Annotated in this window: 54 protein-coding genes (1 of these 54 only partly in view); 18 read left to right on the top strand and 36 right to left on the bottom strand. The window is 35.8% G+C overall.

What is annotated here, in order from left to right; all coding sequences use genetic code 11:
- The 3 genes in view from eutC to EXIGUO8A_RS10995 are tightly spaced (at most 1 nt apart) and all read right to left on the bottom strand, a layout consistent with a single transcriptional unit that may run on beyond the window.
- Window positions 1-271: the beginning of an ethanolamine ammonia-lyase subunit EutC gene (eutC, locus tag EXIGUO8A_RS11005; RefSeq protein WP_159303156.1), read on the bottom strand. 470 nt of this gene lie to the left of the window's left edge; only the first 271 of its 741 coding nucleotides appear in the window; the start codon lies at window positions 269-271; the stop codon falls past the left edge of the window.
- Entirely contained in the window at window positions 268-1638 is a 1371-nt protein-coding gene (locus EXIGUO8A_RS11000) for an ethanolamine ammonia-lyase subunit EutB (RefSeq protein WP_159303155.1), read from the bottom strand. The genes eutC and EXIGUO8A_RS11000 overlap by 4 nt, the downstream gene beginning before the upstream one ends.
- A gap of 1 nt (window position 1639) precedes the next feature.
- Window positions 1640-2956, bottom strand: a complete 1317-nt coding sequence (locus EXIGUO8A_RS10995; protein ID WP_159303154.1) for an amino acid permease — start codon at window positions 2954-2956, stop codon at window positions 1640-1642.
- A gap of 636 nt (window positions 2957-3592) precedes the next feature.
- Here EXIGUO8A_RS10995 and EXIGUO8A_RS10990 point away from each other — a divergent pair.
- The 3 genes from EXIGUO8A_RS10990 to EXIGUO8A_RS10980 all read left to right on the top strand — a co-directional run bounded on the left by EXIGUO8A_RS10990 (window position 3593) and on the right by EXIGUO8A_RS10980 (window position 5856).
- Window positions 3593-3769, top strand: coding sequence for a hypothetical protein (locus EXIGUO8A_RS10990; RefSeq protein WP_159303153.1), 177 nt, complete (start codon window positions 3593-3595; stop codon window positions 3767-3769).
- A gap of 284 nt (window positions 3770-4053) precedes the next feature.
- Window positions 4054-4251 (top strand): hypothetical protein, encoded by a 198-nt coding sequence (locus EXIGUO8A_RS10985; protein ID WP_116770481.1) that lies wholly within the window; start codon window positions 4054-4056, stop codon window positions 4249-4251.
- 240 nt (window positions 4252-4491) lie between these two features.
- Complete coding sequence (locus EXIGUO8A_RS10980) at window positions 4492-5856, top strand: exonuclease domain-containing protein (protein ID WP_159303152.1); 1365 nt, start codon at window positions 4492-4494, stop codon at window positions 5854-5856.
- Here EXIGUO8A_RS10980 and EXIGUO8A_RS10975 read toward each other — a convergent pair.
- The 7 genes from EXIGUO8A_RS10975 to EXIGUO8A_RS10945 form a co-directional block, all read right to left on the bottom strand.
- On the bottom strand, window positions 5851-7257 hold the full coding sequence (locus EXIGUO8A_RS10975; protein WP_159303151.1) for an MBL fold metallo-hydrolase: 1407 nt from the start codon (window positions 7255-7257) through the stop codon (window positions 5851-5853). The genes EXIGUO8A_RS10980 and EXIGUO8A_RS10975 overlap by 6 nt on opposite strands.
- A 57-nt stretch (window positions 7258-7314) precedes the next feature.
- Window positions 7315-9063, bottom strand: a complete 1749-nt coding sequence (locus EXIGUO8A_RS10970; protein WP_159303150.1) for a SulP family inorganic anion transporter — start codon at window positions 9061-9063, stop codon at window positions 7315-7317.
- A gap of 54 nt (window positions 9064-9117) precedes the next feature.
- The gene (locus tag EXIGUO8A_RS10965) at window positions 9118-9462 is read right to left on the bottom strand and encodes a TfoX/Sxy family protein (protein WP_159303149.1); all 345 of its coding nucleotides are present in this window, start codon (window positions 9460-9462) and stop codon (window positions 9118-9120) included.
- A 2-nt stretch (window positions 9463-9464) separates the two neighbouring features.
- Window positions 9465-10238, bottom strand: a complete 774-nt coding sequence (locus tag EXIGUO8A_RS10960; protein WP_159303148.1) for an SOS response-associated peptidase — start codon at window positions 10236-10238, stop codon at window positions 9465-9467.
- An 18-nt stretch (window positions 10239-10256) separates the two neighbouring features.
- Complete coding sequence (locus EXIGUO8A_RS10955; protein ID WP_159303147.1) at window positions 10257-11033, bottom strand: aldose 1-epimerase; 777 nt, start codon at window positions 11031-11033, stop codon at window positions 10257-10259.
- A gap of 1 nt (window position 11034) precedes the next feature.
- On the bottom strand, window positions 11035-12330 hold the full coding sequence (locus tag EXIGUO8A_RS10950) for a M20/M25/M40 family metallo-hydrolase (RefSeq protein WP_159303146.1): 1296 nt from the start codon (window positions 12328-12330) through the stop codon (window positions 11035-11037).
- 78 nt (window positions 12331-12408) lie between these two features.
- Window positions 12409-13650, bottom strand: coding sequence for an ABC transporter permease (locus EXIGUO8A_RS10945; protein WP_159303145.1), 1242 nt, complete (start codon window positions 13648-13650; stop codon window positions 12409-12411).
- A 3-nt stretch (window positions 13651-13653) separates the two neighbouring features.
- Here EXIGUO8A_RS10945 and EXIGUO8A_RS10940 point away from each other — a divergent pair, with 3 nt between their 5' ends.
- Window positions 13654-14889: an exo-beta-N-acetylmuramidase NamZ family protein gene (locus tag EXIGUO8A_RS10940; RefSeq protein ID WP_159304439.1), complete on the top strand. Its 1236-nt coding sequence runs from the start codon at window positions 13654-13656 to the stop codon at window positions 14887-14889.
- Here EXIGUO8A_RS10940 and EXIGUO8A_RS10935 read toward each other — a convergent pair.
- The 4 genes from EXIGUO8A_RS10935 to EXIGUO8A_RS10920 form a co-directional block, all read right to left on the bottom strand.
- Window positions 14878-15750, bottom strand: a complete 873-nt coding sequence (locus tag EXIGUO8A_RS10935; protein ID WP_159303144.1) for a sterol desaturase family protein — start codon at window positions 15748-15750, stop codon at window positions 14878-14880. The two genes, EXIGUO8A_RS10940 and EXIGUO8A_RS10935, sit on opposite strands and share 12 nt — an antisense overlap.
- 604 nt (window positions 15751-16354) lie before the next feature.
- Entirely contained in the window at window positions 16355-17167 is an 813-nt protein-coding gene (locus EXIGUO8A_RS10930) for a hypothetical protein (protein ID WP_159303143.1), read from the bottom strand.
- A gap of 175 nt (window positions 17168-17342) precedes the next feature.
- The gene (locus EXIGUO8A_RS10925; protein ID WP_262885563.1) at window positions 17343-18068 is read right to left on the bottom strand and encodes a tRNA-uridine aminocarboxypropyltransferase; all 726 of its coding nucleotides are present in this window, start codon (window positions 18066-18068) and stop codon (window positions 17343-17345) included.
- A gap of 65 nt (window positions 18069-18133) precedes the next feature.
- Window positions 18134-18625: a YkgJ family cysteine cluster protein gene (locus EXIGUO8A_RS10920; RefSeq protein WP_159303141.1), complete on the bottom strand. Its 492-nt coding sequence runs from the start codon at window positions 18623-18625 to the stop codon at window positions 18134-18136.
- Window positions 18626-18700: 75 nt separating this feature from the next.
- On the opposite strand from EXIGUO8A_RS10920, the gene EXIGUO8A_RS10915 reads away from it, so the two are divergent.
- Both EXIGUO8A_RS10915 and EXIGUO8A_RS10910 read left to right on the top strand, forming a co-directional pair.
- Window positions 18701-19414: a class I SAM-dependent methyltransferase gene (locus tag EXIGUO8A_RS10915; RefSeq protein WP_159303140.1), complete on the top strand. Its 714-nt coding sequence runs from the start codon at window positions 18701-18703 to the stop codon at window positions 19412-19414.
- Window positions 19415-19458: 44 nt separating this feature from the next.
- Complete coding sequence (locus EXIGUO8A_RS10910; RefSeq protein ID WP_159303139.1) at window positions 19459-20370, top strand: hypothetical protein; 912 nt, start codon at window positions 19459-19461, stop codon at window positions 20368-20370.
- A 10-nt stretch (window positions 20371-20380) separates the two neighbouring features.
- Here EXIGUO8A_RS10910 and EXIGUO8A_RS10905 read toward each other — a convergent pair whose 3' ends face one another.
- A complete protein-coding gene (locus EXIGUO8A_RS10905) occupies window positions 20381-21013 on the bottom strand; it encodes a 7-carboxy-7-deazaguanine synthase QueE (protein ID WP_116770465.1) in 633 nt (210 codons plus the stop codon).
- Window positions 21014-21184: 171 nt separating this feature from the next.
- Here EXIGUO8A_RS10905 and EXIGUO8A_RS10900 point away from each other — a divergent pair, with 171 nt between their 5' ends.
- The 5 genes from EXIGUO8A_RS10900 (at window position 21185) to EXIGUO8A_RS10880 (ending at window position 24891) form a co-directional block, all read left to right on the top strand.
- Window positions 21185-22690 (top strand): helicase HerA-like domain-containing protein, encoded by a 1506-nt coding sequence (locus EXIGUO8A_RS10900; RefSeq protein ID WP_159303138.1) that lies wholly within the window; start codon window positions 21185-21187, stop codon window positions 22688-22690.
- Between the two features lie 3 nt (window positions 22691-22693).
- The gene (locus EXIGUO8A_RS10895) at window positions 22694-23248 is read left to right on the top strand and encodes a hypothetical protein (RefSeq protein WP_159303137.1); all 555 of its coding nucleotides are present in this window, start codon (window positions 22694-22696) and stop codon (window positions 23246-23248) included.
- 65 nt (window positions 23249-23313) lie between these two features.
- Window positions 23314-24153, top strand: coding sequence for an alpha/beta fold hydrolase (locus EXIGUO8A_RS10890; protein WP_159303136.1), 840 nt, complete (start codon window positions 23314-23316; stop codon window positions 24151-24153).
- Window positions 24154-24211: 58 nt separating this feature from the next.
- Window positions 24212-24463, top strand: a complete 252-nt coding sequence (locus EXIGUO8A_RS10885) for a DUF7218 family protein (protein WP_116770461.1) — start codon at window positions 24212-24214, stop codon at window positions 24461-24463.
- 2 nt (window positions 24464-24465) lie between these two features.
- Window positions 24466-24891, top strand: a complete 426-nt coding sequence (locus EXIGUO8A_RS10880; protein WP_159303135.1) for a VOC family protein — start codon at window positions 24466-24468, stop codon at window positions 24889-24891.
- A gap of 140 nt (window positions 24892-25031) precedes the next feature.
- Here EXIGUO8A_RS10880 and EXIGUO8A_RS10875 read toward each other — a convergent pair whose 3' ends face one another.
- From EXIGUO8A_RS10875 to EXIGUO8A_RS10855, 5 genes are all read right to left on the bottom strand, one after another.
- Window positions 25032-26783: a DUF2326 domain-containing protein gene (locus EXIGUO8A_RS10875; protein WP_159303134.1), complete on the bottom strand. Its 1752-nt coding sequence runs from the start codon at window positions 26781-26783 to the stop codon at window positions 25032-25034.
- A complete protein-coding gene (locus tag EXIGUO8A_RS10870; RefSeq protein WP_159303133.1) occupies window positions 26773-27024 on the bottom strand; it encodes an ABC-three component system middle component 8 in 252 nt (83 codons plus the stop codon). The genes EXIGUO8A_RS10875 and EXIGUO8A_RS10870 overlap by 11 nt, the downstream gene beginning before the upstream one ends.
- Window positions 27025-27027: 3 nt before the next feature.
- Window positions 27028-27939, bottom strand: coding sequence for an ABC-three component system protein (locus EXIGUO8A_RS10865; protein ID WP_159303132.1), 912 nt, complete (start codon window positions 27937-27939; stop codon window positions 27028-27030).
- A gap of 109 nt (window positions 27940-28048) precedes the next feature.
- The gene (locus EXIGUO8A_RS10860) at window positions 28049-29020 is read right to left on the bottom strand and encodes an aldo/keto reductase (protein ID WP_159303131.1); all 972 of its coding nucleotides are present in this window, start codon (window positions 29018-29020) and stop codon (window positions 28049-28051) included.
- 139 nt (window positions 29021-29159) lie between these two features.
- Complete coding sequence (locus tag EXIGUO8A_RS10855; RefSeq protein WP_159303130.1) at window positions 29160-30890, bottom strand: alpha/beta hydrolase-fold protein; 1731 nt, start codon at window positions 30888-30890, stop codon at window positions 29160-29162.
- 113 nt (window positions 30891-31003) lie between these two features.
- Between EXIGUO8A_RS10855 and EXIGUO8A_RS10850 the strand changes: the two genes are divergently transcribed.
- Window positions 31004-31150 (top strand): hypothetical protein, encoded by a 147-nt coding sequence (locus EXIGUO8A_RS10850; RefSeq protein WP_159303129.1) that lies wholly within the window; start codon window positions 31004-31006, stop codon window positions 31148-31150.
- 49 nt (window positions 31151-31199) lie between these two features.
- On the opposite strand, the gene EXIGUO8A_RS10845 is transcribed toward EXIGUO8A_RS10850, so the two are convergent.
- From EXIGUO8A_RS10845 to EXIGUO8A_RS10835, 3 genes are all read right to left on the bottom strand, one after another.
- Complete coding sequence (locus tag EXIGUO8A_RS10845) at window positions 31200-32084, bottom strand: bifunctional 5,10-methylenetetrahydrofolate dehydrogenase/5,10-methenyltetrahydrofolate cyclohydrolase (RefSeq protein ID WP_159303128.1); 885 nt, start codon at window positions 32082-32084, stop codon at window positions 31200-31202.
- Between the two features lie 33 nt (window positions 32085-32117).
- Window positions 32118-33455: a signal recognition particle protein gene (gene ffh, locus EXIGUO8A_RS10840; RefSeq protein ID WP_159303127.1), complete on the bottom strand. Its 1338-nt coding sequence runs from the start codon at window positions 33453-33455 to the stop codon at window positions 32118-32120.
- A 233-nt stretch (window positions 33456-33688) separates the two neighbouring features.
- Window positions 33689-35458, bottom strand: a complete 1770-nt coding sequence (locus tag EXIGUO8A_RS10835; protein WP_236564470.1) for a hypothetical protein — start codon at window positions 35456-35458, stop codon at window positions 33689-33691.
- A gap of 106 nt (window positions 35459-35564) precedes the next feature.
- Here EXIGUO8A_RS10835 and EXIGUO8A_RS10830 point away from each other — a divergent pair, with 106 nt between their 5' ends.
- From EXIGUO8A_RS10830 to EXIGUO8A_RS10820, 3 genes are all read left to right on the top strand, one after another.
- Entirely contained in the window at window positions 35565-36077 is a 513-nt protein-coding gene (locus EXIGUO8A_RS10830) for an RNA polymerase sigma factor (protein WP_159303126.1), read from the top strand.
- A 123-nt stretch (window positions 36078-36200) separates the two neighbouring features.
- Window positions 36201-37112: a FecR family protein gene (locus EXIGUO8A_RS10825; RefSeq protein ID WP_159303125.1), complete on the top strand. Its 912-nt coding sequence runs from the start codon at window positions 36201-36203 to the stop codon at window positions 37110-37112.
- The gene (locus EXIGUO8A_RS10820) at window positions 37093-39612 is read left to right on the top strand and encodes a TonB-dependent receptor plug domain-containing protein (protein ID WP_159303124.1); all 2520 of its coding nucleotides are present in this window, start codon (window positions 37093-37095) and stop codon (window positions 39610-39612) included. Before EXIGUO8A_RS10825 ends, EXIGUO8A_RS10820 begins: the two co-directional genes overlap by 20 nt.
- Window positions 39613-39614: 2 nt before the next feature.
- Here EXIGUO8A_RS10820 and argS read toward each other — a convergent pair whose 3' ends face one another.
- On the bottom strand, window positions 39615-41396 hold the full coding sequence (argS, locus tag EXIGUO8A_RS10815) for an arginine--tRNA ligase (protein ID WP_159303123.1): 1782 nt from the start codon (window positions 41394-41396) through the stop codon (window positions 39615-39617).
- A gap of 115 nt (window positions 41397-41511) precedes the next feature.
- On the opposite strand from argS, the gene EXIGUO8A_RS10810 reads away from it, so the two are divergent.
- The 3 genes from EXIGUO8A_RS10810 (at window position 41512) to EXIGUO8A_RS10800 (ending at window position 44347) form a co-directional block, all read left to right on the top strand.
- Complete coding sequence (locus EXIGUO8A_RS10810) at window positions 41512-41937, top strand: hypothetical protein (protein ID WP_159303122.1); 426 nt, start codon at window positions 41512-41514, stop codon at window positions 41935-41937.
- A complete protein-coding gene (locus tag EXIGUO8A_RS10805) occupies window positions 41934-43367 on the top strand; it encodes an SDR family oxidoreductase (RefSeq protein ID WP_159303121.1) in 1434 nt (477 codons plus the stop codon). Before EXIGUO8A_RS10810 ends, EXIGUO8A_RS10805 begins: the two co-directional genes overlap by 4 nt.
- 113 nt (window positions 43368-43480) lie before the next feature.
- On the top strand, window positions 43481-44347 hold the full coding sequence (locus tag EXIGUO8A_RS10800) for a lysophospholipid acyltransferase family protein (RefSeq protein ID WP_159303120.1): 867 nt from the start codon (window positions 43481-43483) through the stop codon (window positions 44345-44347).
- Window positions 44348-44349: 2 nt separating this feature from the next.
- On the opposite strand, the gene EXIGUO8A_RS10795 is transcribed toward EXIGUO8A_RS10800, so the two are convergent.
- The 12 genes from EXIGUO8A_RS10795 to rpsD form a co-directional block, all read right to left on the bottom strand.
- Window positions 44350-46518 (bottom strand): xanthine dehydrogenase family protein molybdopterin-binding subunit, encoded by a 2169-nt coding sequence (locus EXIGUO8A_RS10795; RefSeq protein ID WP_159303119.1) that lies wholly within the window; start codon window positions 46516-46518, stop codon window positions 44350-44352.
- 3 nt (window positions 46519-46521) lie between these two features.
- On the bottom strand, window positions 46522-47013 hold the full coding sequence (locus EXIGUO8A_RS10790) for a (2Fe-2S)-binding protein (protein WP_159303118.1): 492 nt from the start codon (window positions 47011-47013) through the stop codon (window positions 46522-46524).
- Between the two features lie 9 nt (window positions 47014-47022).
- Entirely contained in the window at window positions 47023-47634 is a 612-nt protein-coding gene (locus EXIGUO8A_RS10785) for a hypothetical protein (protein WP_201304113.1), read from the bottom strand.
- 106 nt (window positions 47635-47740) lie between these two features.
- Entirely contained in the window at window positions 47741-48670 is a 930-nt protein-coding gene (ctlX, locus tag EXIGUO8A_RS10780; RefSeq protein WP_159303117.1) for a citrulline utilization hydrolase CtlX, read from the bottom strand.
- A 40-nt stretch (window positions 48671-48710) separates the two neighbouring features.
- Entirely contained in the window at window positions 48711-49625 is a 915-nt protein-coding gene (locus EXIGUO8A_RS10775; protein ID WP_159303116.1) for a dimethylarginine dimethylaminohydrolase family protein, read from the bottom strand.
- Window positions 49626-49718: 93 nt separating this feature from the next.
- A complete protein-coding gene (locus tag EXIGUO8A_RS10770) occupies window positions 49719-51005 on the bottom strand; it encodes a citrate synthase (RefSeq protein WP_116770442.1) in 1287 nt (428 codons plus the stop codon).
- Between the two features lie 115 nt (window positions 51006-51120).
- Window positions 51121-52656: a glycogen synthase gene (locus EXIGUO8A_RS10765; protein ID WP_159303115.1), complete on the bottom strand. Its 1536-nt coding sequence runs from the start codon at window positions 52654-52656 to the stop codon at window positions 51121-51123.
- A 119-nt stretch (window positions 52657-52775) separates the two neighbouring features.
- A complete protein-coding gene (gene eno, locus EXIGUO8A_RS10760) occupies window positions 52776-54068 on the bottom strand; it encodes a phosphopyruvate hydratase (protein ID WP_159303114.1) in 1293 nt (430 codons plus the stop codon).
- Window positions 54069-54170: 102 nt separating this feature from the next.
- Window positions 54171-55298: a glutamine-hydrolyzing carbamoyl-phosphate synthase small subunit gene (carA, locus tag EXIGUO8A_RS10755; RefSeq protein ID WP_159303113.1), complete on the bottom strand. Its 1128-nt coding sequence runs from the start codon at window positions 55296-55298 to the stop codon at window positions 54171-54173.
- A gap of 94 nt (window positions 55299-55392) precedes the next feature.
- Entirely contained in the window at window positions 55393-55947 is a 555-nt protein-coding gene (rplQ, locus tag EXIGUO8A_RS10750; protein ID WP_159303112.1) for a 50S ribosomal protein L17, read from the bottom strand.
- 59 nt (window positions 55948-56006) lie between these two features.
- Window positions 56007-56999, bottom strand: coding sequence for a DNA-directed RNA polymerase subunit alpha (locus EXIGUO8A_RS10745; protein ID WP_058103813.1), 993 nt, complete (start codon window positions 56997-56999; stop codon window positions 56007-56009).
- Between the two features lie 17 nt (window positions 57000-57016).
- Window positions 57017-57622, bottom strand: coding sequence for a 30S ribosomal protein S4 (rpsD, locus tag EXIGUO8A_RS10740; protein ID WP_116770438.1), 606 nt, complete (start codon window positions 57620-57622; stop codon window positions 57017-57019).
- Window positions 57623-57671 lie beyond the last annotated feature (49 nt).

Below are 57671 nucleotides of genomic sequence, written 5' to 3'. Positions count from 1 at the left end.
TGCCAAGATCGGGTCTTTTCAAATACTCAAGCCTGTCGCTTGCCCTACTATTAAATATTTGATAAGGTATTGCCTGGGCTTTACATTTTTGTGATAACCCCTCAACATCTAACTTGGTTACAATAGCATCTTTTGCCATTGCATGTGCATGCTTTAATGCCAGTACTTCGTTCAACGGCAAACCAGTACCCACATTGCCCAGTGCTACCCTTGCCTTAGTATGATTTTTTAATTGTTGCCATTTATTGGCTATGGATATATCTTTACTCATAAATTCAACAGCAATTTATTCGTATCACCCACACTACGCTTATTTCCCAACTCATCAACAATACCCATTTTCAACAACCAAGCTTCAAACTCCGGTGCTGGTTTTTTACCTAAAACTTTACGTAAATACAATGCATCATGAAAAGAAGTAGATTGGTAGTTTAGCATTATATCATCTGTACCGGGTACACCCATAAAAAAATTGCATCCGGCTACGCCTAATAAGGTCAATAAATTATCCATATCATCTTGATCGGCATCTGCATGGTTGGTATAACATACATCCATACCCATAGGCAACCCCATAACTTTGGCACAAAAGTGATCCTCCAATCCTGCACGGGTAATCTGTTTTCCATCGAACAAATATTCCGGACCAATAAAACCAACCACCGAATTCACTAAAAAAGGATCAAAGTGTCTAGCGACCGCATAAGCCCTTGCCTCCATTGTTTGCTGGTCAATACCATGATGAGCATTTGCAGATAAAGCAGACCCTTGACCGGTTTCAAAATACATACATTGATTACCAACCGTACCTCTCGCCAAAGCTAAAATAGCATCATGAGCTTCCTTTAAAATTTGTAGATCGATACCAAAAGAACTGTTGGCCTTTTGCGAACCGGTAATGGATTGAAATACCAAATCGACCGGAGCTTTATCCATAATCTGTAAAGCCGTAGTTACATGGCACAACACACAATTCTGGGTAGGTATTTCATATTTTAAACGAACATCATCAAGCATTTTCAATAGATTGACAGTCACATTAGGACTATCGGTTGCGGGATTAATACCAATAACCGCATCTCCACAACCATACAACAAACCGTCAATCGTACTTGCTAATATCCCTTTCATATCATCCGTGGGATGATTGGGCTGTAACCTCACCGAAACATGACCTTTTAAGCCGACCGTGTTTCTAAAACGGGTAATTACTTGTATTTTGGAAGCGACGGCAATCAAATCTTGATTACGCATTAGCTTACATACGGAAGCAACCATTTCGGGAGTTAATGCCTTGCTAACTTCTAAAATATTTTGCCCAGATGTAGTATTATCTAGCAACCAATCTCTAAGGTCACCTACCGTAAAATGAGAAATATTATCAAAAGCTTTGACATCATGGGTATCGATTATTAACCGAGTAACCTCATCTAACTCATAAGGAACTACTGCTTCATTTAAAAAAACTTTTAGCGGCAATTCACTCAACATATACTGAGCCGCAATTCTTTCGGTATTACTAGCTGCTGCCAAACCCGCCAAAGCATCGCCCGATCTTAACGGACTCGCTTTTGCCAAAACAGATTTCAAATCATCGAAAAGATAATTCTGTTTTCCCAATGTAAATTGATAAGCCATGCTACTTTTTCCGGATTAAAAATACATACACCAAGCTACAAGCAATAAAAATAACAAACGCCGTAAATTGAAGGTATGCAAAAGCCAATACACAAATTAGCGAAATAATTACAGCAGTCATAGCGCTAACGGTTGAGAAAATAGGGTTAAAATCTGAATGTCGATACCAATCGAACTCAGATTCCGTTGACACCAAGCCTTTCCTCTTTCTTAAAATTAATAAAGATGCACTTACCGCCAAATACATACATACCGCCCCAAATACCGACAGTTCAATTAAAAATCCTGTTTGGCTACTCCAAATAGCAACAAGGCTAATAATAAAAACCAACGCAGAAGCAACGGCTCTTTTAGAAACCCCTTTGATTTTTAAATCTGGCAGCAAGGGCTCTAGCTGCGTAGTTGCTGCAAAAGCAATTCCCTGTAAAGAAGCTATGAGTCCAAATAGACCAATAAATGTAAATAGTTGCACCAAAAAGTTCTCTTTGCCCAATATCAATGCCATAGATGCCGGCATTGGGTGATTTTCAGTCAGTATATCCAAACTCTCTGGCAATGTCCAATCTATACCTCCAGCGGCAAGGAATAATACCAAAAGCGCCAAAGTCAATAAGGTAAAAAAAGCGAGATTATACCCCTTGGTGATCGTTTTTCTAAACCCCTTTCTATCGATCGATTTGGTCATAAGCGATATTCCTTCAATGGCTAAAAACAACCAAATAGCATATGGAATAGCTTGAACAAAACGCTCGACATCTAACGACCCCACTCCTGAATTCATAAGATTTTCCACCTGAAAAGAGCTAATGACAGAACCTTGATACAAAAATAATTCTGCAATTGCGAGTAAGGTCAAAATTACTAACAAACGCACCCCAACATGCATTTCAAAGAGGTTTATGATAGAGAAAAACAATATAAAAAGTGTAGCTATCCAAGGAGACATGGTTAAATCATCTATTAAAAATCCTAAATATTCACCGAGAGAACTGGCAATTGCAGGAGTGGCAAATAAAAATTCAAATAAAATAGCCAGCCCTACAAAATAACCCCATTTCTGACCAAAAGCTTTTTCTACATAAGAATGCGGACCATTGGCATAAGGATATACACATGCCAATTCAATTAAATTTTGCACTAGCCCGAAGTACATTAAGGCCGCAACTGCTATAGGAACAAAAAACCATAATGGTCCAGTAATGGCCCAACCTAAATTCCAACCGAAAGATTCACCTGAAATCACCATACCAACGCCAATTGCCCAAATGGCAAAAACTCCAATTTTCTTAGAAATGGCAGGCTTTTCGGTAATCTTCATTAAATATGCGTAAGGTGATAAATACTAACATTCACCTTAAAGCTAAGATTAATTATGACACCTTATATGTAATACCTATTTAATATTCTAGAATTGACATAGAAGTATGAAATCAATAAAATTAGCAGGTACATTTTTAAAAACCGATAATTCTAAGACTATCGATTTTTTACTTTCTGAAGTAAAATTAGGGCACAAAAAAACCGACACATTATGAGGATATGCCGGTTTTTTCAACTAACTCAAACTTATTCTAAACTCGCTGCAAATATGCAATCATTTATTAGGTTCAAGTTTAACTAAACATCAAGGAAACTTTAAATTCATTTTACCTTGATTGATTTAAAATGCAAGACAGTTTTTACTCCTTACAATTGATATAGTATTCAACCATAAAATTCAAATACTTATAACTTATCAAATTCTCAAAAAATACCAATAGGGAGTCTTATTGAATGTAACAACTCTTCATTTTAATAAAATTATTTAAGTTAAAAAATACCCTTAATTGGGTATTGTCCAATATTTTAAGTTCAAATAGTTTTACCCTATGATCAAACTAGATTATATAGCGATCAATTGTTAGTTGTTAAAAATCCGTCCTTCCCACAAGAGGGCGGATTTAAACCAAGAAAAATGCAAAGACAAAAAGAAGAACTTCAAATTTTAGCTAGAATAGGTGAACGAAAAATTAAATCTATTAAAGCCAACTATGAACTGACCGAATCTGAGCTCTTGATAATATTAAAGCTTCACTATAAACACAAAAATCGAAGCGGATTAGATTTTTCTAAAACCTTGAACATATTTTAGACCAAGCCCTTCATGGAAATTGCTAATCGAAATCGGGGGAACTAGAGAAGCAACGAAAATGAAGGGCTTGGTTTTTATATTCACCAATCCAAACCCAAGATTAGCGTTACTGATTATTAGCTCATATCCTTATAACCAACCCGTGTGAATTATTAACAATTAGTGTTAATAACATTTTGTGTGCATTTCATCGAATAAATTCAACTTTTCGTCGTTAATGCATAAAGTTTAAATATTTTCGGATTGCGTTAATAATATAGCGAGATAATTTTACCAAGATTTACATGAAATTCCACCCGACCAAAGCCTTTTTCGTCCCTGTTGCAGCCATTGTTTTCTTATTAAGTTTATCTTCTTGCGGTAAAGACTACGACCTAGTTTCTGATTACGTAGTGCGCGAGAATGTTGAGACCGACTTATTAAATGAAAATTTAGATACTCAAAAAACAGATGTAGCCGTTATCAATTCCCAGAATAAATAACCGACACATCATAAGGTATAACTTACCTTAAAGTTCCAGTTAATACTAGATGTAAATCATCTAAAATTATCTGTCTCCATTACACAATATTACCACTGACCTCCCCATATAACATTACCCCAGCTTTACAGCAGTGAATTACTCCTATTCCAATAGACCTATCTCTTTTATGCTGCTAAACAACAAGTCTTACTAATTCATTTTGAACTAACTTTGTACCGATAAGTTATTCCTCACTTTTTGTATACGATAATTGACATAGAAACTACCGGAAACGGCATAAAAGGAAATAGAATTACGGAAATTTCTATTTTTAAATATGACGGTCATGAGGTGGTAGATGAATTTACCTCTTTAGTTAACCCAGAATGTGAGATTCCCGCATTCATAACCGGTCTTACCGGTATTGACAATGACATGGTTCGAAATGCGCCGCTACTAGAGGAAATTATACCGCAAATCGAAGCCATTACCAAAGACACCATTTTTGTAGCCCATAGCGTCAATTTTGACTACAACGTCATCAAAAACGAGTTTAAATTACTCGGTCATGATTTCTCTAGAAAGAAATTATGTACGGTACGGTTATCTCGAAAACTATTACCCGGCTATAACTCATATAGCTTAGGAAAATTAACCACGGCTTTGGGCATACCGTTAACCGACAGACACCGTGCTAGAGGCGATGCACACGCTACCGTACTTTTGTTCCATAAATTGTTAAGGGCAGAAAATGCCGAAACGGTTTTTAAGCAATTCTTGAACGCAAAATCTCAAGAAGCTACTTTACCACCTGGTTTACCCAAAGAGGAATTCTTAAAATTACCCAGTACTCCCGGTGTATATTATTTTAAAGACCATAAGGGCAAAATAATTTATGTAGGCAAAGCCAAGAATATTAAAAAAAGGGTCCTAGGTCATTTCTATGATAAAAAAACCAAAGAATTGGTGCTTTGTGGTGAAACCGCATCTTTAGATTATGAAGAAACCGGTAATGAGCTCATTGCTCTTTTAAAAGAATCGGCAGAGATTAAACATTACTACCCTAAATACAATAGTGCGCAGAAAAGGTCAATACAGCAATACGGCATATTTACGTATGTAGATCGTAACGGGATAATTCATCTTGCATTCAATAAAATAAAAATGACTCCAAGTCCTATTGCTATTTGCTATAGTCCCACCGAAGCCAGGCAATATTTGGAAAACCTGTGCAGTACTTTTGAGTTGTGCCCCAAGTACTGTCATTTACAAGAAAATGTGGTTGTATGTTCCCACTATAAAATTAAGCAGTGTATTGGTATTTGCTCAGATTTGAAAATGGTGGAGGAATACAACCAGCGCGTTCATAATGCCCTTCAAAGTATAAAAGAGGTTGCTTCTACGCTTGTGATAAAGACCAAGGGAAGAACTATGGATGAAAACGGATTTGTAGTCATCAAAGAAAACAACTACGCCGGTTACGGGTTTGCACCTCACGAACTGCCCATTTCTCAAATGGAAGATCTAGAGATGTTCATTACACCACAAAAAAATACGCTGGAAACCCAGCGTATTGTAGAAAGTTATTTAAGAAAAAATCCAAATGCTGTTTTTCAACTATAAAGTCGTTGGGCAAACATAATCTGTCTTCTCCAAATCCTCATTTTTTAAGGCTCCGTATCCACCTTTTACATCGATTAGATTATGAATACCTCTGCTTTTAAGGATTGAAGATGCAATTACCGAACGATAACCACCAGCACAGTGCACCAAGAAATCTCCCTTCTCAGGAAATTCACCCAAATGTTTATTCAACTCGCTTAAAGGTGTATGCACGGCACCTACCAAATGCTCACTTTGGTACTCCCCATCTTTACGAACATCAAAAACCGCATTGCCTTTATCTATTAAAGTTTTTGCTTCGGATGCCGTGATCGAATTTATTTGGTCTATTTCTTTTCCTGCTGTTTTCCAAGCATCAATTCCGCCCTTTAAATATCCTATTGCAGCATCAAAACCTACACGCGATAATCTAGTGATGGCTTCCTCTTCTTTACCCTCTGGTACAACCAATAACAATGGTTGTTTGGTATCGGCGATCAAGTCTCCCACCCAAGGAGCAAAATCACCGTTTAACCCTATAAATATTGACCTTGGAATATGACCCTTAACGTACTCGTCTTGATGTCTAACATCTAATACCAATGCTTCAGTATCGTTAGCGGCTTTTTCAAATTCATCTGGAGAAAGCTCAACATTACCACGATTAAGCACTTCGCCTATATCTTCGTAACCTTCCTTGTTCATTTTTACATTTAAAGGAAAATATTTAGGTGGAGGCAACAAACCATCGGTTACCTCTTTTATGAACTCTTCCTTGGTCATATCTGCCCTTAAGGCATAATTCATTTTCTTTTGATTACCCAAACTGTCTACAGTTTCCTTCATCATATTTTTACCGCATGCAGAACCGGCACCATGTGCAGGGTATACAATAACATCGTCTGACAAGGGCATTATTTTAGTACGCAAGCTATCGAACAACGTACCTGCTAATTGCTCTTGCGTCATATCAGCCGATTTCTGAGCAAGATCGGGTCTGCCCACATCCCCTAAGAACAAAGTATCACCAGAGAAAATCGCATAATCCTTATCATTTTCATCGCGTAATAAATACGTAGTACTTTCCATGGTATGCCCAGGGGTATGTAATACTTTAATAGTCAGCTTTCCTAATTTAAATTCTTGTCCGTCTTCCGCTATTATTGCATCAAAACTTGGGCTGGCCGTAGGACCATAAATTATTGGAGCCCCTGTTTCCTTTGAAAGGGTAACGTGCCCACTCACAAAATCGGCATGAAAATGAGTTTCAAATATATACTTAATCTTAGCTTTATCGTTCTCTGCCCTTTGTAAATACGGAGTCACCTCGCGCAACGGATCAATAATTGCCACTTCACCATCACTCTCAATATAATATGCTCCCTGAGCTAAACATCCTGTATATATCTGTTCTATGTTCATATGTCTTAATTTTTAAAATTTTCTATCTACTTCTTCAGCCTTAAGGTACAAGAAATATTATTTTTTGACATTATTCATTTTCGCCATTCTACTATTTTCGTAAGCCACCTTTGCTGCCAGCAACGATACCTCATTGGGGTCATCGAAAAAATCAACCGCCTCTTTTGTTTTTACGAATAAAAATTCTCGCTGTAATTCCTTTATAATTCCCGTACTGAATATGATATCTCTTGTAGGACCTATAGCTCCCGCAATGTAGAACTGCAACTCACGTTCCCGAATATCATGTATTAATTTTGTCAACATATCTGCTGCTGTTGCATCAATATAATTTATTGACTCCGCATTCAAGATAATTCCCTTTAACTCTGGACCTTTTGCCTTTATGTGCTTTAACAACTGCTTTTTAAAATAAGCAGAATTACCAAAATATAACTGAGAATCAAACCTTACGATCAAGAGGTCATTACGTACCACGACCTCATCTGCAAAACGTATTACGTTTTTATAATAATCTGAATTGCCAATGTTACCGATCTCCACAAAATGTGGTTTAGAGGTTCTATATACCATTAATAAAAGAGAACATAGAACACCTATTAATATACCTTGTGTTATACCAATAAACAGTGTAATCAAAAAGGTGACCAACATCACAAAAAATTCATCTTTTCTATTCTGCCATAAATATTTAAAGTACTTAATATCGATAAGTTTTACTACCGATACCATTATGATACTCGCCAATATAGCATTAGGGAGGTATTGGAACAGGGGAGTTAAAAACAACAGTGTCAGCACTACCAAAATCACACTAAAAATTGCACTTAAATTCGTTTTTGTACCCGCATCAAAGCTAATAGCCGATCTAGAAAAACTTGCCGTTACCGGATATCCTTGAAAAAAAGACCCGACAATATTCGCAGAACCTAGGGCAATTAATTCTTGGTTGGCCTTAATGGTATCTTCTCCCGTTTTATCTTCTATTGCCTTACCGATGGAAATGGCTTCTAAATACCCCACCAGTGCCAAGGCAATGGCAATAGGTGCCAATTGCTCTATATCATCGATATTCAATGACGGCATAATAAAAGAAGGCAACCCACTGGGCACATTACCCACCAATTTTATCCCAAAAGATTCCAATTGAAAAGAGTAAACTGCCAAAATACCCAATACTACGATTATTAATATTCCGGGTATGTTTTTTGTCCATTTTTTAAAACCAAGTAATAATGCGATACCAACTAGGCCGATACCGAAATCAACATAATTTATCTCACCTAGCTTATAAAAAATATTGATTATGGTCTCATAAATTCTATTACTGCCAACCACCGAAATACCCAATAAATGTTTCATTTGACTGAAAACAATGATAATGGCTGCAGCTGAAGTAAAACCGCTGATGACGGGTTTAGAAAGAAAGTTGACTAAAAAACCCATACGAAGCACCCCTAACAAAAATTGAATTGCACCTACCATAAAGGCAAGAACCACCACCATTTTAATGTAATTTTCAACTCCTGTAATAGCAAGGGTTCCCAAACCTACCGCAACCAATAACGAATCCATCGCAACAGGACCAACAGCAATTTTTCTTGAAGTACCTAAAAGTGCATAGGTGAGCACAGGAAACAACGATGCATATAAACCATGAACCGGAGGAAGACCCGCAATCATTGCGTAGGCCATCCCTTGGGGCACCAATACGATACCCACGGTAATACCTGCCAACAAATCTTTAATAAAGTTGGCTTTTTTGTAGGATGAAATCCAATCCAGAAAAGGAAAAATGTTTTTCACGCCGTAAATTTAATCATTATAAAGGGCATGAATGCGTATTTTGAAACCAATAGCTCATGCATTTAAAAGCTTGTTAAACTCCAACGCTTTTACTACCCAAAAATCAAGATCGTCTTCATGGTCAAATCCGTCAGGACCAATAAATAAAAAACCTCGCAAGGGTTTACCTGTAAAATCCATTGGGGTACTACCGGGTTTGTGCAATAATTCTTCATAATTCAATTTACCCACCCTAACCATTAATTTATCTTCTTCGGTTTTCTTATCGAACATGATACCCAAACACATTTTACCATTGACCATGAATGTGAGTCCGCCCATCATTTTCTTCTCTTCAACCAGACCTTTTCCTTTTAACCTTGGTCTTACCCTATCTGCCAGATACTCGCTATAAGCCATTTTTATAAATTTAGTTTTTCGGCATCTAGCTCAGCGTATTCAACTTCATTACAAATAGACTCCGTATTGCCCAAATAATTCTTACCTCGAAGTTTGCCAACGGTATGGGCTTTTAAGGCGATGTCATTGGTGGAATTTAATACTTCCTCTATTTGCTTTTCAATAGTTGTGTTTGATGAAAGCCACCTTTCTTCCATTTCTTCGGATAACAGTAAAGGCATTCGTGGCTCTTTCAATTTAGGGTTGTTGTGAATTTTTGCCATCATACCATTTCCTAATGTGGTTACAATTGAAAATGAATTAATAGTACCACCATGCTCTGGATGTTGCCATTTAGACCACAAAGCTGCAAGTGCCAAAGGTTTTTTGTTCTTTGGATGAATAAAAAAAGGATAGGTGTTATTATTAAAATGGTGATGCTCATAAAACCCGTCCACATAAAAAATACATCTTTTTTCATGTGCGGCATCTCTAAACGCAGGTTTTTCAAATATGGTTTCGACCCGGGCATTCAATGTACTATTCCAAATTTTCTTTTGCTGCTCAACCGTGTTCACCCAATGGGGAATAAGTCCCCACGTAGCCACAATTGGATACCACGGGTCTTCATTGGTGTAAATCAACACCTCTGGATGCGTAAACCCCGATGCATGATGAAGCGGCAAGTCTGTCAACGGTCCCAATTTTTCTACAATTTCCTCTATTGCCTTTAAATCTTGGTTTCGCTGAGCACGTTTTAATTGTGCCTCTAAGCTCGTTTTTACATCGTAACACATACACTGGTGATTTTAAAACTACATAGGTTTCAACACCACTTTAAAAACAGCCGGTTCCTTTTTAAGCCTCGTAAAACCTTCCGCTAGGTTTTCTTGTGCTACGGCATATGGATAGAATGTTATGGGCTCAATACACACCATATTTGGCACTTCTGTCCACAACATAAAATGGCTAAAGCCTTCAGATGTTATTTGAATGGATTTCTCATCCTTTAAGGTAATCGTATCTATCTTAGGCACCTGTAGCGCCCTACTCCCTACTGCCATAACTTCAGGAATGGTAATGTTTTGACTAGTGGTAGAAATAATGGCGTTTTTAGAATGCAACATAAATGCAGGGTGATAGCCCAACATAAAAGGCATACCCTCTTCACCCGAAATAGTAAACGTAACCTCTAAAGCATCACCGGTCAATTTAAAGGTTTTTACAAACTCAAAATCATAGGGCCAGCTTAATTTCTCAGCGGTAGACTTCGCAGGGTATTTCGAGTTTAACACCGTGGTATTGGCTGTATATTTTTTTGAGAACACTGCTTTAGAAGCAGTATGCTCCGTCAACTCATATTCCATTTCACGCAATAGACCATGCTGATCTTGAACAGCAAATCCTTTAGGAGTCTTTACTTTAAAATCGGCTTCGTTCGTTGGTCCGATCAAAGGGAACATTTCAGTATCTACACTACGCCAACCCGGGTTTCCTTTTTGGTGCATAAACTCATGACCGTCTACTCGATAGCCCACCAACTCACCTATTTCGATTTTAACTTCGTGATCCTTATGTTTTAATGTTGTCATATTACTCATTTATCAATCTATAAATTAATAATGCCGTTCTCTTTGTCAATGCCTCAATAGTATTCAAGTTTACCGTTTCTTCAGGGGTGTGTGCAGCATTTCCCATGGTACCCAACCCGTCTAAACAGTCTACATATTCAGCTACAAAAGACGTATCTGCAGCACCTCTTTTACCAGGATCATATGCTAATACCTCACCTTGTTTAAGATCTAAACTCACCTCATTTAATTTTTCAAGTAAAGCCTTATTACCTTCCGTAGGTTGCATTGCCGGGTAACTATCCTTAAAAGTTACCGTTGCAGATGTCTGCGGCAAATTATCGGCTACTATCGCTCTCATTTTCTCGCGAGCACGTTCTTTTTGTTCTTCGGAAATAAAACGTAATCCACCTCGCACTTCCGCTTTTTGTGCAACCACATTTGTTTTTCCAAACACGGTTCCTTTACTGCTCATTTCATCGAATTCCACAAAAGTACCACCGACCAATGTACCAGGATTAAAGGTCAACAAATCTTCACCTTTTACATCGGTATAAAAACCGTTCAAGATTCTAGACATTTCAAAAATGGCACCTGCACCAGTATCATCGCTAAAAATGCCTGAAGAATGGGCTCTTTTTCCTTCTACCTCAACCTTCCATCCAGAAGAACCTCTACGGGCGACGGTAGCATAGTTGAAACCCGTTGAATTTTCAAAACCCAAACCAATATCACTTCTTTTTGCCGCTTCTATTAAATCGTGCCTACTTTTCTCTAAAGGACTTCCCGTACTTTCTTCGTCTCCTGTAAAGGCAACTATGATCTGGGCATCATCCAATAATCCGTTTTGCTGTAAAGCCTTTAACGCATAGAGTACTATTACATTACCCCCTTTCATATCATTACCACCAGGCGCATGTGCAATAGAATCGTTCACCATCTCAAAAGTCTGGAACGGACTATCTTCTTCAAACACAGTATCTAAATGACCGATCAACAATAATTTCTTACCCTTAGTTCCTTTCACTTCGGCAAATAAATGACCCGCCCTGTTCATTTCTTCGGGCATAGGAATCCAAGTACTTTCAAAACCAATATCAGTAAAAGCAGTTGCAAATTCCTTTCCCACCTTTTCTACACCTTTTAGATTAAGAGTACCACTATTGATATTTACAACTTTCTCTAAAAATGAAATGGCTTCGGCATTATTCTGTTCAATGGATTTTACAATCCTTTTCTCGTTTTTTGAAAGTTTCTGCGCATTGACTCCCGTCAATAAAAGCACAGCAAATAGGGTAAGAAGTAACTTTTGATGCATGTGATCTGTTTTACATCAAATTTACCAAAAAGAGGGGTAATCAAAGATGAATTACACAATAAGCTTATGAAAATTACACTACTCGAATCTAATGGCCTTCACCGGTGTAATTCTCGTAATTATATACGACGGTATCAACAACATCAACAAACATAACAACAATACACCTGCATTTAAAAGAAGAATAATCCATAGATCTATACTCACCGGAATGTATTCAATGTAATATTCCTTAGGATTTGGAAACTTGAACCAACGAAACTGATCTTGAAGAAAAATTATGCCCAAACCAATTAAATTACCCCAGAACAAGCCAACGGCAATAAGGTAAGCGGCATTATATAAAAAGACTTTGCGAATACTCCAATTATTAGTACCCAAAGCCTTCAAAATTCCGATCATTGGGGTTCGTTCTAAAATAAGTACCAATAGTGCCGTAATCATATTAATACCACCCACTATAATCATTATACCAATAATAAGGGCAATGTTAAAATCGAATAACCCTATCCATTCAAAAATCTTGTAATATTTATCCTTTATGGATTTTGTATCTAAACTAGATACAGTTTGCCCATAGATTTCATTCGCTTTTTGGTCAATATCATCAAAACTGTTCAAGAATATCTCAAAGTTACCAACCTCTGTTTCTTCCCACTTGTTCATGCGTTGAATATGACGAATGTCGGTAAAAATATAGAGTCCGTCTATCTCCTCAAAACCACTATCAAAAATGCCGGTTATGGTAAATTTTCTTTGGTTTGGAATTTTATCCGGAGCATCATCCCTTAGAAAAAAAGTAAAAAACGAATCGCCCACCTTAAAATTTAGTCGGTTCGCCATAATTTTAGAAATGAGCACATCAGAATTCAAATCACCCGAATAATCAGGCAGCACACCATCGATCAGAAATTCATCGAATGGTTCCCAGTTATAATCTTTACCTACGCCTTTGGCTATAATACCTTCAAAGGTATCTTCAGTTCTAATGATACCGGCCTTGGTAGCTACTGCTTGAATATGACGTACCCCGTCTACCATTTTAAATTCTGGATAGAACTCTTGTTGTGTGCTTACCGGAACTACAGATACCTCAGAATTATTATTATCGTAATTATAAATTTGTACGTGACCGTTAAAAGCAGTTACTTTTTCACGTATTTTCTCTTTTAAACCCAAACCGGTAGCAATAGCAATCAACATCATGATCACCCCAATGGCAATTGCGGCAATGGCTATTTTTATTATTGGTGCGGAAATACTAATTTTATGCTCCTTACCCTTTATAAGCCGTTTGGCGATAAAATATTCTAGATTCAAATGATGTTATTTTTATCCAATTTCAAAAGTACAGTTTTATTATGGTTTTTGGTATTGGCTACCTGTGGAAACGATACCAAAGTAGTAGCCAACAACTCACCAACCCAAGACGAGCCAAAAATTAAAGTACAAGAAAAAGAAATTGTGGTGGCGGCCAACCGAACCAAAGCGTACTTACCTTTATTAAAAGACAAAAAAATAGCCATTGTCGCCAACCAAACAAGCGTCATTTTTAAACCCGATGGGTACACCCACTTGGTAGACAGTCTTCTTTCTTTAGATGTTGACATTAAACAGGTTTTTGCACCAGAACATGGGTTTAGGGGTAATTTCGATGCCGGTGAACATGTAAAAAATAGTACCGACACCAAAACGGGACTAGAATTAATATCATTACACGGAAAGAACAGAAAACCGACTCAAGAACAATTAGAAGGCTTAGATCTGATATTGTTCGATATACAAGATGTGGGCGTACGCTTTTACACGTACATTTCAACATTGCAATTGGTTATGGAAGCCTGTGCCGAAAAAGGAATACCCGTTTTAGTATTGGACCGCCCAAACCCCAACGGACATTATATTGACGGACCTACCATGGAAGCCGAACATACTTCTTTTCTTGGCATGACCCAGATACCTCTGGTATATGGTATGACCATTGGCGAATATGCCAACATGATCAATGGAGAAATGTGGTTAGAGGGTGATAAAAAAGCAGATTTGACCGTAATTCCTCTAGAACACTGGTCGCATGATCGCTTTTATAGCTTACCTATTCGCCCTTCGCCGAACTTACCAAACGACACCTCAATTACCCTATACCCTAGCTTGGGCCTGTTTGAAGGCACAAACATCAATGCCGGTCGTGGTACGGAGTATCAATTTCAGCGATATGGTGCTTCTTTTTTAGATTCCACTGCTTACGATTTCTCCTATACACCAAAACCCAATTTTGGTTCAAAATACCCTAAAGAAGAAGGAAAACTGTGTTATGGCAAAGACCTTTCCAATACTAAGCGAATGAACCAGATGACCATGGAATACATTATAGATGCCTATACACATTCCGTAGATAAAAGTAAATTCTTTCTAACTAGTGGTTTTACCAAACACGCAGGTAATGACAGATTGCAAAAGCAAATTGAAGCCGGCGCCACCAATGCCGAAATAAAAGCAAGTTGGCAAGGTGATATAGAAAAATTTAAAAAGATAAGGGCAAAGTATCTACTTTACTAAATGCTGCTCATTGACAATATCTGCCAAATTACTACCATCGGTGGTTGGTTTTCTGTATCCTACAAAAGGATATTTTAACAACGGACCAATTTTACCGTTCGCTACCTCATCGGGGAACGTATCTACACCGTAGATTATTTTTTCACGATCCAAATGCATGTAGGTGCCGAATAAACGATCCCACCAAGAAAAAATATTTCCGTAATTGCTATCTGTATACGGCAATACATAATGATGATGTACTTTGTGCATATCAGGGGAAATAATCACCCAACTAATTGCTTTGTCCAAACCTTTTGGCAGTTTTATATTCGCATGGTTAAATTGAGACAATACTACAGAAAGACTTTGGTACAACATTATGATTCCTATTGGGGCACCAACAATAAAAACGCCTAGTAAGGTAAATAAATAACGAATAATACTTTCTAACGGATGATGTCTATTGGCTGTGGTCGTATCTACATTATGATCGGTATGATGTACCAAATGCACCATCCACAATGGTTTTACACGGTGCTCTACCAAATGTGCCAAATAAGCACCTATTAAATCAAGCAAAGCAACACCTAAAAATACATATGCCCACAAAGGCATTTCTGGCAACCAATTAATGATACCGAAATCATTGTCAACGGCCCAATCCGATGTTTTTAAGAGGAAGAAAGCCAACGGAAAATTTACAATTATAGTGGTCAGCGTAAAAAAGAAATTAGGCACCGAATGCTTCCATTTATTATAAGCACCATTGAATAAGGGGACAATACCTTCTAATATCCAGAAAAAAGTTATACCACCAACCAAAATTAAAGACCGGTGTGCGGCAGGTATCGATTCAAAATAGGTTATAATCTGTTCCATAAAATGAAAGTGTATTTTAAGTTATTTATATGCAAATAGAATTACATCACCTAATTAAAGCATTATTAATTAAATATGTAAATTCTGACAAATTCGCAAACAATCAATCAATATAATAAACTTTTATTGATATTACTCGTAAAATAATTAATTTTCAGAAATGTCAAACTTAAAGTTTATTTAGTATATACGGTCTAAAACTTGCAAACTATGGGTAGGTCACCGCTAATTTTGAGCTAGTCAAATATTGATCTGGCATTTAATCCTCTGGTCTGAATGTTGCATTAGTTTAAAGTACATTCTTAGGTTTTCTTATGCTAGAGATTCCAACTCCATCTTTGCAAAATAGAAAGCTATTAGTATTACAAAAACCAAAATTGATAATTGAATAAACTTTAGTGGCTTGTCCTGCTGTTTAAAAATCAAAACTAAATTCCATACCAATAGCAAAACAACAATAACCAAAAGAATAGTATCTAAAAATGGAGTTATTCCTGAAAATAAGGTCATATGGAATGCAATATATAATCCGATTAAAAAGGAAAGAAATATTGATGATATAAATTTAAGTTTCATCTAATCAATTAATTATCAAATACATAAACTACAGTTCGCTATATATACCAACAGTTTCAACACCTACTTCTGAAAATCTTAATAACTCAGGTGTAAATGGATATGCAGATTGCTCATATTCCTCTACCACTACTTGCCCTATACGCTGTGAAAAGAATTCAAAATCATGTTCTGAAAATACATAGCAAAAATCTCGTACCGGAATTACGGCATAAAACGGAAAGCTGAAATCTTTTACAATCCTTTCTTTCATTGAGGGAGCTAACAGAAGAGCCGCTTTCAGATTTTCATTTTCAGGAGATTCAAGCATACCTAATTTTCTGTCTTCTATGGTATCATATACTATTTTAGTAGCTGATAAAATTCTATCTCCATTTTGCTGAGCTTGCTCAACTAATTTTTTTTCAGAAATATTCCATTTTTTTAAGTTTTCATAAGTCACCCAAAAAAAAAGGTCATTCTCCCTATAAGTATATATTTTATTTACTTTTTGAGAAAATTCAAAGTTTATAAAATCTTGGTAATCGTATTCTGAAGTAAATAATGAAACAAATATCCTCTCTTTAACATCAGACCAATGCTCAGGCATTTCTAAAGAATAATTTAAAATCGATTTTACAAAACCTGTAATAACTGACTTATCATACTCTCGTTCATAAACCACCCTTATGTTGTCTAAACTTACTTTTAAATTTATATCGCCTTTGGAAATATAGATAAGTTCAGTTTCGTCTATGGAATCAATTTTCATACCCTGCTTTTCGATTTGCACTTTGAAATAATCCAAAACAAAATCTCTTTTTTGATTATTGAATCCAAAAAAACTTTTTATAATGCTCAAGAATAAGATGTTTTTAAAAAATGGTATCTACTTGTAATCTAGTTAATTTTCAAATTCAGTAAAAATTATTTTAGCATAATTTCTTTCTCTATGTTGATAACAGTGCTAAAAAATACTTCAACAAATATGAATAATTTTAATACCTACCCAAATTGACTGTATTAAAAATCAAATTTTATCCCAACTCAAAAACAACATTTCTTTCAGTATTGGTTTTATACTTTTTCTTGGGAAGAATCTCTTTGATCGGAGCAGAACTGTCGTTTTTATTATTTGGATTTATAATATAATCGAGTTGATGGGCAATCATTTTCTCAAAAGGAATTAAGAAATCCGTCGTATCACACTCTTCCACTCCACCTTTCTTAAGTAAATTTAATACCGTAAAGACCGACTCAATAGTACTTAGACATAGCGATTTCGGTTGTTGCTTAAAAATGAACTTTGATTCTATACTGTTATTAAAACTAAGTCTCTTCAATTTTTGCAAGTTCGTACTTAGCTTTAGCATTTTACGGGCACAGGGCCACGTACCATCTAGAATAAAAATAAAAGGGCTATTACCCAGAAAGGTATTCATTTCAGAACCATTTCTTTGAGATAGATTAAAATTGTCTTTCCCGGGGTACAGCAAAAAAGAGCTTTGCTCTTTTTTGGTCAATATTTCATTTACACGATCATTATCGCTAAAATCGACACCCACTATAATCTCTGAATTTTCAAGTTGCAATTGTGTCATATGCCCCGTACCGTTTCTTTCTTTTTTGTACTCTTTGGGGTGCATTAAAATGATAAAACGAGTTTTAGTCTTCAGAGGACTAATATGCTTGCAGACACAAGTGGTTGATGGTCTCATGCATGTGTAACATTTTATTCTATGATTTTTTACTTCGATTTTCAATATGAAATTCTTTATGTTTATCTAACTACTCCCAACATTTAAAGAGCATATTTAAATAATAGCTTTTACTTTATCCGCTTCTTCATTTCCTCCACTATATTAAAAGCCGCAGGACAAATAGCTACGTTTTTAAGGGTTAGGTTACTAATTTGCTGAAACTTCTTTCGGTCTGTATGTGGAAACTCTCTGCATGCCTTGGGGCGTACATCGTAAATAGAGCAATAATTATCGGCACCTAAGAAAGTACACGGCACTTGTTGCAAGACATAGTCGTTCTCCTCATCTATACGTAAATAGGTTTCAATAAATTTTTGCGGCTTCATACGGAAAGATTTTGAAATACGTTCTACATCGGCATTTGTAAAAAGTGGTCCTGTTGTTTTACAGCAATTGGCACAGGTTAGGCAATCGGTACGTTCAAACTCCGCCTCATGAAGTTCTTGCATGGTATAGTCCAAATCTTTAGGCGGCTTTTTTCTTAGCTTGACAAAGAACTTTTTATTTTCAGTATATTTCTCTCTTGCCTTTTTGGGCAATTGACGCAAAACCTCTTCCATCTCTAAAATTAATTCTTCAAAACTAGGAAAGTAGTACCAAAAAGCGAGACTTTTGTATCTAGAAATACTAGAATTTTGAATAAAGACATTTTAGGCACGGCTCTTTTAGACTATCAACACGGTAATTATTCCGAAGACATCATTACGTATTCCTCTCTTGATGAAGAAGATGTTTTACCAATACCATATATGTTCCGGAATTTTAAAGAAATGCCCAAAATAGAGCAAAAGGCACTGCAATTATGCAAAGGAAAGATTCTAGATGTTGGTTGCGGTGCTGGCAGCCATGGTCTATATTTACAGGAAAAAGGACTAACCGTAACCGGATTAGATGCATCAAAAGGAGCTATTGAAGTCAGTAAATTACGCGGACTCAACAATACCGTACACTCAAAACTCTTAACGTTTGATGGTGAAAAATTCGATACGATATTAATTTTAATGAACGGTGTAGGACTAGCAGGTACCTTAGCCGGATTAGAAGCGTTTTTCTCCAAGCTGAAATCGCTATTAGAACAAGGCGCTCAAATTCTTTTAGACTCCAGCGATATCATTTATATGTTTGAAAATGATGAAGATGGCGGCTACTGGATTCCCGATCATGTTGAGTACTACGGCGAAGTAAGTTTTAGCATGGAATACAAAAACGAAAAAAGCACCTCATTTCCTTGGCTTTATGTAGACTACAACACCTTACAAAGAGCAGCTAACTATAGTAATTTAACATGTGAACTTGTAATGGAAGGGGAACATTACGACTATTTAGCAAGATTAACTCATATGAAATAATAGGCAGTCTTTTTTTACGTTATCCTATTCATATAAATACTATTATGACCAAGTTCAAAAGCTTTTTACTATTAGGCATTTTAATATGTAGTATTTCTTGCTCTAAAAGTTCTTCTGATGATGATGCCGATAATACTACCGCACAAGTAGATAAAAGCGCCAACCTTTTGGCAACGGGAGATTCTGCCAATGACATACTTTCAAACGATAATTTCGACAAGCTTTTAATAGAAATAGCATATGTTACCGGTTTTGAGCCCACCGAAACTGCAATGACCCAGTTTACAGATTATCTAAAAGAACATACGTTCAAAGAAGAAATAGAACTGGTCTATAACGAATTACCTAGTCCGTCCGAAGACGAACTAACACTGCAGGAAATTGCAGATTTAGAAACCTCGAATAGAACCGTTTTTAATTCTGGCAGTACATTGGCGATATACATTTACTTTGCCGATGCACCTGCTGAAGGTGATGATCTTGACGGAGGTTTAGTAACCCTTGGTGCGGTTTACCGCAATACGTCTATGATCATCCATGAGGTTACCGTTAGGGAATTGGCCAGTTTAAGTGCATCCATCAATGTGAGCGATGTGGAGACGACCACCTTAAACCATGAATTCGGACACTTGTTCGGGTTGGTAGATTTGGGTACGGATATGGTCAACGACCACCAATCGCAATCTGAAAACGAAGACGGTCAATTAGTAGATGATAATCATTGTAACCAAGCTGGCTGCCTAATGCGAGCAGAATTACAGTTTGGGGGCTCATCGGGCAAATCACTTTATACAAATTCTGTTACCCAATATGAAGACGGTATAAAATCGGGTTGTACATTATCTGGTGCAACGGTGCTAAGCCTATTACAGCAAAATACCGCTAAAGGTGCGGCAACTGCTGGTTTAGACACAGAATGCTTGTTGGATATACGTGCAAATGGCGGTCGCCAATAAGCTGAAATTCTTAAGGAATATTAAGGTATTTATGTGTTTGCAATGACACTTTCCACTTAGGGTTGTTCATTACATAATCTACGATCATAGGCACCACCTTATCTCTCACGCTCCATTCGGGCTGTAGGTACAAAATACAATTTGAATTTGTTTTTGCGGCTTGCTCTTCGGCAAAGATTAAATCGTGTTTATTGTATACAATGACTTTAAGCTCATGTGCCTCGTCATATATTCTACCTTCTGGCAGTTTGTTTTTCTTAGGTGAAAGGCAGATCCAATCCCAATCGCCAGATAAGGTATAGGCACCAGATGTTTCAATATGCGTTTTTAGTCCTTTTTCCTTTAATGCTTTGGTAATGGGGTTCATGTCCCACATTAATGGCTCACCACCGGTAATAACAATGGTATCTGAATATGTAGCGGCATTCTCCACAATATGCTCAATTGCTGTAGGTGGATGAGTTTCAGCATTCCAGCTTTCCTTAACATCGCACCAATGGCAACCTACATCGCACCCGCCAACACGAATAAAATAAGCTGCGGTTCCCTTATGGAATCCTTCGCCCTGTATGGTATAAAACTCTTCCATTAAAGGCAAATACACCCCTTTATTCACTTTCTCCAGTACCTCCTCATTTTTCATTCGGCAAAGATACGCTTTAGTTCACAAATTATACAGTAAGAACGCATCGGTAAATTCTGTACTCAGACCAGTACAGTTCGCACATCAAATGTTAAAAAGTAGTGATATTTAAGGGTGATGTAGTTTTTTGGTTTGGTGAAAAATGCCCTATTTTTATCGAAAATATAGAAAATGGCCGGTACCGAAGAGTTTTTTGAACATATAGAAAAAGGATATGCTACCAAGGGTGATTATATAAATATGGGTGCGGCCATGTTACATGGTGAAGCCGTAAAAAATGCCTTCGTAAAAATACCTTTGAAAACATTGAACAGGCACGGGCTTATTGCAGGTGCTACTGGTACGGGTAAAACAAAGACATTGCAGGTATTGGCAGAAAATTTATCTGACAAGGGCATACCAGTAATGTTGATGGATTTAAAAGGTGATTTGAGCGGATTGGCACAACCTAGTCCCGGGCATGCAAAAATAGACGAGCGCCATGAAAAAATCGGCTTCCCTTTTGAGGCCAGTAGCTTTCCGGTAGAAATACTTTCACTATCTGAACAAGACGGTGTTAAGTTAAGAGCTACGGTTTCTGAATTTGGTCCTGTATTATTATCAAGAATTCTTGACCTATCAGAAACACAATCAGGTATAGTGTCGGTCGTATTCAAATATTGCGACGACCAAAAAATGCCTCTTTTAGATTTAAAGGATTTTAAAAAAGTATTACAATATGCTACGGGAGCAGGCAAAGCTGAGTTCACTAAAGAATATGGTAGAATTTCAACAAGTTCTACAGGTGCCATTCTTAGAAAAATTATTGAATTAGAACAGCAAGGTGCAGAAATGTTTTTTGGTGAAAAGTCTTTTGATGTCAATGACCTCACCCGCATAAACGAAGAAGGAAAAGGGTATATCAATATCTTACGATTAACCGATATTCAAGACAGACCTAAGTTATTTTCAACTTTTATGTTGAGCTTGTTAGCCGAAATATATGATACCTTCCCTGAGCAAGGTGATAGCGATAAACCAGAATTAATACTATTTATAGATGAAGCCCACCTAATTTTCAAGGAAGCTTCAAAAGCCTTGTTAGATCAAATAGAAAGTATTGTTAAACTGATTCGTTCAAAAGGAATCGGGTTGTATTTTGTAACCCAAAACCCAACAGATGTACCAAACGATGTACTGTCGCAATTAGGTCTAAAAGTACAACATGCCTTAAGAGCATTTACGGCAAGGGACAGAAAAGCCATTAAATTGACGGCAGAGAACTATCCTGAATCTGATTATTACGATACCAAAGAAGTACTTACCTCTTTGGGTATAGGCGAGGCATTGATATCTGCCCTAGATGAAAAAGGAAGACCCACACCACTAGCGGCAACGTTATTACGCGCACCAATGAGCCGTATGGATGTATTGACTAAAAATGAATTGGATGAAGTTGTTGATAGATCATCTTTAGTGAAGAAATATGGTGAAGTAATAGACAGGGAAAGTGCCTATGAAATACTGAACAAAAAAATAGAAACTGCCGAAAAATTGGCGGAAAAAGAAAAGAACAAACCAGCTGCGCGCAAAACCACCAGAAGGGCCAGCACAAGACAGAACCCTGTTATTAAGGTTTTAACAAGCGCTACTTTTATAAGAGGTGTATTGGGAGTATTAAAAAAAGTGATGAGATAAATTATGAAATTAAGATATACCCTTATTTTAATGATTTGCTGTGGTCTATTGATAAGTTGTACCGATGAGCAGAGCAATGATTTTCAAATATCTGGCGATCAGGTTGGCAAACTATCAAAAGAGAGCCTTGCCAGAGATATAGAACTGATATTTGAAAAAGACTCCGTTGTACAAGATACCGTAAAACTGAACTTTGGCAATGGTGCCAGCAAAATCAAAATTTACGAGAAAGGAGGTGCTTTACTATTGACCCTTACACCAAACAACGATAGCATTGCCACCATACAGAATGTACTTATTAATGATGATAGATTTGTAACGGACAAGGGAATCTCTAAACTGAGCACATTTAAAGAAATACGGGAGAACTACGCCATAAAAAAGATTATAACCTCGCTTAACAATGTGGTTGTATTGTTAAAAGACAGTGACCTCTATTTTACCATAGACAAAAAAGAGCTACCTGAAAGTCTTAGATACAATGCAAACAATAATATAGAAGAGGTTCAAATACCTGATAATGCCAAAGTAAAATATATGATGATCGGCTGGGATTAATAGTACCCCAGTTGAGGTTATAATTACCACCCCCCAATTACTTATTAATTTCTAAATACTATTACGTGCCCGCATTTCTTCAAAAACTTATACCAAAATTATACGGTCTATATTTTAATATACTTGTTTGGTTTTCTTCGAAAAAAGCAGCCTACAAGGCTTTTATCGTATTTGCCACCGTACGTAAAGGCAGGATTTTACCCAATCAAAAAGAATATTTGGATACTGCCAAGCTAGAAGTCGTTACCGTAGGTGAGCATAAAATACAAGTATATAATTGGGTAGGTGCTAAAGAGACCGTTTTGTTGGTACATGGTTGGGAAAGCAATACTTGGAGGTGGCATAAACTCATTGAAAAATTACAAAAAGAAGATTACAATATTATTGCTTTTGATGCTCCTGCCCATGGCTATTCTACGGGTAAAATATTACATGCACCATTATATGCAAAACAAGTACAAGCCATGCTATTAAAATACAAACCAACGATAGCTATTGGCCATTCTATGGGAGGTATGACCATTTTGTACAATGAATACAAAAACCCCAATAATATCTTAGAAAAAATGGTAACTATAGGTTCGCCATCTGAGTTTCATGAGATAATGGCTCATTACAAAAGTTTACTAGGTTTAAACAACAAAGTGATTTCTGCACTTAACCAGTTTATTCAAGAAAAATTCAACTTTACAACAGAAGAATTTTCAAGTGCCAAGTTCGTTGAGCATAACAACAAAAAAGGATTGCTTTTTCATGACAAGTTTGATAAAATCGCTCCGTACCACGCTTCTGTAGATGTACATAAACATTGGAAAGGAAGTGAGCTCGTTAGCACTGAAGGATTTGGACACTCTATGCACCAGGATGAGGTCAACAACAAGATCATTTCTTTTTTAGCGGAGTAATATCTAAAGGTATACAGCACATTGCCAGGCTATTAATTTTTTATTTTTAAAATAAAAAATGGCAAAATCAAATGATATACCCCAAATAAAAAACGAAGAGCAATACGAAGCATTGGTAGACAAGGGCTACAGTAAAGAAAAGGCCGCACGAATTGCGAATACCGACAATGCAGGCAAGAAAGGTGGTAAAGCTTCCACTTATGAAGACAGAACAAAAGATGAGCTTTACGAGCAAGCGAAGAAAATTGGCATAGAAGGACGTTCGAAAATGAGCAAAAAAGAGTTAATTTCAGCATTAAGAAACAATTGAACATGCAAAACGTTACACCTTTTCACATTGCCATTCCTGTACACAACTTAGCGGAATGCAGAACATTTTATAGAGAAATTTTGAATTGCGAAGAAGGTCGCAGTAGCGACCACTGGGTAGATTTTAATTTATTCGGGCATCAATTGGTGATACACTACAAGCCTAAATCAGAAACTGAAAGCGTACACCACAACCCCGTTGATGGTCATGATGTACCCGTACCGCATTATGGGGTAGTTTTACCTTGGGATACCTTTCAAAGTTTTTCAGAAGAATTAAAATCCAAAGGCGTGAAATTTGTCATTGAGCCTTATGTGCGTTTTGCAGGTAAAGTAGGTGAGCAAGCTACCATGTTTTTTTATGACCCAGCGGGCAATGCTTTAGAGTTTAAAGCTTTTAAAGATATGGGGCAGTTATTTGCGAAGTAATTTACAAGTTCAAAAAAAACATATTAGTAAATTTTAATATGTTTAAGCTAAATCATTTAAATTAAGACTCTAATAAAGGAAAGAATTTAAGTTAATCGCTATGATATTATCTTCAGAGATTAAATAGCATCTTGTTTTTTTTAAAAACTATTTAAAAATAACTTTCCAGAGTTCTCTTTATCGTTCAATCTTAAACAAATATCTGTTTCTTCAATCAAATCTAGCTTATCTTTCGGTAAGTCAGAATCAATTAAAGTTACTATATATTGTAAGTTATATTCCTCACAGAAATCTTTTATTAAATTAATGTATCTAATTTTAATTCTATCGTCTAAGCCTTCTAAAACTCCATCGTGATATACGAATTTGTAGAATGATTTATCAGAATAATTAATTAATAAAGACAAGTCAAATGCAACGCAAAGTAATTTTTTATACGTTGTTCCTTGTGATTCAGAAGTTTTTAATAAATCTGTTTTGTTTTGGTAATCAGCATTAAACTCAACATTCCCTTGCTTATTTAACTTCAATGAAATTAGAGCATTTGTATCTAAAATTTCTTTTATTATTGAGTTAAAAATTTTATTAATGTTAGAGTGTTTTCTTGCAGTTAAAGATTTCTTTAATTCCGCAATTTTATCATTTATTATTTCTCGCTTGTCTTTAATATTGTTTTCTAAAATTAAAGTGCTGTCTATTGCTTTTAATTTGTCTTTAATGCGCTCTATTTCAACTTCAATACCAATTGTTTTTTTCTGGTATTCTTTAAATTTAAAATAACTATCTTTTTCTGTTAATAAAGACAATAAATCGCTTTTTTGAGATTCAAGCTCTTTAATGTCTTCGTTTAATTTGGTATAATCAAGTTTTAACAAACTCAAAGTTTCAGTAAGATATTCTTTGCGTTCTGTAGTTAATGATTTTTGAAAATTAATTAAATCCTCATATTCCTTTTTTAATTGCTCAGGATAATACAAATTCACTTCTTCAAAAAGACTATTAATCTCCTTTTTGTCAATATCATCATTTATTTCAGATAGTGAAGATTCTATTTTATTAATTTCATATGAAATTCTATACCTATCAGTATTGAATGCTTGAAGTTTTAAATCTATTTCTTCAACAAGTTGTTTGTTTGTATGAATATCTTCTTTAAAAAAATTGAATTTGTCTATTTGGTTTTTATTCTCCAAAAGTTCAATTTTTTTTATTTCTAAAAGCCCTTCTAATCTGTCTTTTTCCGACGTATCTATTTGAGCTTCTAATCTTAAAGTTTGAATTTTTTTCTTTAAATCATCTATTTCTTCTTCAATCTCTAATTTCTCTAAAATTAGTGTTCCATTAAATCCAAGCAAATCAAAAACAAAAGGTTTCCAATCTTTGTGTTTACCCTTAAATTTATTCAATTTAAAAACATCTAAATAGTCTTGTTGACTTCTTAAAAAATAGGTTATTGATTTTCTATAATCCCAATTTGGTAATACATTGAAATCTAAGTATTGATTTAATTTTGCTTTTGCTTTCTTTAATGTTAATTCTTCATCCCAATCAATATCAAATTTAAAACTATCTAATTTTGAGTTATTTAGTTTAAAAGATATTTTAGTAGCAGTATTTATAGAGCGTTTAATGACTAAATATTTACCGCTATTTAGTTTTAATTCTCCGTAAAAATCTTGACCTATAAAAAGATTGTTACCTAATAGTTTATCTGTATTCTTATTATAACTTGATAAGAGTAAAAAATCAATAACTCTAATTAACGAAGTTTTACCTAAATTATGTGTATCATCTTTCTTATCACTTTCAATGAACGCAACAACAGCATTGAATTTTTCACTAAATTCAATATTCTTAAAATTTTTATTAGAATATATTTTACTAATCTTCATTATTGTCGTTGATTAACGTAATCGCGTCAATGTTTTTTATGTATTCTATTTTGCCAATAGAAAACAAAAAGGTTAAAGAATAATCGATATTGTTTTTTGCATTTACTCCAATTTCACTTACTAACATTTCTTTTAAATCTTCATATTTTATTAAGGTTTCCTTTTTTAGAAAGCCCAAAACTTTGCCTGCAATATAAATTACAGAATATTTAATGTTCGTATGTTTTGTTGGTGTTAGCATAACTTATTCATTAATTCCAATGTCACAGTTATAATACATATAATGCAAGAATAGGCGAACTAAACTTCTATTAGAATTTAATTCAGAATTATTTTCAACAATAAACTTGTATAAATAACTAAAGATTAAATCAAACTTGTCAAATTCCTCTCTATGAACTACAATTTCTTCATTAATATCATCAATCGTATTTTCATACTTTCCTAAATACTCAGCATTAATTGGATTTGTTAAAAATTCTCTGATTTGTTCTAAATATAAAAGGTTTCTTGTAATTACATTATTAAAATAATCCTTACTTAAATTATTTAGCTTATTTTTCTTTTCAATATCCCTTTTGGGTATTTTAGGTAAATCACCTTTTTTCTTATCTACTTTACTAAAGGAATTTATTATTTCTTTTAAATCATTTTCGTTAAAACTTAGAGGAAGTAAAAGTTTATTAAGATTTAAAGTTTTTACAATACTTGGATATTGCTCTAACCAAAGTTCAATAGTTTCTAATCCAATTAATCTATTTACAATTTCAGTTTTTTCATCAAAAATATCTTCGATTTTTGCATCTTGAATACCGGAAAGCTTTCTATTTGTAAATAGTAAGTAGAACTCAATCTTTTTATCAGTTTTTAGTTTCTTTATTGCTGGTAAAACACTCTTTTTTAAAATTGTTTGAAAAGGGCTTTCCGAGCAACTTGCATTAACTTTATCCGTATGTTTTGCTTGAATTACAATTTTACCATTCCAAGGTTCTGATTTGCTTGGAAAATTATTTGCTCTTCCATAAAATTTAGCATCCCTTCCTCCATCTTTCCCATCAGTAAAAACCACAGTTCCTGTTCCTAAAATCTCGCTACAAATTAATGCAACTAGTTTTTCAAATTCAGTGTCCGTTAAGTTTTCTAGTGGGTATTTCATATTGTTTGCAAAGGTATTAAATTATACCTTTTCGTTTTTTCGGTTATTAGCCTTGATTTTCAAACTAAAAAACAACATTACGATTTTTTAGTTCAAACCTTTTTAAATACTACTGAGACCAAGAAGTAGGTTCCCTATCCCAACGATGCTTTTTTAATTCTTCATATAGTTCTGCAGGCAAACCGTTACCGTCACTTGTTGCAGTATTCGCTAATACATTACGTTGCTTACGCATACCCGGTATGGTAGTACCCACATTATCGTTCATTAGTATAAAACGAAGTGCCATCTCTGCCATGGTCATACCTTCAGGCACTAGCGGTCTTAAAGCATCGGCATGTTCTACCGAAGAAATTAAATTCTCAGGAACGAAATAGGTACCTCGCCAGTCACCTTCAGGGAATGTGGTTTCTTTGGTGATGTTTCCGGTCAATGTTCCTTCATCGAAAGGTACACGTGCAATGGTTGCAATATCTAGCTCTTTACAGAGCGGAAACAAGTTATCTATTGGTGCTTGATCGAATATGTTGTAAATGACTTGTACAGCATCTAGCAATCCTGTTTTTAGAGCTTTTATACCATTTTCAGGTTCCCAACGGTTCATACTAATGCCCATTGCTGCTATCTTACCCGAAGTTTTCAAATCTTCGATAGCACGTTCCCATTCTTCTCGTTCACTCCAAACATCATCCCAAGTATGAAATTGCATAAGGTTTATTTGCTCCAGCCTTAAATTCTTTAAAGTCTTATGGGTGTATTCCATAATATGTTCTGTAGGATAAGAATCCTCAAAAGCATATTCAGGTTTTGCTGGCCATTGGAAGTTTTTTGGTGGAATTTTACTTGCCGTATACAACTTTTTAGAAGGATGTCTTTTTACCAACTCTCCAAGTAACTCCTCACTATGACCTTCTCCATATCCCCAAGCGGTATCAAAGAAATTAACTCCGTTTTCAACGGCCAAGTCCAAGGATTTTGCTGACTGTGCATCGTCACTGGCTGTCCAACCTGCCATTCCCCACATTCCGTATCCTACTTCACTTACTTGCCAATCTGTACGACCAAATCTTCTGTATTTCATTAAATCTTTATACTATAATTATTATACATATTTTAAAAATCAACAAGCATCATTGCATCCTAAGATGCTTCTCGATACTAATTTTTTATGCCTCAAAATTCACTCGAAGTGACATTGATATTTTTTAAAACCACTACTCCTACTTATACCTCCAACTCGTTAAATCAGCCCCATTAGGTGCACTTTTTTCTATACGTTCCATAATCTTTGGTACATACATCGTATTATATCTTAAGCGAGTAATAGCGTTTGGTTGATCTGGATCGCCGTTCCAGCAATGTTCATCTCTGTCACCATATTTTACTTCACCTTCATAATATGGATCCGTGGTACTTTCCAAGAAATCTTCCATGAGGTATACTGCGTTATTCAGATAATAATTATCCATATCTCCGCAGTAAATATGAATTTTACCCTTTAAGTTCTCCCCCAGTTTATCCCAATCGCGCTCCAGAATATGCCGCAAATCATAGTTCTCTTTCCAGTATGCCGCAACATCATGGTCGATGTCTCCGGTCATTTTATCCCATATTCTTTCTGGGTATCCATCCTCACCTTGTGGTGAATACGTAGCTTCCCAAATATCCCATTGTTGGCCCGATCTAGATTTATCTCCCAAAACCAACTCCAAATGATTGCCCTGCCGTAAGGTAGATTGTATTTGACCTAAGTAATCTCTATGCGACGGTACTTCTAATTTTTTATGGGCACTTGGGTAAAAGTATGCGTTTTCATCCTCATAAATATTGGTTAAGGTATATGCCCTAAAATCTATGGGATCTGGGCATGCCGCAAAGCAACCATTATATTCATCTGGGTATTTTACCTGAACCGCTAAGGCTTCCCAACCACCGGTTGAACCACCATATAGAAAACGAGACCAACCTTCTCCCATTCCCCTAAACTGCTTTTCGATTTCAGGAATCAGTTCATAAGTTATAGCATCACCATAGGGACCTTGACTTGCAGAATTCACCGCATAAGAATCATCGTAATATGGCGTAGGATGTTGAATTTGAATTACAATAAATCTTGGAAAATCTGGTTCGTTCCATCGTTTATAAAAATCGTAGGCTTCTTGTTGTTGAATAATATTATAGCCTTCTAAACTAAAGCGTTCGGAATATTCTGGTTTTAAGTTAGGATCTGGAGGTGTAGTTCTGAATCCGCCAAAATCAGAAGGAAAATGACCGTGAAAAATCATTAAAGGATATTTAGCTTCCGGATGTTCTTCAAACCCTTTTGGCAATAACACATGTGCTCCTAAATATATATCTCTTCCCCAGAAATCGGATAACTTTTCTGATTTCACCTTAATATGTTTTATCCACTCGGTATCTTTTGGCTCTTCAATTGGCGCAATCACTTGATCTAAATTGACCGATACATTTTCAAATCCGTTACTGGCCACCCTAATTTTAAATGGTTTACTATATAAATTACCTGGTGATTTATTCCATTGTTGTCCTTCTCCATTATCCATGGGCAATTTGACTGTATGTCCGGTTGAGAGATTAAAAGTTTCATACACATGTAAAAGCGCTTGCACATTATATTCCCCTGGCGGCACTTCTTTTAAACTTTCATACGGATAACCAAATACAGATTCATTGAAAGTGACAACAGAATCTTTTGCCCAATTCTCCACGTTCATACCAAAGATAAGTTGCGTATTGAGTCCGTCATTAATTTGAAACCTTGGCTCGTTACTATCATCTGAAGATAGCATAAGTAGCAAACGCCCATCTTTTGCCAAGGAATCCACCTCAACGGAATAACTTACTTTGATGGATGTTTTATGCTCCAACTTAGGTTCTTCACAACCCATAATAAAACCAACGACCACTAGAACGAATAGAATTTTTCTCATAAGGACAAATGTTTCACAAAAGGTACAGCATTCTCTAATCACATCAAATACCAAGACTAAAATTTCAACGTTTTAAATACACGCCCTTTTTCATTCAACCTAAATCTAATGCTATGAAAAAACTATTTTACGCCCTGTTGACAGTAATTTCTATTACCGTACTAGCAAGCTGTGATTATGATGACAGTAATGACATAGACATCTTAGTGCCAAACGACACTACCGAAACCGGAGTAACTATCAAGAAATTACCGGCATAAAAAAAGCCTCACAATACTATTGCAAGGCTTTTAATCAATTTTATAAATACTAGTTTCTACTTCTATGTCTCTCACGAGCCAACAATGTATTTTTCAATAGCATTGCAATGGTCATAGGACCAACTCCACCAGGTACCGGAGTAATGTATGATGCTTTTTTACTGACATTTTCAAAATCAACATCACCGGTAATGTAGTATCCTTTTTCTTTTGTTTCATCTGGAACTCTAGTAATACCCACATCAATTACAACGGCATCGTCTTTTACCATTTCCGCTTTTAAGAAATTCGGAACTCCCAATGCAGAAATAACAATATCTGCTTGAGAAATGATCTGTGTAATGTTTTTTGTATGACTATGGGTAAGGGTTACGGTAGAGTTACCAGGCCAACCTTTTCTACCCATTAAAATACTCATTGGTCTACCTACAATATGACTACGGCCAATAACTACGGTATGTTTACCTTTTGTATCTACTTTGTAGCGTTCCAATAATTCAAGAATACCGAACGGAGTAGCAGGTATGAACGTACTCATATCCAAAGCCATTTTACCAAAATTGGTAGGGTGGAATCCGTCTACATCCTTATCTGGATCTACGGCCATAATTACCTTTTGGGTATCTATCTGCTCAGGTAAGGGTAATTGAACAATAAAACCATCAATATCATCTTCAACATTCAATTCTTTGATCTTGTTCAATAATTCTTGCTCAGAAGTGGTACTTGGCATCTGAATCAACGTAGATTCAAACCCAATACGCTCGCAAGAACGCACTTTACTACCTACGTAGGTTAAACTAGCGCCGTCACTACCAACAATTATTGCAGCTAAATGTGGCACCTTTTCACCACGTTCTTTCATCTTGGCGACCTCTGCCTTGATTTCTTCCTTTATTTGATTGGATACTTTTTTACCATCCAATAATTCCATATCCGTCTCTTTTTAAGTTGTGTTGTTCGCTTATTATTTCATTCCTTTCATGGCACCCATCATCTGCATCATCTTCTTACCGCCACCGCCTTGCATCATTTTCATCATCTTGCTCATTTGATCAAACTGCTTCAACAACTGATTGATTTCTTGAACTTCTCTACCAGAACCTTTTGCAATACGTTTTTTTCTACTGGCATTTAATTTAGATGGTGTTGAACGCTCATCTGGGGTCATTGAATAAATGATCGCTTCAATATGTTTAAAGGCGTCATCATCAATATCCAAACCTTTTAAGGCTTTTCCTGCACCAGGAATCATCCCCATAAGGTCTTTCATATTACCCATTTTCTTGATTTGCTGAATTTGGCTCAGGAAATCATCGAATCCGAATTTATTCTTGGCAATTTTCTTCTGGATCTTTCTAGCCTCTTCTTCATCAAACTGCTCTTGGGCTCTTTCCACAAGTGAAATAACATCACCCATACCCAAAATACGGTCTGCCATACGTGATGGATGAAAAACATCTATAGCTTCCATCTTCTCACCTGTACCAATAAACTTAATTGGCTTATCTACCACAGATTTAATAGAAATAGCTGCACCACCACGGGTATCACCATCCAATTTCGTTAAGATAACACCGTCAAAATTTAAGATATCGTTGAAGGCTTTTGCCGTATTAACAGCATCTTGACCCGTCATAGAATCTACAACGAACAAAGTCTCTTGAGGTTCAATGGCCTTGTGAATTTCAGATATCTCTGCCATCATCTTATCATCTACCGCTAAACGACCTGCGGTATCTATAATTACAACATTGTTTCCGTCTGCTTTAGCCTTGGCAATACCAGCTTTTGCAATAGCTACGGGATCAGTATTATCTCTATCTGAATAAACAGGAACCCCTATCTGATCACCAACAACGTGCAACTGATCAATTGCCGCCGGACGGTATACATCACAAGCAACCAATAACGGCTTTTTAGATTTCTTTGTTTTTAAGAAATTGGCAAGTTTACCAGAAAAGGTAGTTTTACCAGAACCCTGTAAACCCGACATTAATATTACCGAGGGATTACCAGATAGATTAATACCCTCCGATTCACCTCCCATTAACTGGGTAAGTTCATCTTTTACAATTTTCACCATTAACTGACCTGGTTGTAAGGTCGTTAATACGTTTTGCCCCAATGCCTTCTCTTTTACCCTATTGGTAAATTCCTTGGCAATTTTAAAGTTAACATCGGCATCCAATAAGGCACGGCGTACTTCTTTAGTAGTCTCCGCAACATTAATTTCTGTAATTTGACCATGACCTTTTAGTACATGTAAAGCCTTATCTAGCTTATCGCTTAAATTATCGAACATTCTTTTCTTTTTTAAGGGGCTACAAATTTAATAATATCAATGCTAATTCCGTAGCAAGTGCCACAAAATATACAAAACAAAAGAGCACCCATACTAAAATGGATGCTCTTAACTTAGTTGTGGGGCAAAAAAGGAATTACATTTTCATAAATTCCTGTTATAAAACTTCCATCAATACCGCCAACGAGGCCCAACTCTTTACTGTTGACGGTATATTTCTGGATGCTCTATTCTTACGATCTTTCTAAGACCAAATGATCATATAAACCTGTTTCATTCTCATGTTTCAGCTCTATTCTCATTTCATCTATCTCTAGAATCTGATAATCATTGGCCAACGGCAGGTAATTACTACCCGTTTCAAAGGAAACAAGCATTTCTAAGTTACCGGTAAAGGTGTTTCTGTACACGAACCAATTTCCGGTACTGAACACATCTCCGTTTACGTTTCTTACTTCTAAGGTTCCATCATTTTCCATGTATAACTTTACATCTGCATAAAGTACTGTAGACTCATCATTATTTTCTGCGAAGTAAGCTACATCCCAAGCAGTATTATCAAATATGTTCTTAATGAAGGTGATATCTTCCTCATCTTCATCATCAATACATTTTTTGACAATTACCAATTCATAAAAAGTTTCTTCAACGTTGAATTTGATAATACGATCTTTTAAATCTGTCAACAACCACTCAAAACTCACGGCACCTTCATCACCCATAGAAATGGCTACTACAAAACGACCTTCTGCATTTGTTGTTATTTCCCAAGTACCTTGGGTTACAGTGGTTTGGTTTGTAAGTGTAATTACACCCTCTGCTTGAAACTCAAACTCACCACCTAACAATCTATTGATATGATCACCGTTATCCTTCAACCTTTTTATAACCCAAGAACAGTCATTTAAAGTCTCTCTTAGATTTTCAAGAGTCAATTCTTGCAAGTCTTCTTCACAGAATTGTTTCATTATGATTCTGTTGCTTGCATCGTTGTACAACTTAATTTGATCATCACCTAAATCGTAGACAGTCCACTCTAGGTTAAAATCTGTACTAGATTCAAAATCAATAGTAAGTTTAGCACCATCATCACCTACCGTACTGGTCCATGTACCTTCAACCGTTGTTGCTCCTCTAAAACCGGTTACTACGGTACCGTCTTCCTTAAAGTTTAATATATAATTTACGTATTGAGGCGTCTGATCAACATCATTTCTGATCATATCGGTTACGAACCATACACATTCAACAAGTTCTTCCTTAAAATCATCTTCATTAAAATCATCATCATTATAATCATCATCGTCATCTTCATCACAGGTGTCTTTTGCGTTTTCAATAGCAATAGCCAATTCTTGATTACTTTCAACAACAATAGTTGTCTCATCATAAAGTTGTAGTGTTACCGGAAAATCGAAACTCACCAAACTATCATCGCCTAATTCTTTAAAGAACAAGCGTAACTCACGATCACTAGATACCTCAACAGAACTCGTCTGTTCTAGGTTTACATTAAATGTGAACATGGTCATGGGGTACACAAAATCTATACACTCTATATCATCATCTTCACCACCTTCTTTACAGTCTGCAGCCAAATCACGTAAATCTTCTAATCCATTAATGGTAATCTCAGTAAAATCACCAGCTGTAACGGTAATTGGGAAAATTATATCCAATAGATTTTCATCATCATCAATACTATCAAAAATTTCTTCTACCTGATCTATATCCTCTTCAGAATCAATGGTCAATTCAACACCGTTAACCTTAACGGTATATGGAAAATTAATTTCAAAGCAGCTAGTACCATCAACAATGTTATCACCAGAACCATCATTTGAACTAGTACGCTGTATTAGATCTGCCGTTGCAGAACTTGCAGTTATTGCCTGTGGCTCTTCGTCCGTATTAATTTCTTCAAACTCATCTTGACAAGCGGTAAAACTAAATGCAATGGCTAGTAGGCTAACGTACATTGCATAATTAAAAATCTTTTTCATAATGACTTGGTATTGTTTGTTATTATGCTTCTAAAACAACCGACTTTAAAAATACCCTACCTCCTTTTTTGATTTTTTTCAAATATCTTTGGTAAAAAGCAAATAATTGAAAACGGAAAAACATTTAAACGTTTGCGAAGAGTTGGTTTATAAGAAGGTTTTTAATGAAACGTCTAAAACCATCTTCAATTATATTTATTACAAATTTGGTAATGAGGAAAAAGCAAATGATGCCGTACAAGAAGCATTTGTAAAACTATGGGAGAATTGTGCTAAAGTTACCCCAGAAAAAGCCAAATCTTATTTATACACGGTAGCCAATAATTTGTACTTAAATGTTATTAAAGCAGAAAAAGTACGTTTAAAGTATGCGGATGCAACATTAAAGACTACCAATGAATCTCCTGAATTTATTATGGAGGAAAATCAGTTTAAGGATAAATTGGACAATGCCTTAAATAGTTTACCAGAAAACCAACGTACTACTTTTTTATTGAATAGGATCGATGGAAAAAAATATGCAGAAATTGCCGAAATGGAAGGTGTAAGCGTTAAAGCGATAGAAAAAAGGATGCATTTGGCATTAAAAAGTTTAAGAGAGCAAATTGATGGGATATAGGTTAGTGAGTTAGTGAAAAAAATACATTTCAATTAAACAACACAACTACTTGATACTTGATAAAAAAATAAAAAAGTAGGGTATTCCTCTACATAGTTGTTATACTGAGAGAAAGCTAAAATTATGCAAGACAATTACTTAGCAAAATGGCTAAACGATGAATTGACCGATGCCGAATTGGCGGAGTTCAAGAAATCTGAGGCTTACGAAACATATAAAAAAATAAAGGAATCCTCGTCAAAATTAGCGTCACCTGATTTTGACATGGATAAAGCCTGGAATGCTATAGAACAACATAAAACTGTAGAAACCCCAAAGGTTTTTGTGTTATCGCCATTTAAAAAGTTTCTACGTGTTGCCGCAGTTATTGCCGTATTACTAACAGCATCGTTCTTTTATTTAAGTACGCTGAACGAATCTTTCTCCACCTCATATGCAGAAAACAAATCCATAACCCTACCCGATAATTCTGAAGTAATACTTAACGCGGATTCAGAATTAACTTTTAGCGAGAAAAAATGGGATTCCAATAGAAATGTAGACTTAAACGGCGAAGCTTATTTTAAAGTCGCTAAGGGAGAAAAATTTACCGTAAAAACTTCACAAGGGCTAGTTACCGTTTTAGGTACACAATTTAATGTAGAAAACAGAAAAGAATATTTTGAAGTTACCTGTTTTGAAGGTTTGGTAAGTGTCACTATCAACGGTGAAGAAACCAAGTTACCTGCCGGCAATTCAATATTGAACATCGCAGGAACTAGTACCATGTCCAAAGCTCCCGTAAATGGTGAGCCATCATGGTTATCTAATGAAAGTTCTTTTGAGAGCATACCGTTACACTATGTAATAGATGAACTTCAAAGGCAGTATAATATTGACATCACAACAGAAAATATTGACACCGCTCAACTTTTTACCGGTACTTTTAGTAATGAAAATCTAGAACTTGCCCTAAAAAGTATAAGCGTTCCTTTGCAAATTAAGTTTAACTTAGATGGGAACAAAGTGCTGTTCTATGCAGAAAAAGCACCTTAATACTCTTATTGGTTTTATGTTTTTACTGGTTATCGGTGGAAACATCTATGCCCAAAGTGAACCTAAAACCACTTTGTTGTTGCGCAATGTTCTAACCGAACTGGAAAAAACCTACAATGTAAAATTCTCTTTTGCAGATGGTGATGTAAATGCAATACAAGTATCGAAGCCAAATTCAGATTCCCTTGAAGTTATATTAAAGGAACTTAGTGAAGCTACTGGTATAACCATCAAAAAACTAAATGATCGTTATTACACTTTAACCAAAGCAACTACCATTTCTATATGCGGTTTTGTTTTTGATAATTTTGAAGAGAACACAATACCCGGTGCAACCATTGAAATTTATGATTCTGAAATATCTGGCATAACAACAGAGAACGGCTCGTTCAGTTTTGACAACGTACCAATAAATTCATTGATCCATATTAAACATTTGGGCTATAAGCCCATTTTTATGAAAGCAAAAGAGTTTATTAAAACTTCTAAATGCAAAACCGTGGCTATGGCACTTAGCTACCAAGAATTGGAAGAGGTTATTGTTACTCAATTTTTAACTACAGGGTTAAACAAACTTAATAATGCCAGCTTTGAACTAAATCCTTCAAAATTCGGCATTTTACCAGGTGTTAGCGAACCAGATATTTTACAGACGGTACAAGCGCTACCAGGCATTAAAAGTGTTGACGAAACCGTATCTGACATTAACATTCGAGGCGGAACCAATGACCAAAACCTTATTCTTTGGGATGGCATAAAAATGTATCAAACCGGACACTTTTTTGGCTTAATATCAGCTTTCAATCCATATGTTACCGAAAACGTATCTATAATTAAAAACGGAACCTCAGCTAAGTATGGTGGAGGAGTTAGCGGTACCTTGAGCATGAAATCGATGGAAGAACTGCCTTTAACCTTTAGTGGTGGAGCGGGCGTTAATTTAATATCTGGTGATATTTTTGGTGAAATTCCTATCGGTGAAAAATCTGCAATTCAAGTTTCGGCACGTAGGTCGTATACTGATTTTTTGAACACACCAACCTATACCACGTTTTCAGAAAAAGCCTTTCAAGACTCTGAAGTGGACAACCAAAGTGAGTTTTATTTCTATGATTTCTCTACCAAGTTCATACATGAAATTAATCCTGATCATAAGTTAAGCACCAGCATGATCACCATGAGCAATAATTTAAATTATTTTGAAACTACAGATGAAGCTACAGCACCAGACCGAAGTAATTTAAATCAAGATAATTTTTCTATTGGTGGACAGTTACAAAGCGAGTGGACCAATAAAATCACATCTGTGCTAAGTGCTTATTATACGCAGTACGATCTAGATGCCCTCACCATTTCCAATAATGACGCTCAACGTTTAACCCAAAACAACTTGGTAAAAGAATCGAACCTTAAATTGGCTACCACGTACAAATTAAGGGATAATTTAAACTGGACAAATGGTTATGAATTTACCGAAACCGGTATAGAAAACACCACCAACCTTAATCAACCACCATTTGCCAGTAACATAAAAGGGGTAATTCGCCAACATGCATTATTTTCAGAAATACAGTATGCCTCAGAGAACGATAAATTACAAGGTACCATAGGTGGCAGAATTAACTATTATGAAAACCTAAACACATTTAAGGAGTATATTTTTGAACCACGAATTAACATCAGTTACGAACTGATGCCAAATTTTAAAACCGAAATTTTAGGGGAATATAAAAGTCAGGTTACCAATCAGATTATAGATTTAGAACAGAACTTTCTAGGGATAGAAAAAAGAAGATGGATACTTTCTGACGGAAAGGATCTGCCCATTACAAAAAGTAAACAGGGCTCAATAGGTTTTAATTACGATACCAATACACTGTACATAGGTATTGACGGTTTTTACAAAGAAGTCAATGGCATTAATGTCTACACCCAAGGCTTCCAAAATCAGAATCAATTTGATGGCGAAATTGGCTCATACGTAGTTAAGGGAGCCGAATTCTTAATTAATACCAAGAACAATGATTATAGCGCTTGGCTAAGTTACACCTTCAATAAAAATGACTACACTTTTGATATTTTGACACCAACTACTTTTCCAAATAATTTAGATGTAAGGCACTCGTTAACCGTGGCAGGAAATTACACCATTGGAAATCTAAAATTAGGGGTTGGTTTAAATTATAAATCAGGAAAACCTTTCACCCAGCCAGATGAGAACGACCCAGTAGATGAAACTGTTTTTCCTTCCCAAATCAATTATGAAGAACCAAACAGCAGCAGACTACCTGAGTATTTTAGAGCAGATGCCTCTGCAAATTACACCCTTAAAATAAATGATACCGTAAACGCAATACTTGGAGCATCGGTGTTAAATTTTACGAACAGACGGAACACCTTGAACACTTATTACAGATTACAAGACGATAATACAATTGAAACCATTGAGAGATTATCTCTAGGCATAACACCGAATGCCAGTGTACGAATACGTTTTTAGTATTACATACGTTCTGGCACCTCTACGCCCAACAGCTTAAAAGCATCTTGTATAACTTCGGAAACCTTTTTAGACAACTGAACACGTAAAACTTTTTTAGCCTCATCTGCCTCGCCTAATATGGAAACCTGTTGGTAAAAAGAATTGAATTCCTTTACCAGATCATATGTATAATTGGCAATCAAAGCGGGACTAAAATTATCTGCAGCTAATTGAATGGTATCTGGGAATATTTGAAGTTGTTTGATCAGTTCCTTTTCTTTCGCGTGTAATTCCGAAACCTTGGCATCGTTAGAAATATCAATCCCCATACTTTCTGCCTTTCTTAAAATAGACTGAATACGTGCGTAGGTATATTGAATAAACGGACCCGTATTTCCTTGAAAATCTACCGACTCTTCTGGGTCAAACAAAATTCGTTTTTTAGGATCTACTTTTAATATGTAATATTTTAAAGCTCCTAAACCGATCATTTTATAAAGCGATTGCTTTTCTTCTTCATTATAATCTTCTAGCTTACCTAGTTCCTCAGAAATATTTGCAGCAGTTTGGGTCATATCTGCCATAAGATCATCGGCATCTACAACTGTACCCTCTCTACTCTTCATTTTTCCGCTAGGTAAATCTACCATCCCGTAACTTAGGTGATGTAGTTTATTAGACCATGAAAACCCGAGTTTTTGTAGTATTAAAAACAATACTTTAAAGTGATAATCTTGCTCGTTACCCACGGTATATACCATACCATTTACATCTGGGTGGTCTTTAACACGTTGTATCGCCGTACCAATATCTTGGGTCATGTAAACCGCAGTACCATCTGAACGAAGTACAATTTTTTCATCCAATCCGTCGTCGGTCAAATCTATCCAAACACTACCGTCGTCCTTCTTAAAGAAAACACCTTTTTTCAATCCCTCCGCAACAACATCTTTTCCTAAAAGGTAGGTGTCACTTTCATAATAAAGGGTATCAAAATCAACGCCCAAGTTTTTATAAGTAACATCAAAACCTTTATACACCCAACCGTTCATGGTTTTCCAAAGCGAAACTGTCTCTTCATCTCCAGATTCCCATTTCAACAACATTTCTTGGGCTTCCAATAAAATAGGAGCCTCTTTTTCGGCAACTTTTTGCTCAGTGCCTTTAGCTACTAATTCCGCTATTTGTTCTTTATATGCTTTATCAAAAGCTACATAATAGTTACCAACTAGCTTATCCCCTTTTAATCCTGTAGACTCCGGTGTTTCTCCATTTCCGAATTTCTGCCAAGCCACCATACTTTTACAAATATGGATTCCTCTGTCATTGATGATTTGGGTCTTGTACACTTTTTTACCAGATGCCTTTAAAATTTCAGCAACAGAATAGCCCAATAAATTATTTCGGATATGACCTAAATGCAAAGGCTTATTGGTATTTGGAGAAGAATATTCTACCATAACGGCATCATCGGACTCTATTACATAACCGTATTGATCAATGGAGGTAATTGATGTAAAGAAATTTAAATAATAACTATCATCAATAACGATATTCAAAAATCCTTTAATTACGTTAAAGCCTGCAACAGCTTCTACATGCTCTTGTAAATAAGAACCAATTTGCTCCCCAATTTGAACAGGGTTACCCTTAACTACACGCAACATCGGGAATACCACAATAGTGATATCTCCTTCAAAATCTTTACGTGTAGGCTGAAATTCTACATTTGGCAATTCCTTGTCAAAAATAGATTTTACCGCTTCTTTTACTTTATCTGATAGTACCTCTTGAATATTCACCAAAACGTTTAATTAAGGCTGCAAAATTAATCATTTTTTATGCTTTAAGATGAACAGATGCGGCATTCATTCGGCATTTCGTTAACTTTAATGAAAACAGTGTAAGAAAACATACATGCTCGTAAACGTATCTTATAACAACAAATCGGTTTCCAAGAAAATTGACGCTGAAGTGGGCAAGCCATTTACTTTAAAAGAAAGATGGGCATTGGGCGGTATAGGCTCCCCAAAACTTATTATTACAGAAACCAGTATCGACATTCGAAATTTACTGATTTTAGATAATAACAGAAATACCTGCAATATAGAAATGAGACCAAAAGGGATTATTGTTGGCTTTAGATCTTTATTAGAATCTTATGCCTTGGTGATACCCTATTATAAACTTTCTATATACAAAGGACAGGCTTCAGTGTACTCCATTTACAAAGACCAATATTTTATAAAAGTGGAGTCCGATACAAAAGCGGTACAAAAATTCCTTAAAAAAATAATGGATTACAAAGCTGATAATGCACCAACATCAATAGAAGATTTATGAAAATACTACTCACAGGCGCCAATGGTTATATAGGTATGCGATTATTACCTCAACTTTTAGAAATGGGTCATGACATTGTTTGTGCGGTACGCGATGAAACCAGACTTTCTGTAGATAAAGAAACCAGAAGCCAAATTGAAGTTATTGAAATTGATTTTCTAGAGGACCCCAAAGATAATGTAGTTCCACAAGATATTGATGCCGCATACTTTCTAATTCACTCCATGAGTTCTTCTACACAAGACTTTGATGACATGGAGGCGAAAACCGCGGAAAATTTCAACAAGTATGTTTCTAAAACTCAAATTGAACAAGTAATTTATTTAAGTGGAATAGTAAATGACGAGCTACTTTCAAAACATTTACAATCTAGAAAAAATGTAGAAGATATTCTTTACCAAGGTGATTTTAACCTAACTGTTTTAAGAGCAGGAATCATAGTTGGGTCAGGCAGTTCTTCATTTGAAATTATTCGCGATTTATGTGAAAAACTACCTGTGATGATTACTCCTAAATGGGTATTAACCAAAACGCAACCTATTGCCATTCGTGATGTTATCGCATTTTTAACCGGAGTTTTAGGAAACGAAAAAACATATAACGATTCATTTGATATTGCCGGACCAAATGTACTCACTTATAAAGAAATGTTGCATAAATATGCCGAAGTCAGAGGATTCAAAAATTGGATTTGGACCGTACCTGTAATGACTCCGAAACTATCTTCATATTGGTTATACTTTGTAACCTCAACATCATATAAATTGGCATTGAATCTGGTAGATAGCATGAAAATAGAAGTTATAGCAAAAGATACCAGATTACAGGATATACTTAACATTGAACCACATACCTACAAAGAAGCTATTGATTTAGCATTTAAAAAGATAGAACAAAACTTGGTGATCAGCAGTTGGAAAGACAGTATGATCAGTGGTCGTTTTCTTGACAACCTTGAAAAACATATACAAGTCCCAAAATATGGAGTATTGAAAGACTACAAGCAACTTCAAGTTACTCAACCAGAGGAAGTTCTAGAGCGTATATGGAGCATTGGCGGTGAAACCGGATGGTACTATGGAAATTGGTTATGGAAAATTAGGGGATTTTTAGATAAACTTTGGGGCGGTGTTGGTTTAAGACGAGGCAGAACACATCCAGACAAAATATTTGCGGGTGATTCACTTGACTTTTGGCGTGTATTACTTGCGGACAAAAAAGCGAAAAGATTATTGTTATTCGCCGAAATGAAACTACCTGGCGAAGCATGGTTGGAATTTAAAATTGATGATAATAACGTACTACATCAAACCGCTACCTTTAGACCACGTGGTTTGCGCGGTAGATTATATTGGTATAGCATAGTGCCTTTTCACTATTTCATATTTGGTGGCATGATCAGAAATATTGCTAAAACCGACCAAAATTAGTTTTAAGCTAAAGAGTTATTTTTTTATTCTTTAGAGTAATATCCATTTTATTTTCACGACTAGTATTGTAAGCGTTTTTAGGCAGCATCAATCACTATCATAATTTTTTGAAGATGAAATACTTACGTTTCTTTCCATTTTATGTATTGTCAATTTTACCTTTTTGGGCATTATACATCATATCTGACATCACTTTTTTCTTAACGTACTACGTACTTGGATACCGAAAAAAAGTAGTCTGCAAAAATCTACATGTAGCGTTCCCCGACAAGACAGAAAAAGAAATCAACAGCATCGCAAAAAAATTTTACAGGCATTTCTGCGACATGTTCTTTGAGGCGATTAAATTATTGACCATTAAGCCAAATGAAGTTCAAAACAGGTTTAAAATCAACAACCTATCCCTATTGACCAATCACCTAAAAAACAATGAAAATATTATGCTGTACACCGCACACCAAGGCAATTGGGAATGGCTTACTACAGTACCTTTATTTCTAAATGTAAACTGCAATACTTTATACAAACCATTATCTAATACCTATTTCAACGATTTGTTCATATTGATGCGAGAACGTTTTAATGTTCATTGTATTCCTAGTAATGAAGGATACCGCCATTTACTTCATTTAAATAATAACAACATCGTTTCCATGAACTGTGTCATTGGCGATCAAAGTCCGTTAGGAAAATCCGGCAAGCAGCAAACCATATTTTTTAATCAGCAAACCTCCTTTTTTACAGGTGCTGCCAAAATAGCCAAGAAAACAGATTCAGCAATATTCATTCCCTATCTAAAGAAAATAAAACGCGGATCCTATGAGCTTTTCTTCGAGAACATTGTTAACCAAGCAGCCACTTTAAACGAACAGAACATTATTGATTTATATGCCAATAAGTTGGAAAAGGTCATTGAAAAATACCCTGAATTGTATTTATGGACTCACAAAAGATGGAAGCGTGACGGGATTACCTATTAAAATTATGATTCGGTAGAAAGTTTAAGTGGCAACTGTGTCAAGCGTTCGCCCGTTAATCTTCTAACAGCATTGGCAATTGCAGCACCAATAGGTCCTAATGGAGGCTCCCCTACAGCACCTGGAGTATCTTTTCTTTGTAATAATACCACATCTATTTCTTTGGGGGCATTCTTCATCAATGCCATTTGATATGGACCATAAATGGTTGGAGTCAACTCGCCATTCTCAACGAACATTTGCTCATAAAGTACAGCACTCATGCCCATAATAACACAACCCTCGCACTGCGCTCGAATTTGATCCGGATTTACAGCCAAACCAGGATCCATGGCAACCGTTACTTTATGAACTTTAATTTCATTATCGACAATAGAAACTTCAGCCACTTGGGCACAAGGGGTATTTGCATCTATAGACGCTGCAAAGCCCATAGCACGACCTTCTACAACCTCTTCTGAATATTTTGCTTTTTCAGCTGCTGCCTTAATAACATTTTTTAAACGAACATCAATATCTTGCTCTCCGATTTGCTGTAACCTAAAATCGACTGCATTTTTGTTTCCTTTAAGCGCCATTTCATCAATAAAACTTTCCATAGCAAAGGTATTTGCCAACAAACCTAGGCTACGCCACCAGCTAGTGGCAAAAGGCAGCTCAACGTGCCAATAAACCGACTTGAAATTAGGTATGGCCGTATATTGTATGAATCCGCCCCGTATGGCACCAACATCAGCACCAAGAAAGTTTGTAAGTACATTTGGAACCAATGCCGAATCTGTAGCAACATCACCACTCACAAATTCATGCTCTAGCGTATCTAAAAATCCATCCGTATTTAATTTACCTTTAATAATATGATGTGTTGGCGGGCGAAACATATCATGCTGAAATTCTTCCTTTCTACTGAAAAAGTATTTTACCGGTTTACCCACAGCTTTAGACATTACCGCGGCTTGCACTGCATGCGGTGTATGTAACCTTCTACCAAAACCACCCCCTAAATACGTAGGCACAATATTCACTTGTTCGGTATCTAAACCTAACCTTTTGGCAACTTCTTTTCTGGTAAGACTAACTACCTGTGTAGAAATTTTAATAATTGCGTTATCCGATTCCACCGAGGCTACAACACCATTAGGTTCAATTTGCGCATGTGCCCCAATAGGACTTCTAAATTCCAAGGTTTCAAATTCATCATCCTCATCAAAAGCAGCTCCATTTTGTTGTATTATAGTAGAATTACCATTACCGACCGTCATCATTTCGGTTATGGCAGTAGTATCTAAATCCTCAATACTATTCCAAGTTACCTTGATTGCATTTTTTGCATGCTCTGCCTCTATCATAGAATTGGCTACAACTCCTACAAAGTCATCTTCAACGATTATTTTAATTACCCCGGGCATATTTTCAGCTCCAGACGTATCTGCACTAACGAAGGTAGCTCCAATTTTTGTTGGTCTAACTACTGCCCCATAGAGCATACCCGGCATATCGGCATCCATACCAAAAATAGGATCACCATATACCTTAGCTTCCAAATCTACTCTAGCAATAGGCTGACCAATATACTTATAGTCCTTTATATCTTTTAAAACAGGTGCATCTGGCACTTCCCATTGTTCTACTCCTTCCGCTGCCTGAGCATATGTCAGCGTTTTGCCGTTACCCGATATTATTCCATCCGCTACCGAGAGTTCATCGACCCCAATATTTAGTTTAAGTGCAGCCTCTTTTAAGAGCATAACCCTTAACATTGCAGCAAGCTCCCTGAGCGGTTTCCATAATCCAGAAATAGACGTACTACCGCCAGTAGCAAAACTATCTACATTACCGGTAGAAGAAGCTGCATGAACCACTTTTATCTGATTCATGGTGACAGAAAGTTCATCGGCAGCCATTTGGGCAATACCGGTAAACGTACCCTGACCCATTTCCATTTTAGGAGAATGTAAAAGAATAGTATTATTAGATGTAACCTCGAACCAAACCATAGGCTTGTCGGTATTATCGGTATAGGGTGCCTCTAAAGAATTTACCATTCCTAAAATCTGTCGGCGTATGGGGTTTCTAAAAATATATGCACCTATAGCTACAACACCAATGGTTCCCAATCCACCACGTACTAGAAACTTACGCCTAGAAACTTTTTTTTTACTTTTATCAGCCATTGATTACAGGGTTTTAGATTCGTTCATAACCTTACCCGCTTGCAATTCCGCCGCCTTATGTATCGCCTTTCGCATTCTGTAATAGGTGCCACAGCGACATACATTGATAATATTCTTATCTATATCCTCATCTGTTGGTGTAGGAACTTTATTCAACAATGCGGCCGTTGCCATCATAAATCCAGGTTGACAATATCCACATTGCGGTACAATCTCCTCTATCCAAGCTTGTTGAACAGGATGTGGGTTTTCTCTGTCTCCCAACCCTTCAATAGTAGTTACTTCTTTACCTTCAGCAAATTTAACGGGATAGGAACAAGACCGAACAGCCTCACCATCTACATGTAAGGTACAAGCCCCACAAGCCGCTTTTCCGCAGCCAAATTTTGTACCCTTTAAGTTTAATGTATCTCGAATTACCCAAAGTAAGGGCGTATTTTCATCTGCTATTTCAAGAGCTTTTATTACTCCGTTTACAGTAATGGAAATTTTCATAAAGTTTATTTATTTAGAAGGAATGACCGCTCCGTTAGCAAACCAATTTTCAACTGCTATTTTAAAATCTTCCTTTGAAACCGGTGGCAATGTACGTTGTTCTCCATCGGCGTCTACCCCAGGTTCCCATGCCCAAAGCACCAGGTCATCTTCTGTCATATGTTTTATTAAATCTTCGTGACTTCTATTGCCGTTCATACTTTTGTCCAACAAACGCTCTGCGATTTCAGTTCTTGTAAGTCCTTCCCAAGCCATAGAGGCAGGCGCCAATGCCCAATGTGGTGCACCAGGAACCCCTGAATTCATATTATTTTCAGATTGATGACACGTATTGCAAGTAGTAGCTTCAAAGCCATGGTCATCTTCACCTCTTGCCATACCAAAATAGTGCGGATGACTCTCATCTCCTTGCTTAGGAATATGGTCACTAGGGTGACAATTCATACATCGTTGATGGGTAAGCACATCCATCATCTTGTTGAAGTCTTCATTACCCTGTTGATTTTGAAGTTTTGTTTTCTCTACAATTTCATAACCAGATACCTTAGGTGAATTCGCCGATACGAATATCAACCCTAAAATTGAAAATATCGAAAAAATATAAATTGCTCTTAACCTCATAAAGATCTTTGATAGATAAAACTTTCAATCTCTATGAAGATAGCAAATACCGTTAACAAATGTTAGCCTATTAAATTTAAATATTTCAATAGGCCAACACGTATTATTATGCTTTAGGAAGAAAAACTTCAGCCATCATACAACGGGCACTACCACCTCCACAGGTTTCAATAGTATGCAAAGAACTATGTAGAATACCACAGTGTTTCTCTATTTGAGCAATCTGATCTTTAGTCAAACTATGATATGCCGCCGAACTCATAACCATATATCTTTTATCATTACCACCTAAAACCTGCAACATATTACCAGCAAAATGATGCATTTGCTGTTCTGTAATGGTAATGATTTCTTTACCATCTTTCTTAAGATGGTCCAATACATTCTTTCTTTCCTTTTTATCATCTATGGAGTCCGCACAGATAACAACAAAATTTTCTGCCAATGCCATCATTACATTAGTGTGATATATAGGTAGCCTTTTACCGTCTACAGATTGATTCGCTGTAAATATTACCGGAAAAAAATCAAAATCTTCACAGAACTCTATAAACAACTCCTCGTCTGCGCGTTCAGAAAGTGCGCAATATGCTTTTTTATTTACCCTGTCAATAAGAATACTACCGGTACCTTCAAGAAACAATTCTTCTTCTTCGGCAGAAGTATAATCGATAACATCATTTATTTTAAACCCGTTCTCTTCTAAGATATCGAAAATATCGTCTCGGCGCTCTTCCCTTCTATTCTCCGCAAACATTGGGTAAACCCCTACCGTACCGTTTGCATGAAAAGAAATCCAATTATTTGGAAAAACACTATCTGGAGTATCAGGTTCTTTGGTATCCTGCACAACAATAACATTAACGCCTTTATTTTTTAATACGGATACAAATGCATCAAACTCTTCTTGAGCTTTTCCATTAATTTCTTGATTCTTCATATCAATATCTTCCATAAAGTAGTTGTTGACAGCGGTCTGTTCATTCATTCTGAATGAAATAGGACGAATCATGAGTATTGTATTTGTAATTTGCATAGGGGTACTAATTAAGTTGTTACTATTTTTGAATTATTAATTAATCTCTAATTAGGGGCAACGTACTACAACGAAGTAAGCCTTCTTGTTTTGATATCTCTGCATACGGAATCTCTTCTACCGTAAAGCCCTGTTCGCGTAACCAATTGTTAAGTCGGGTAAAGTTTTGTTCAGATACAACCACGTCTGGTGAAATAGAAAAAACGTTACTGTACATATGGTACATTTCCACAGCATCGATTTCAAAAACATTCTCTTTACCAAAAAAGTCTACCAACCACTGGTACTCCTCCTCTACCAGAAAACCATTTTTATGAATGATAGCTTTCCCCTTACCTAAGGGTTGAAAACAACAATCTAAATGCAAGGCATTGTCTTTAGCTACGGTATTGGATTTACGCAACTCAAATGATTTGATTGTTTTGTGAGGAAACTGTTTGGTCAAATATTCAACAGCAGCCTTATTTGTTCTTGCCGTAATATATGAAGGGTAATCATCTGCGGTATACGTACCAACGAAAATATAATCATTCCAAGGCATTACATCACCACCTTCTACATGAACATCATCTGGCGGTGTTAGAATATTATCATCGTCTATTTTATCCAGAACATGTAAAATAGCCTCTACCTCTTGTTCTCGATCAGGCAAGATATTGGCTTTTATCAATTTATCTTCAATAACAAAAGCGATATCTCGGGTAAATATCTGATTACAATCTTCAAGAACCTCGGGTCTAAAAACCTTAACATCATATTTTTCAAAGACATTTTTAAAAGCTTCCATTTCTTCAATCATATCGGCTTCCAAGGGATAAGTACCCGCCTTAATATGTTCTTTGGATTTTGGGTCATAAGCTTCCTCTAAAGTAGGTGTTGGTCCCGAACTTTTCGCGATACCCAGCACAACCGCCTTTAAAGGTGAAATTTCATCATTGATATTTAATTGTAACATAAGTCTATATTTAAATATGAATTAAAATATGGCACAAAAAAAAGCTCCTTTAAAAATTAAAAGAGCTTTTGTTTTTTTATTAACGGTAGCAATCTACCTTTTGTCAAGTTCAACAAAAGATCTTAAATTTTCACCTGTATATACTTGTCTTGGTCTACCAATTGGTTCACCTTTCAATCTCATTTCTCTCCATTGTGCAATCCACCCTGGCAATCTACCCAATGCGAACATAACCGTAAACATTTCTGTTGGTATACCCAAAGCTCTGTAAATAATACCTGAATAGAAATCTACATTAGGGTATAATTTTCTATCAACAAAGTACTGATCTTCAAGTGCTTCTTTTTCTAAACCTTTGGCAATATCAAGTATAGGATCATCAATACCTAAGTCTGCCAATACCTCGTCTGCTGCAACTTTAATAATTTTGGCACGTGGGTCGAAGTTCTTATAAACTCTATGTCCAAAGCCCATTAGCCTGAATGGGTCAGACTTATCTTTTGCTTTAGCCATGTATTTTTTAGTGTCACCACCATCAGCTTCAATAGCTTCAAGCATTTCTAACACCGCTTGGTTGGCACCACCATGAAGTGGTCCCCAAAGCGCTGAAATACCAGCAGATAAAGACGCGAATAAACCAGCATGTGAAGAACCTACGATACGAACAGTACTCGTAGAACAGTTTTGTTCATGATCTGCATGTAAGATCAACAACTTGTCTAATGCCTCAATAACAACCTTGTTCTTTTTATAATCTTGATTAGGACGCTTGAACATCATTTTATGAATGTTCTCAACATACCCTAAACTATCATCTCCATAATCTAATGGAAGACCTTTCTTTTTACGTAAAGTCCAAGCTACAAGAACCGGGAATTTTGCAAGAATACGTACAATTGCATGGTACATATCTTCATCTGAACTTACATCAACAGTAGATGGATTAAATGCAATCAATGCACTTGTCAAAGAAGACAAAACACCCATTGGGTGTGCAGACTTTGGAAAACCGTCCAAAATCTTTTTCATCTCCTCATCTACGTGAGACTCATCTTTTATATCCTTATGGAACTTTGCCAGTTCTTCTTTGTTAGGTAAGTTTCCAAATATTAAAGCATATGCAACTTCTAAGAAATCTGCCTTCTCAGCTAACTCCTCAATTGAATATCCTCTGTAACGTAAAATTCCTTTTTCGCCATCTAAAAAAGTAATAGCACTTTCACATGATCCTGTATTTTTAAAACCCGGATCAATGGTTATCATTCCTTTGGTTGCAGAACGCAAAGATTTGATATCTATTGCAAGTTCATCTTCGGTTCCCTTTATTACCGGAAACTCATATTTTTCACCATTATATTCTAAAATAGCTTTGTCTGACATTTTTAATTTTTACGTTTTAAATACTCCTCGTAAAGTTAACAAAACAGGATTGGTCTACCAATTTCAAAAATCTGTTTTGGGTAAAATTAACAATAAGTACTATGAATAGCTTTCATTACAACAGATATAGTGACTCATAATACGCATCTAAAGATTTTCCCCAAGTAAAACGAGCTTTTTTTGCGTTCGCTTTTATCTTTTTCCAAGTGACTTTATCATGCTCCCAAATGGTCAATGCTTCATCGAAGCTTTTCACCATGTTACTTATCTGTTCATCATAGGTATTTCCGCTAAAAGCGAAACCTGTTTTCAAGTGATCTACGGTATCTTTTAGTCCGCCTGTATGATGCACCAGGCAAGGATTTCCATTTCTCATCGCCAACATTTGACTTATTCCACAAGGTTCAAACAAACTTGGCATAAAATAGAGGTCGGTTTCCAAATACATAGAATCGATCAAATCTTCCGACTGCCCGTTGGTGAATACGAAATTTTTATGATGGTAACTCATATGACGAAAAAATTCCTCATAATCTGGGTCTCCGGTCCCTAAGAGCATAAATATACCATCTACCTCATTCAACCTTACCAACATTTTTTCAAATGCTTCAGGTGAGCGCTTTAAAAAATAAAATTTCTGCTCTGTAAGTCTTGCTACACTAGACACTATAAATTTAGGTCTATTGCCTACGTACTGCATAATCTTTTCCCCGGTATGTGCTAAAAAATCTGCTTTATATTTCTTTGAGTTTTCTTGTAGCCATCTAAATAACGCTTTAACCGTATTCCTATAAAGAAAACCTTTTTCCGCAACTCTTATATTACCATAGTTACTAGCATTTAAAATACCAAAGAGACGACCTTCATTATCCGCATTCAACAAATCATTTTCTAAACTTTCACCACCTATAAACTCTGGTCTTCTACTAGATAAAAGTACATCTTCTTTATATGAAGGAGATACCGTATGCACGGCATCTGCCAAACGAATACCAACTGCCATTAAATTAATACAATCATGATATCTAGAGTCCATTAAGGCATTGTGATCCAACTGTATTTCTGGAAACCAATTGTTCACAGAAGCATAATTATTATAAAAAGGACGGATACCCTGTATTGCCAAATTATGTATGGTGTAGACATATCTCATCTTTTTCAAATCACTATAATTTGGATGATAAGTCTTTATAAACAAAAGTGCCGCAGAATGCCAATCATGTAAATGCACTATATCTAAATCTCCAAAAGCACCAATTTTAATAGCTTCTGCAGTAGCGGTACAAAAAATGACAAATTTTACAAAATCATTAAAAAATGGTTCTGTAGGGTCATCATGATAAATATGTGCAATACCACCTTCTACTATTTCTGGATGATGAATAACATAATGTGTTATATTCTTATCTACTCTTTTTGGAATAACCTCGTACAACTCTGCAGTATAGGAAACACCACGAAGGCTAAACTCTAATTTGGTTTTGAAAATTCCATTCTTATGTAATCTAGAGTAAGAAGGCACAACCACGTGAACCCTATCTTCTCGTTTCGAAATCTCCCTAGGCACATCTCTTACAACATCACCCATTCCACCCGCTTTACAATCTGGAATAGCATCGTTTTCTGCTGAAACAAAAAGAAAATTATTCATACGCTAACAAAGGGGTATTATTATTGGTTTATTCTCAAAAGGTAGTTAAAGTTTTGAAGTACGCCAAAAAAAAAAGCCTTTCTCGAGAGAAAGGCTTAATTATATATTTCGCATCTAAATTAACCTAATTTAAAGGCTTTTTCTTGTGGATAGTAAGCCATGCTACCTAACTCTTCTTCTATACGAAGTAGTTGGTTATATTTAGCCATACGATCAGATCTTGAAGCCGAACCGGTCTTAATTTGACCTGTATTCAACGCTACTGCTAAATCAGCAATAGTATTATCTTCTGTTTCACCAGAACGGTGCGACATTACTGAAGTATAACCTGCATTTTTAGCCATATTCACTGCAGCTATTGTTTCTGTCAAAGTACCGATCTGATTTACCTTAATCAAAATTGAGTTTGCGATCCCTTTTTCAATTCCTGTAGACAAACGTTCAACATTGGTTACAAATAAATCGTCACCTACCAATTGTACTTTATCTCCAACTTTTTCAGTTAAAGCTTTCCAGCCATCCCAGTCATTCTCATCCATACCATCCTCAATAGAAATAATAGGATATTTGGCACTTAAATCTGCCAAATATTGTGCCTGCTCTTCAGATGTTCTAATTACACCAGATTCACCTTCAAACTTAGTGTAATCATATTTACCATCTACAAAGAATTCTGCAGCAGCACAATCTAAAGCGATCATAACATCATCACCTAATGTATACCCAGCTTTCTCAACAGCTTTAGCAATAGTATCCAAGGCATCTTCTGTACCACCTGCAAGGTTCGGAGCAAAACCACCCTCATCACCTACTGCAGTACTAAGACCACGGTCATGTAATACTTTTTTAAGGTTGTGAAAGATTTCAGTACCCATTTGCATTGCGTGAGAAAAGCTTTTTGCTTTTACAGGCATTACCATAAACTCTTGAAATGCGATAGGCGCATCTGAGTGAGAACCACCATTAATAATGTTCATCATTGGTACAGGAAGTGTATTAGCACTAACACCACCTACATATCTAAATAACGAAAGACCAAGTTCATTAGCAGCAGCTTTAGCAGCAGCCAAGGAAACACCTAAAATTGCATTAGCGCCTAATTTAGATTTGTTTGGCGTACCATCTAAATCGATCATTGTTTGATCCAAAAGATTTTGATCAAACACACTCATACCCAATATCTCTTCTGCAATTATGCTATTTACGTTATCTACAGCCTTACTTACACCTTTACCCATGAAAGAATCACCACCATCACGTAATTCAACAGCTTCATGTTCACCGGTAGAAGCTCCAGAAGGCACTGCAGCTCTACCCATTACACCATTCTCAGTAACTACATCTACTTCTACAGTTGGGTTTCCTCTAGAATCTAAAATTTGTCTTGCGTGAACATTTAATATTATACTCATTTTTAATCTTTTTATTTGTTGTTTGTAAAAAAGTAAAGATACAAAACAGGGAAATCACTGGGTTTGTTTGAACCCAAGATTTCCCAATTAAATAATGTTTATTTAAACTATTTCGTTATGTTTTGAACTTTTCTCGATCAATTTGAAAAAATCATCAAACAGATAATCGGCATCGTGAGGACCAGGACTAGCTTCTGGGTGATATTGCACAGAAAAAACATCCTTATTCTTCATTTTTATACCGGCAACCGTTTTATCATTTAGATGCGTATGTGTAATCTCTAAATTGGTATTTGCTTCGGTTTCCTCTCTGTTAATTGCAAATCCGTGATTTTGTGAAGTAATTTCTCCTTTACCAGTTATCAGATTTAAAATCGGATGATTAATTCCTCTATGACCATTATGCATTTTATAGGTTGAAACACCATTTGCCAAAGCTAAAACTTGATGTCCTAAACAAATTCCAAAAAGTGGTTTATCTGTTTCTATCATTTTCTTAACAGCAGTAATAGCATCAACTAAGGGCTCTGGATCTCCAGGACCATTAGATATGAAATAAGCATCAGGATTCCAAGAAGACATCTCCTCAAAACTACTATTGTAGGGAAACACTTTTACGTAAGCGCCTCTTTTTACAAGATTTCTTAAAATATTTTTCTTGATTCCAATATCCAATGCAGCTATTTTAAAGGTCGCATTTTCATCCCCTACAAAATAAGCTTCTTTGGTAGATACTTTAGAAGCAAGCTCCAGTCCTTCCATGCTTGGAACTTCACTTAAACGCTTTTTTAAATCTTCTACATTATCAACCTCAGTAGATATTACCGCATTCATGGCTCCATTATCCCTAATATAACTAACCAAAGCACGTGTATCTACATCAGATATTGCAAAAAGTTCATTTTGTTCTAAAAAGCCTTGAAGACTGTCATCTGCCAAAGGTCTAGAATATTCATAACTAAAATTTCTACAAACCAAACCAGAAATTTTTATGGATTCCGATTCTATTTCATCTTTGTTTACACCATAATTACCAATATGCGCATTGGTAGTAACCATTATCTGACCAAAATAAGAAGGATCTGTAAAAATCTCTTGATAACCGGTCATGCCCGTATTAAAACATACCTCACCAAAAGCAGTACCTTCCTTATCCCCTACTGACTTACCATAAAAGATAGTTCCGTCGGCAAGTAATATTAGTGCTTTTCTCTTTGCTTGATATTTCATTTTGTACTTATAATTTATTCGTTAACAAAAAAACATAAAAAAAGGATAAGCTAGAAAGCTTATCCTTTTTCATTATTAATATTTATTGACAATGTTATTCCTTTGAATCATCTGTCTTAGCTTCTGTATCAGTTTGTGCTTCAGCTTCAGGCTTTGCTTCTTCTACTACTTTATTTTCTTTCTCTGCAGAAGTAGCTTCAGTATTAGTAGAACCAGATCTTCTACTTCTTCTAGTAGATTTTTTCTTAGGTTTACCAGCATTGTACAATTCGTTGAAGTCAACCAATTCTATCATTGCCATATCAGCGTTATCACCTAAACGATTACCTAACTTGATAATTCTAGTATAACCACCTGGTCTGTCTGCTACTTTTTCAGAAACAACACTGAATAATTCAGTAACTGCATTCTTATCACGAAGGTTTTTAAAAACGATACGTCTATTGTGTGTACCTTTTTCAGCACTAACGTTGTTTTCTGCTTTTGATTTAGTAATCAAAGGCTCAACAAATTGTTTTAAAGCTTTTGCTTTTGCAACAGTAGTGTTGATTCTTTTGTGCTCGATCAAAGAACAAGCCATGTTTGCTAACATTGCTTTTCTGTGAGCAGTTTTTCTACCTAAGTGGTTAACTTTTTTACCGTGTCTCATGTTTTTGTTTTATCATCTTGCTACCAAACTCGATAGAACGAGGAGCAAAATATGATTATTTAATCTTTATCTAATTTGTATTTTGATAAATCCATACCAAAACTTAAACCTTTGTTTATAACAAGTTCTTCAAGTTCCGTTAAAGATTTTTTACCGAAGTTTCTAAACTTCATTAAATCGTTCTTATTGAAAGAAACTAAATCACCTAAAGTATCTACTTCAGCTGCTTTTAAACAGTTTAGTGCACGAACAGAAAGGTCCATATCTACTAATTTAGTTTTCAATAATTGTCTCATATGTAAAGACTCTTCATCATAAGTCTCTGTTTGAGCAATTTCATCGGCTTCTAAAGTGATACGCTCATCTGAGAATAACATGAAGTGATGAATAAGAACTTTTGCCGCCTCGGTCAAAGCATCCTTAGGATGGATAGATCCATCAGAAGAGATTTCAAAAACCAATTTTTCATAATCGGTTTTTTGCTCTACACGAAAGTTTTCGATACTGTACTTTACATTTTTTATAGGTGTAAAGATAGAATCAACAGCTATAGTACCTAATGGAGCACCAGATTTTCTGTTCTCTTCAGCAGGTACATATCCTCTACCTTTCTCAATAGTAATCTCCATATTGATGCTTACCTTAGCATCCATATTACAGATAACTAAATCTGGATTCAGTACTTGATATCCAGAAATGAATTTTTGAAAATCACCGGCAGTCAATTGATTCTTTCCACTAACAGAAATTGAAACAACTTCAGCTTCAGAATCTTCTATTTGTTTCTTGAAACGTACTTGTTTCAAGTTTAATATAATCTCTGTTACATCTTCAACAACGCCAGGAATCATAGAGAACTCATGCTCTACTTTATCTATCCTAACCGAAGTAATTGCATGCCCTTCTAATGAAGACAGCAATACTCGTCTTAATGCATTCCCAACAGTTAATCCATAACCAGGTTCCAAAGGGCGAAATTCAAACTTCCCTTCGAAATCAGAGGAATCGATCATTATTACTTTATCGGGTTTCTGAAAATTAAATAATGCCATAATTGGATCGTTGTTGTTTATTTAGAGTATAACTCCACAATTAATTGTTCTTTGATATTTTCTGGAATTTGCATTCTTTCAGGAATTGAAACATATGTTCCTTCCTTCTTTTCGCTATTCCAAGAAATCCACTCATACACCGCATTGTTTGCAGCTAATGAATCTTGTATACTTTGTAATGATTTAGATTTCTCTCTAACACCAACAACATCTCCTGCTTTTAATGAATAAGAAGGAATATTAACCAACTCACCATTAACCGTAATGTGTCTATGAGAAACCAATTGTCTTGCACCGCTTCTAGTTGGAGAAATACCCATTCTGTAAACTACGTTATCTAAACGAGACTCACATAATTGAAGTAAGATTTCACCAGCAACACCTTCTTTTCTTTTTGCAGTCTGGAATAGGTTTCTAAATTGCTTTTCTAAAATACCGTAAGTATATTTAGCTTTTTGCTTCTCCATTAATTGAACAGAGTACTCAGATTTTTTACCTCTTCTTCTGTTGTTACCGTGTTGTCCTGGAGGGTAATTTTTCTTTTCGAAAGATTTATCGTCTCCGAAAATTGCTTCGCCGAATTTACGAGCGATCTTTGATTTTGGTCCTGTATATCTTGCCATTTTCTAAAAATTTGAAAGTGAGATTATGAATTAAGGCTTATCCTTCGAT

This window comes from Maribacter litoralis (assembly GCF_902506355.1).
GTDB classification, from domain to species: domain Bacteria; phylum Bacteroidota; class Bacteroidia; order Flavobacteriales; family Flavobacteriaceae; genus Maribacter; species Maribacter litoralis.
Note: the sequence above shows the minus strand (reverse complement) of the source record. Positions and strands in the feature narration are given on the sequence as shown.

What these genes read in the sequence shown, in the direction of transcription:
- EXIGUO8A_RS10905 (WP_116770465.1), bottom strand. Translation starts at nt 21,013, where the DNA reads ATGAAAAATGAGGAGGTACTGGAGAAAGTGAATAAAGGGGTGTATTTG.
- ffh (WP_159303127.1), bottom strand. Translation starts at nt 33,455, where the DNA reads ATGTTCGATAATTTAAGCGATAAGCTAGATAAGGCTTTACATGTACTA.
- EXIGUO8A_RS10940 (WP_159304439.1), top strand. Translation starts at nt 13,654, where the DNA reads ATGTTATTTTTATCCAATTTCAAAAGTACAGTTTTATTATGGTTTTTG.
- EXIGUO8A_RS10785 (WP_201304113.1), bottom strand. Translation starts at nt 47,634, where the DNA reads ATGAGGTTAAGAGCAATTTATATTTTTTCGATATTTTCAATTTTAGGG.
- EXIGUO8A_RS10860 (WP_159303131.1), bottom strand. Translation starts at nt 29,020, where the DNA reads ATGAAATACAGAAGATTTGGTCGTACAGATTGGCAAGTAAGTGAAGTA.
- EXIGUO8A_RS10990 (WP_159303153.1), top strand. Translation starts at nt 3,593, where the DNA reads ATGCAAAGACAAAAAGAAGAACTTCAAATTTTAGCTAGAATAGGTGAA.
- eno (WP_159303114.1), bottom strand. Translation starts at nt 54,068, where the DNA reads ATGAGTATAATATTAAATGTTCACGCAAGACAAATTTTAGATTCTAGA.
- EXIGUO8A_RS10895 (WP_159303137.1), top strand. Translation starts at nt 22,694, where the DNA reads ATGAAATTAAGATATACCCTTATTTTAATGATTTGCTGTGGTCTATTG.
- EXIGUO8A_RS10850 (WP_159303129.1), top strand. Translation starts at nt 31,004, where the DNA reads ATGAAAAAACTATTTTACGCCCTGTTGACAGTAATTTCTATTACCGTA.
- carA (WP_159303113.1), bottom strand. Translation starts at nt 55,298, where the DNA reads ATGAAATATCAAGCAAAGAGAAAAGCACTAATATTACTTGCCGACGGA.
- EXIGUO8A_RS10800 (WP_159303120.1), top strand. Translation starts at nt 43,481, where the DNA reads ATGAAATACTTACGTTTCTTTCCATTTTATGTATTGTCAATTTTACCT.
- EXIGUO8A_RS10985 (WP_116770481.1), top strand. Translation starts at nt 4,054, where the DNA reads ATGAAATTCCACCCGACCAAAGCCTTTTTCGTCCCTGTTGCAGCCATT.
- EXIGUO8A_RS10855 (WP_159303130.1), bottom strand. Translation starts at nt 30,890, where the DNA reads ATGAGAAAAATTCTATTCGTTCTAGTGGTCGTTGGTTTTATTATGGGT.
- EXIGUO8A_RS10745 (WP_058103813.1), bottom strand. Translation starts at nt 56,999, where the DNA reads ATGGCATTATTTAATTTTCAGAAACCCGATAAAGTAATAATGATCGAT.
- EXIGUO8A_RS10870 (WP_159303133.1), bottom strand. Translation starts at nt 27,024, where the DNA reads ATGCTAACACCAACAAAACATACGAACATTAAATATTCTGTAATTTAT.
- EXIGUO8A_RS10795 (WP_159303119.1), bottom strand. Translation starts at nt 46,518, where the DNA reads ATGGCTGATAAAAGTAAAAAAAAAGTTTCTAGGCGTAAGTTTCTAGTA.
- rplQ (WP_159303112.1), bottom strand. Translation starts at nt 55,947, where the DNA reads ATGAGACACGGTAAAAAAGTTAACCACTTAGGTAGAAAAACTGCTCAC.
- EXIGUO8A_RS10900 (WP_159303138.1), top strand. Translation starts at nt 21,185, where the DNA reads ATGGCCGGTACCGAAGAGTTTTTTGAACATATAGAAAAAGGATATGCT.
- EXIGUO8A_RS10885 (WP_116770461.1), top strand. Translation starts at nt 24,212, where the DNA reads ATGGCAAAATCAAATGATATACCCCAAATAAAAAACGAAGAGCAATAC.
- EXIGUO8A_RS10910 (WP_159303139.1), top strand. Translation starts at nt 19,459, where the DNA reads ATGACCAAGTTCAAAAGCTTTTTACTATTAGGCATTTTAATATGTAGT.
- EXIGUO8A_RS10820 (WP_159303124.1), top strand. Translation starts at nt 37,093, where the DNA reads ATGCAGAAAAAGCACCTTAATACTCTTATTGGTTTTATGTTTTTACTG.
- EXIGUO8A_RS10765 (WP_159303115.1), bottom strand. Translation starts at nt 52,656, where the DNA reads ATGAATAATTTTCTTTTTGTTTCAGCAGAAAACGATGCTATTCCAGAT.
- EXIGUO8A_RS10965 (WP_159303149.1), bottom strand. Translation starts at nt 9,462, where the DNA reads ATGGCTTATAGCGAGTATCTGGCAGATAGGGTAAGACCAAGGTTAAAA.
- EXIGUO8A_RS10770 (WP_116770442.1), bottom strand. Translation starts at nt 51,005, where the DNA reads ATGTCAGACAAAGCTATTTTAGAATATAATGGTGAAAAATATGAGTTT.
- rpsD (WP_116770438.1), bottom strand. Translation starts at nt 57,622, where the DNA reads ATGGCAAGATATACAGGACCAAAATCAAAGATCGCTCGTAAATTCGGC.
- EXIGUO8A_RS10825 (WP_159303125.1), top strand. Translation starts at nt 36,201, where the DNA reads ATGCAAGACAATTACTTAGCAAAATGGCTAAACGATGAATTGACCGAT.
- EXIGUO8A_RS10935 (WP_159303144.1), bottom strand. Translation starts at nt 15,750, where the DNA reads ATGGAACAGATTATAACCTATTTTGAATCGATACCTGCCGCACACCGG.
- ctlX (WP_159303117.1), bottom strand. Translation starts at nt 48,670, where the DNA reads ATGCAAATTACAAATACAATACTCATGATTCGTCCTATTTCATTCAGA.
- EXIGUO8A_RS10975 (WP_159303151.1), bottom strand. Translation starts at nt 7,257, where the DNA reads ATGAACATAGAACAGATATATACAGGATGTTTAGCTCAGGGAGCATAT.
- EXIGUO8A_RS10790 (WP_159303118.1), bottom strand. Translation starts at nt 47,013, where the DNA reads ATGAAAATTTCCATTACTGTAAACGGAGTAATAAAAGCTCTTGAAATA.
- EXIGUO8A_RS10955 (WP_159303147.1), bottom strand. Translation starts at nt 11,033, where the DNA reads ATGACAACATTAAAACATAAGGATCACGAAGTTAAAATCGAAATAGGT.
- EXIGUO8A_RS10865 (WP_159303132.1), bottom strand. Translation starts at nt 27,939, where the DNA reads ATGAAATACCCACTAGAAAACTTAACGGACACTGAATTTGAAAAACTA.
- EXIGUO8A_RS10920 (WP_159303141.1), bottom strand. Translation starts at nt 18,625, where the DNA reads ATGGAAGAGGTTTTGCGTCAATTGCCCAAAAAGGCAAGAGAGAAATAT.
- EXIGUO8A_RS10995 (WP_159303154.1), bottom strand. Translation starts at nt 2,956, where the DNA reads ATGAAGATTACCGAAAAGCCTGCCATTTCTAAGAAAATTGGAGTTTTT.
- EXIGUO8A_RS10950 (WP_159303146.1), bottom strand. Translation starts at nt 12,330, where the DNA reads ATGCATCAAAAGTTACTTCTTACCCTATTTGCTGTGCTTTTATTGACG.
- EXIGUO8A_RS10875 (WP_159303134.1), bottom strand. Translation starts at nt 26,783, where the DNA reads ATGAAGATTAGTAAAATATATTCTAATAAAAATTTTAAGAATATTGAA.
- EXIGUO8A_RS10960 (WP_159303148.1), bottom strand. Translation starts at nt 10,238, where the DNA reads ATGTGTTACGATGTAAAAACGAGCTTAGAGGCACAATTAAAACGTGCT.
- EXIGUO8A_RS10835 (WP_236564470.1), bottom strand. Translation starts at nt 35,458, where the DNA reads ATGAAAAAGATTTTTAATTATGCAATGTACGTTAGCCTACTAGCCATT.
- EXIGUO8A_RS10810 (WP_159303122.1), top strand. Translation starts at nt 41,512, where the DNA reads ATGCTCGTAAACGTATCTTATAACAACAAATCGGTTTCCAAGAAAATT.
- EXIGUO8A_RS10880 (WP_159303135.1), top strand. Translation starts at nt 24,466, where the DNA reads ATGCAAAACGTTACACCTTTTCACATTGCCATTCCTGTACACAACTTA.
- EXIGUO8A_RS10775 (WP_159303116.1), bottom strand. Translation starts at nt 49,625, where the DNA reads ATGTTACAATTAAATATCAATGATGAAATTTCACCTTTAAAGGCGGTT.
- EXIGUO8A_RS11000 (WP_159303155.1), bottom strand. Translation starts at nt 1,638, where the DNA reads ATGGCTTATCAATTTACATTGGGAAAACAGAATTATCTTTTCGATGAT.
- EXIGUO8A_RS10805 (WP_159303121.1), top strand. Translation starts at nt 41,934, where the DNA reads ATGAAAATACTACTCACAGGCGCCAATGGTTATATAGGTATGCGATTA.
- EXIGUO8A_RS10845 (WP_159303128.1), bottom strand. Translation starts at nt 32,084, where the DNA reads ATGGAATTATTGGATGGTAAAAAAGTATCCAATCAAATAAAGGAAGAA.